The organism is Amycolatopsis sp. NPDC045836 (assembly GCF_056431745.1).
Genome location: NZ_JBWKKF010000020.1, coordinates 57,224 through 112,383, shown reverse-complemented (window position 1 = coordinate 112,383; position 55,160 = coordinate 57,224). Strand labels below are relative to the sequence as shown.

54 protein-coding genes (2 of these 54 running past the window's edge) are annotated in these 55,160 nt (G+C 71.9%); 24 read left to right on the top strand and 30 right to left on the bottom strand.

Annotated elements, in window-relative coordinates; all coding sequences use genetic code 11:
• The 3 genes in view from AC07EG_RS31990 to AC07EG_RS31980 are tightly spaced (at most 57 nt apart) and all read left to right on the top strand, a layout consistent with a single transcriptional unit that may run on beyond the window.
• On the top strand, positions 1 to 303 hold the 3' portion of the coding sequence (locus tag AC07EG_RS31990) for a DUF1844 domain-containing protein (protein WP_478256957.1). The gene continues 72 nt to the left of window position 1, outside the view; 303 of the gene's 375 nt are visible here — the last part of the coding sequence; its start codon lies off the left edge, out of view; the stop codon is at positions 301 to 303.
• Positions 304 to 360: 57 nt separating this feature from the next.
• Positions 361 to 1,011 (top strand): GntR family transcriptional regulator, encoded by a 651-nt coding sequence (locus AC07EG_RS31985; RefSeq protein ID WP_478256956.1) that lies wholly within the window; start codon positions 361 to 363, stop codon positions 1,009 to 1,011.
• Complete coding sequence (locus tag AC07EG_RS31980) at positions 1,011 to 2,009, top strand: 1-aminocyclopropane-1-carboxylate deaminase (RefSeq protein WP_478256955.1); 999 nt, start codon at positions 1,011 to 1,013, stop codon at positions 2,007 to 2,009. The genes AC07EG_RS31985 and AC07EG_RS31980 overlap by 1 nt, the downstream gene beginning before the upstream one ends.
• Here AC07EG_RS31980 and AC07EG_RS31975 read toward each other — a convergent pair.
• From AC07EG_RS31975 to AC07EG_RS31960, 4 genes are all read right to left on the bottom strand, one after another.
• Positions 1,991 to 2,461 (bottom strand): nuclear transport factor 2 family protein, encoded by a 471-nt coding sequence (locus tag AC07EG_RS31975; protein ID WP_478256954.1) that lies wholly within the window; start codon positions 2,459 to 2,461, stop codon positions 1,991 to 1,993. The genes AC07EG_RS31980 and AC07EG_RS31975 overlap by 19 nt on opposite strands.
• A 122-nt stretch (positions 2,462 to 2,583) precedes the next feature.
• The gene (locus tag AC07EG_RS31970; protein ID WP_478256953.1) at positions 2,584 to 2,964 is read right to left on the bottom strand and encodes a RidA family protein; all 381 of its coding nucleotides are present in this window, start codon (positions 2,962 to 2,964) and stop codon (positions 2,584 to 2,586) included.
• Between the two features lie 5 nt (positions 2,965 to 2,969).
• Entirely contained in the window at positions 2,970 to 3,731 is a 762-nt protein-coding gene (locus AC07EG_RS31965; RefSeq protein ID WP_478256952.1) for an IclR family transcriptional regulator, read from the bottom strand.
• On the bottom strand, positions 3,728 to 4,672 hold the full coding sequence (locus tag AC07EG_RS31960; protein ID WP_478256979.1) for a sugar kinase: 945 nt from the start codon (positions 4,670 to 4,672) through the stop codon (positions 3,728 to 3,730). Before AC07EG_RS31960 ends, AC07EG_RS31965 begins: the two co-directional genes overlap by 4 nt.
• Before the next feature lie 158 nt (positions 4,673 to 4,830).
• On the opposite strand from AC07EG_RS31960, the gene AC07EG_RS31955 reads away from it, so the two are divergent.
• The 8 genes from AC07EG_RS31955 to AC07EG_RS31920 all read left to right on the top strand — a co-directional run bounded on the left by AC07EG_RS31955 (position 4,831) and on the right by AC07EG_RS31920 (position 14,997).
• Positions 4,831 to 6,114, top strand: a complete 1,284-nt coding sequence (locus tag AC07EG_RS31955) for an amino acid deaminase (protein ID WP_478256978.1) — start codon at positions 4,831 to 4,833, stop codon at positions 6,112 to 6,114.
• Positions 6,115 to 6,124: 10 nt separating this feature from the next.
• Positions 6,125 to 7,723 (top strand): N-acyl-D-amino-acid deacylase family protein, encoded by a 1,599-nt coding sequence (locus tag AC07EG_RS31950; protein WP_478256951.1) that lies wholly within the window; start codon positions 6,125 to 6,127, stop codon positions 7,721 to 7,723.
• Positions 7,720 to 9,156 carry a GntP family permease gene (locus AC07EG_RS31945; RefSeq protein ID WP_478256950.1) on the top strand — a complete coding sequence of 479 codons (1,437 nt, stop codon included), beginning with the start codon at positions 7,720 to 7,722 and terminating at the stop codon, positions 9,154 to 9,156. Before AC07EG_RS31950 ends, AC07EG_RS31945 begins: the two co-directional genes overlap by 4 nt.
• A 47-nt stretch (positions 9,157 to 9,203) precedes the next feature.
• Positions 9,204 to 10,325 carry a lactonase family protein gene (locus AC07EG_RS31940; RefSeq protein WP_478256949.1) on the top strand — a complete coding sequence of 374 codons (1,122 nt, stop codon included), beginning with the start codon at positions 9,204 to 9,206 and terminating at the stop codon, positions 10,323 to 10,325.
• Between the two features lie 115 nt (positions 10,326 to 10,440).
• Positions 10,441 to 11,736 (top strand): extracellular solute-binding protein, encoded by a 1,296-nt coding sequence (locus AC07EG_RS31935; RefSeq protein ID WP_478256948.1) that lies wholly within the window; start codon positions 10,441 to 10,443, stop codon positions 11,734 to 11,736.
• Positions 11,737 to 11,741: 5 nt separating this feature from the next.
• A complete protein-coding gene (locus AC07EG_RS31930) occupies positions 11,742 to 12,701 on the top strand; it encodes a carbohydrate ABC transporter permease (RefSeq protein WP_478256947.1) in 960 nt (319 codons plus the stop codon).
• Entirely contained in the window at positions 12,698 to 13,606 is a 909-nt protein-coding gene (locus AC07EG_RS31925; protein WP_478256946.1) for a carbohydrate ABC transporter permease, read from the top strand. Before AC07EG_RS31930 ends, AC07EG_RS31925 begins: the two co-directional genes overlap by 4 nt.
• Positions 13,603 to 14,997, top strand: coding sequence for a beta-N-acetylhexosaminidase (locus tag AC07EG_RS31920; RefSeq protein ID WP_478256945.1), 1,395 nt, complete (start codon positions 13,603 to 13,605; stop codon positions 14,995 to 14,997). Before AC07EG_RS31925 ends, AC07EG_RS31920 begins: the two co-directional genes overlap by 4 nt.
• On the opposite strand, the gene AC07EG_RS31915 is transcribed toward AC07EG_RS31920, so the two are convergent.
• The gene (locus tag AC07EG_RS31915; protein WP_478256944.1) at positions 14,994 to 15,719 is read right to left on the bottom strand and encodes a TetR/AcrR family transcriptional regulator; all 726 of its coding nucleotides are present in this window, start codon (positions 15,717 to 15,719) and stop codon (positions 14,994 to 14,996) included. The two genes, AC07EG_RS31920 and AC07EG_RS31915, sit on opposite strands and share 4 nt — an antisense overlap.
• Positions 15,720 to 15,814: 95 nt before the next feature.
• Here AC07EG_RS31915 and AC07EG_RS31910 point away from each other — a divergent pair, with 95 nt between their 5' ends.
• Positions 15,815 to 17,173 carry a serine hydrolase domain-containing protein gene (locus AC07EG_RS31910; protein WP_478256943.1) on the top strand — a complete coding sequence of 453 codons (1,359 nt, stop codon included), beginning with the start codon at positions 15,815 to 15,817 and terminating at the stop codon, positions 17,171 to 17,173.
• 188 nt (positions 17,174 to 17,361) lie between these two features.
• Here the strand turns inward: AC07EG_RS31910 and AC07EG_RS31905 are convergent, their stop codons facing one another.
• The 4 genes from AC07EG_RS31905 to AC07EG_RS31890 all read right to left on the bottom strand — a co-directional run bounded on the left by AC07EG_RS31905 (position 17,362) and on the right by AC07EG_RS31890 (position 21,146).
• Positions 17,362 to 18,303, bottom strand: a complete 942-nt coding sequence (locus AC07EG_RS31905; RefSeq protein WP_478256942.1) for an LCP family protein — start codon at positions 18,301 to 18,303, stop codon at positions 17,362 to 17,364.
• Positions 18,300 to 18,803, bottom strand: a complete 504-nt coding sequence (locus tag AC07EG_RS31900; RefSeq protein WP_478256941.1) for a SigE family RNA polymerase sigma factor — start codon at positions 18,801 to 18,803, stop codon at positions 18,300 to 18,302. The genes AC07EG_RS31905 and AC07EG_RS31900 overlap by 4 nt, the downstream gene beginning before the upstream one ends.
• 82 nt (positions 18,804 to 18,885) lie before the next feature.
• A complete protein-coding gene (locus tag AC07EG_RS31895) occupies positions 18,886 to 19,557 on the bottom strand; it encodes a response regulator (protein WP_478256940.1) in 672 nt (223 codons plus the stop codon).
• A complete protein-coding gene (locus AC07EG_RS31890; RefSeq protein WP_478256939.1) occupies positions 19,554 to 21,146 on the bottom strand; it encodes an ATP-binding protein in 1,593 nt (530 codons plus the stop codon). The genes AC07EG_RS31895 and AC07EG_RS31890 overlap by 4 nt, the downstream gene beginning before the upstream one ends.
• Before the next feature lie 190 nt (positions 21,147 to 21,336).
• On the opposite strand from AC07EG_RS31890, the gene AC07EG_RS31885 reads away from it, so the two are divergent.
• Positions 21,337 to 22,656: a cation:dicarboxylate symporter family transporter gene (locus AC07EG_RS31885; protein ID WP_478256977.1), complete on the top strand. Its 1,320-nt coding sequence runs from the start codon at positions 21,337 to 21,339 to the stop codon at positions 22,654 to 22,656.
• A 96-nt stretch (positions 22,657 to 22,752) separates the two neighbouring features.
• On the opposite strand, the gene AC07EG_RS31880 is transcribed toward AC07EG_RS31885, so the two are convergent.
• From AC07EG_RS31880 to uvrA, 3 genes are read right to left on the bottom strand one after another with little or no spacing between them, the layout of a single operon-like run.
• The gene (locus AC07EG_RS31880) at positions 22,753 to 23,625 is read right to left on the bottom strand and encodes an alpha/beta fold hydrolase (RefSeq protein ID WP_478256938.1); all 873 of its coding nucleotides are present in this window, start codon (positions 23,623 to 23,625) and stop codon (positions 22,753 to 22,755) included.
• Between the two features lie 12 nt (positions 23,626 to 23,637).
• Positions 23,638 to 24,102 carry an SRPBCC family protein gene (locus tag AC07EG_RS31875; protein ID WP_478256937.1) on the bottom strand — a complete coding sequence of 155 codons (465 nt, stop codon included), beginning with the start codon at positions 24,100 to 24,102 and terminating at the stop codon, positions 23,638 to 23,640.
• 23 nt (positions 24,103 to 24,125) lie between these two features.
• The gene (gene uvrA, locus AC07EG_RS31870; protein ID WP_478256936.1) at positions 24,126 to 26,987 is read right to left on the bottom strand and encodes an excinuclease ABC subunit UvrA; all 2,862 of its coding nucleotides are present in this window, start codon (positions 26,985 to 26,987) and stop codon (positions 24,126 to 24,128) included.
• A gap of 201 nt (positions 26,988 to 27,188) precedes the next feature.
• Here uvrA and AC07EG_RS31865 point away from each other — a divergent pair, with 201 nt between their 5' ends.
• The 4 genes from AC07EG_RS31865 (at position 27,189) to AC07EG_RS31850 (ending at position 29,685) form a co-directional block, all read left to right on the top strand.
• Entirely contained in the window at positions 27,189 to 27,866 is a 678-nt protein-coding gene (locus AC07EG_RS31865; protein WP_478256935.1) for an MBL fold metallo-hydrolase, read from the top strand.
• A 335-nt stretch (positions 27,867 to 28,201) separates the two neighbouring features.
• Positions 28,202 to 28,606, top strand: coding sequence for a hypothetical protein (locus tag AC07EG_RS31860; RefSeq protein WP_478256934.1), 405 nt, complete (start codon positions 28,202 to 28,204; stop codon positions 28,604 to 28,606).
• Positions 28,603 to 29,112 (top strand): DUF1203 domain-containing protein, encoded by a 510-nt coding sequence (locus tag AC07EG_RS31855; RefSeq protein WP_478256933.1) that lies wholly within the window; start codon positions 28,603 to 28,605, stop codon positions 29,110 to 29,112. The genes AC07EG_RS31860 and AC07EG_RS31855 overlap by 4 nt, the downstream gene beginning before the upstream one ends.
• A gap of 42 nt (positions 29,113 to 29,154) precedes the next feature.
• Entirely contained in the window at positions 29,155 to 29,685 is a 531-nt protein-coding gene (locus AC07EG_RS31850; RefSeq protein WP_478256932.1) for a hypothetical protein, read from the top strand.
• 2 nt (positions 29,686 to 29,687) lie between these two features.
• Here the strand turns inward: AC07EG_RS31850 and AC07EG_RS31845 are convergent, their stop codons facing one another.
• Together AC07EG_RS31845 and AC07EG_RS31840 are read right to left on the bottom strand one after the other, a co-directional pair.
• Positions 29,688 to 30,638, bottom strand: a complete 951-nt coding sequence (locus tag AC07EG_RS31845; protein ID WP_478256931.1) for a DNA polymerase domain-containing protein — start codon at positions 30,636 to 30,638, stop codon at positions 29,688 to 29,690.
• A gap of 17 nt (positions 30,639 to 30,655) precedes the next feature.
• Positions 30,656 to 31,729 carry a dihydrofolate reductase family protein gene (locus tag AC07EG_RS31840; protein WP_478256930.1) on the bottom strand — a complete coding sequence of 358 codons (1,074 nt, stop codon included), beginning with the start codon at positions 31,727 to 31,729 and terminating at the stop codon, positions 30,656 to 30,658.
• A gap of 175 nt (positions 31,730 to 31,904) precedes the next feature.
• Between AC07EG_RS31840 and AC07EG_RS31835 the strand changes: the two genes are divergently transcribed.
• Positions 31,905 to 33,002: an ion channel gene (locus AC07EG_RS31835; RefSeq protein WP_478256929.1), complete on the top strand. Its 1,098-nt coding sequence runs from the start codon at positions 31,905 to 31,907 to the stop codon at positions 33,000 to 33,002.
• On the opposite strand, the gene AC07EG_RS31830 is transcribed toward AC07EG_RS31835, so the two are convergent.
• The 8 genes from AC07EG_RS31830 to AC07EG_RS31795 all read right to left on the bottom strand — a co-directional run bounded on the left by AC07EG_RS31830 (position 32,999) and on the right by AC07EG_RS31795 (position 41,610).
• On the bottom strand, positions 32,999 to 33,316 hold the full coding sequence (locus AC07EG_RS31830) for an ArsR/SmtB family transcription factor (protein WP_478256928.1): 318 nt from the start codon (positions 33,314 to 33,316) through the stop codon (positions 32,999 to 33,001). The genes AC07EG_RS31835 and AC07EG_RS31830 overlap by 4 nt on opposite strands.
• Before the next feature lie 42 nt (positions 33,317 to 33,358).
• Entirely contained in the window at positions 33,359 to 35,083 is a 1,725-nt protein-coding gene (locus AC07EG_RS31825) for an aminotransferase class V-fold PLP-dependent enzyme (protein WP_478256927.1), read from the bottom strand.
• Positions 35,080 to 35,853 carry an amino acid ABC transporter ATP-binding protein gene (locus tag AC07EG_RS31820; RefSeq protein WP_478256926.1) on the bottom strand — a complete coding sequence of 258 codons (774 nt, stop codon included), beginning with the start codon at positions 35,851 to 35,853 and terminating at the stop codon, positions 35,080 to 35,082. Before AC07EG_RS31820 ends, AC07EG_RS31825 begins: the two co-directional genes overlap by 4 nt.
• Positions 35,843 to 36,754, bottom strand: coding sequence for an amino acid ABC transporter permease (locus AC07EG_RS31815; protein WP_478256925.1), 912 nt, complete (start codon positions 36,752 to 36,754; stop codon positions 35,843 to 35,845). Before AC07EG_RS31815 ends, AC07EG_RS31820 begins: the two co-directional genes overlap by 11 nt.
• Positions 36,741 to 37,691, bottom strand: a complete 951-nt coding sequence (locus AC07EG_RS31810) for an ABC transporter substrate-binding protein (RefSeq protein ID WP_478256924.1) — start codon at positions 37,689 to 37,691, stop codon at positions 36,741 to 36,743. Before AC07EG_RS31810 ends, AC07EG_RS31815 begins: the two co-directional genes overlap by 14 nt.
• 106 nt (positions 37,692 to 37,797) lie before the next feature.
• A complete protein-coding gene (locus tag AC07EG_RS31805) occupies positions 37,798 to 38,397 on the bottom strand; it encodes a cadmium resistance transporter (RefSeq protein ID WP_478256923.1) in 600 nt (199 codons plus the stop codon).
• A gap of 132 nt (positions 38,398 to 38,529) precedes the next feature.
• Positions 38,530 to 38,802 (bottom strand): hypothetical protein, encoded by a 273-nt coding sequence (locus AC07EG_RS31800; protein WP_478256922.1) that lies wholly within the window; start codon positions 38,800 to 38,802, stop codon positions 38,530 to 38,532.
• Between the two features lie 141 nt (positions 38,803 to 38,943).
• Entirely contained in the window at positions 38,944 to 41,610 is a 2,667-nt protein-coding gene (locus AC07EG_RS31795) for a glycoside hydrolase family 2 protein (RefSeq protein ID WP_478256921.1), read from the bottom strand.
• 98 nt (positions 41,611 to 41,708) lie between these two features.
• Between AC07EG_RS31795 and AC07EG_RS31790 the strand changes: the two genes are divergently transcribed.
• A complete protein-coding gene (locus AC07EG_RS31790) occupies positions 41,709 to 42,389 on the top strand; it encodes a histidine phosphatase family protein (protein WP_478256920.1) in 681 nt (226 codons plus the stop codon).
• On the opposite strand, the gene AC07EG_RS31785 is transcribed toward AC07EG_RS31790, so the two are convergent.
• From AC07EG_RS31785 to AC07EG_RS31770, 4 genes are all read right to left on the bottom strand, one after another.
• Positions 42,379 to 43,110: an ABC transporter permease gene (locus tag AC07EG_RS31785; protein ID WP_478256919.1), complete on the bottom strand. Its 732-nt coding sequence runs from the start codon at positions 43,108 to 43,110 to the stop codon at positions 42,379 to 42,381. The genes AC07EG_RS31790 and AC07EG_RS31785 overlap by 11 nt on opposite strands.
• 98 nt (positions 43,111 to 43,208) lie before the next feature.
• On the bottom strand, positions 43,209 to 43,694 hold the full coding sequence (locus AC07EG_RS31780) for an MmpS family transport accessory protein (protein ID WP_478256918.1): 486 nt from the start codon (positions 43,692 to 43,694) through the stop codon (positions 43,209 to 43,211).
• Positions 43,695 to 43,797: 103 nt separating this feature from the next.
• Positions 43,798 to 45,252, bottom strand: coding sequence for an SDR family oxidoreductase (locus AC07EG_RS31775; protein ID WP_478256917.1), 1,455 nt, complete (start codon positions 45,250 to 45,252; stop codon positions 43,798 to 43,800).
• 37 nt (positions 45,253 to 45,289) lie between these two features.
• The gene (locus AC07EG_RS31770; RefSeq protein ID WP_478256916.1) at positions 45,290 to 46,240 is read right to left on the bottom strand and encodes a threonine ammonia-lyase; all 951 of its coding nucleotides are present in this window, start codon (positions 46,238 to 46,240) and stop codon (positions 45,290 to 45,292) included.
• Between the two features lie 52 nt (positions 46,241 to 46,292).
• Here AC07EG_RS31770 and AC07EG_RS31765 point away from each other — a divergent pair, with 52 nt between their 5' ends.
• The 4 genes from AC07EG_RS31765 to AC07EG_RS31750 are packed head-to-tail and all read left to right on the top strand — an operon-like array spanning position 46,293 to position 49,366.
• Complete coding sequence (locus tag AC07EG_RS31765) at positions 46,293 to 47,009, top strand: AraC family transcriptional regulator (protein WP_478256915.1); 717 nt, start codon at positions 46,293 to 46,295, stop codon at positions 47,007 to 47,009.
• Positions 47,006 to 47,878, top strand: a complete 873-nt coding sequence (locus tag AC07EG_RS31760) for a hypothetical protein (RefSeq protein ID WP_478256914.1) — start codon at positions 47,006 to 47,008, stop codon at positions 47,876 to 47,878. Before AC07EG_RS31765 ends, AC07EG_RS31760 begins: the two co-directional genes overlap by 4 nt.
• A complete protein-coding gene (locus tag AC07EG_RS31755; protein WP_478256913.1) occupies positions 47,875 to 48,312 on the top strand; it encodes an N-acetyltransferase family protein in 438 nt (145 codons plus the stop codon). Before AC07EG_RS31760 ends, AC07EG_RS31755 begins: the two co-directional genes overlap by 4 nt.
• Positions 48,313 to 48,370: 58 nt before the next feature.
• Positions 48,371 to 49,366: an aldo/keto reductase gene (locus tag AC07EG_RS31750; RefSeq protein ID WP_478256912.1), complete on the top strand. Its 996-nt coding sequence runs from the start codon at positions 48,371 to 48,373 to the stop codon at positions 49,364 to 49,366.
• Here the strand turns inward: AC07EG_RS31750 and AC07EG_RS31745 are convergent.
• On the bottom strand, positions 49,352 to 50,854 hold the full coding sequence (locus tag AC07EG_RS31745) for an FGGY-family carbohydrate kinase (RefSeq protein WP_478256911.1): 1,503 nt from the start codon (positions 50,852 to 50,854) through the stop codon (positions 49,352 to 49,354). The two genes, AC07EG_RS31750 and AC07EG_RS31745, sit on opposite strands and share 15 nt — an antisense overlap.
• Positions 50,855 to 50,999: 145 nt before the next feature.
• Between AC07EG_RS31745 and AC07EG_RS31740 the strand changes: the two genes are divergently transcribed.
• Positions 51,000 to 51,983, top strand: a complete 984-nt coding sequence (locus AC07EG_RS31740) for a LacI family DNA-binding transcriptional regulator (RefSeq protein ID WP_478256910.1) — start codon at positions 51,000 to 51,002, stop codon at positions 51,981 to 51,983.
• 1 nt (position 51,984) lies between these two features.
• Here AC07EG_RS31740 and AC07EG_RS31735 read toward each other — a convergent pair whose 3' ends face one another.
• The 3 genes in view from AC07EG_RS31735 to AC07EG_RS31725 are tightly spaced (at most 21 nt apart) and all read right to left on the bottom strand, a layout consistent with a single transcriptional unit that may run on beyond the window.
• Positions 51,985 to 52,983 (bottom strand): substrate-binding domain-containing protein, encoded by a 999-nt coding sequence (locus AC07EG_RS31735; RefSeq protein ID WP_478256909.1) that lies wholly within the window; start codon positions 52,981 to 52,983, stop codon positions 51,985 to 51,987.
• A 21-nt stretch (positions 52,984 to 53,004) separates the two neighbouring features.
• Entirely contained in the window at positions 53,005 to 53,982 is a 978-nt protein-coding gene (locus tag AC07EG_RS31730; protein WP_478256908.1) for an ABC transporter permease, read from the bottom strand.
• Positions 53,979 to 55,160: the 3' portion of a sugar ABC transporter ATP-binding protein gene (locus AC07EG_RS31725; RefSeq protein WP_478256907.1), read on the bottom strand. Its footprint extends 351 nt past the window's final position; the window shows 1,182 of its 1,533 coding nt (coding positions 352–1,533); the start codon falls outside the window, past its right edge; the stop codon is at positions 53,979 to 53,981. Before AC07EG_RS31725 ends, AC07EG_RS31730 begins: the two co-directional genes overlap by 4 nt.

The window sequence follows — 55,160 nt, the reverse complement described above, 5'->3', positions numbered from 1 at the left end:
ACCATCCCCAGTGTAGAGGTGATCAGCCGCGCCGCGGTGATGCTGATGTCGGCCGGTGCCGAGCGGCTCGGCCTGGCCGACCCGGACCCGGACGCCAGCCCCCGCCGCGACCTGGACGAAGCGCGGCGGCTGATCACCGCGCTGGCCGGGCTGGTCACGTCGTCGGCGGAGTACCTCGGCGCGCACGCGGGCCCGCTGCGCGACGGGCTCCAGTCGCTGCAGAAGGCGTTCCGCGAAGCTTCGGCGGTGCCGGACGCCCCCGGCCAGGGACCCGGCGAGAAGTACACCGGCCCCGTGCACTGACCTCCCCGCCGAACGGGACCCTGGTGGTCCCCGCTTCCGGTAGCTAACATGTTAGATATGAGCTCCTTGGGACCGGTCCGGCGCGTACTGCTGCGGGACGAGGCATATGAGCACCTGCGGCGCGCGATCGTCACCGGTGAACTGGCGCCCGGCCAGCAGTTGCGGGAAAGCGACCTGGCCCACGAGCTGGGCCTGTCCCGGGCGCCGGTGCGCCAGGCGCTGACCAGGCTGACCGCCGAGGGGCTGGTCGAGTCGAAACCGCAGAGCTTCACCCGGGTCGCGCCGCTGGAGAGCGACGACGTGCGCGACGCGCTCGGCCTGACCAGGGCGCTCCACGAGTTCGCCGTGCGCACGGCCCGGCTGGGGCCGGCGCACCTGGAGCGGATGCGCGTGGCCAACGCGAAGTTCGCCGCGGCGATCGAGGCGCGGGAAGTCGACGCGGCGATCGAGGCCGACGACGAGTTCCACGACGTGCCGGTCGAGGCGTGCGGCAACCGCGCGGTGGCCGAGACGCTCGACCGCTACACCCCGCTCCTCCGCCGCCTCGAACGCGCGCGGTTCGCCAGCCTGCCCGCGCACCGCTCGGTCCGGCGGCACGAACAGCTCATCGAAGCCTGCGCGGCGGGTGACACCGGCGAAGCCGTCCGGATCACCGGCCGCATCTGGACCGAACTCGGCGACCTGCTGGCCGCCGGAGAGGAAAGCTGATGTCCCTCGCCTCCTTCCCCCGCCACCCGCTGCTGTTCGGCCCGTCGCCGGTGCACCGGCTCGACCGGCTCACCGCGCACCTCGGCGGCGCCGAGATCTGGGCCAAGCGCGAGGACGTCAACTCCGGGCTGGCCTACGGCGGCAACAAGACCCGCAAGCTGGAGTACCTGGTCGCCGACGCGCTCGCCGGTGGCGCGGACACGCTGATCTCCATCGGCGGGGTGCAGTCCAACCACACCAGGCAGGTGGCCGCGGCCGCCGCCCGCGCCGGGTTGAAGGCGGTGCTGGTGCAGGAAAGCTGGGTCCAGTGGGCGGACCCGGGGTACGACCGGGTGGGCAACATCCAGCTCTCGCGGCTGATGGGCGCCGACGTCCGGCTGGTGGACGCCGGTTTCGGCATCGGGTTCAAGGAGAGCTGGGAGCGGGCGGTCGCCGAGATCGAGGCGGGTGGCGGCAAACCGTACGCGATCCCGGCCGGTGCCTCGGACCACCGGCTCGGCGGGCTCGGCTTCGCGAACTGGATGCTGGAGGTCGAGGCGCAGGAACGGGAACTGGGCGTCCACTTCGACACCATCGTGGTCTGCTCGGTGACCGGCAGCACGCAGGCGGGCATGATCGCGGGCGCGGCGCTGGGCGACCGGCCGCGCCGGGTCATCGGCATCGACGCTTCGGCGAAGCCCGCCGAGACCAGGGCGCAGGTCGGCCGGATCGCGAAGGCGACGGCCGAGCTGATCGCCGCGCCGCGCGAGCCGGACGAGGTGGTGCTGGACGAGCGGTACCACGGCGGCACCTACGGCGTGCCGGAAGAGTCCACTGTGGACGCCATGCGCACGGCGGCCAGGCTGGAGGGGATGATCACCGACCCGGTGTACGAGGGCAAGTCGATGGCGGGGCTGATCGACCTGGTGTCGAGCAAGGAGATCCCGAAGGAGTCGACGGTGCTCTACGCACACCTGGGCGGGCAACCGGCGCTGAACGCCTACAGCGAGGTGTGGTGAACTGACGGACCGTCCGGGTTCCGCGTGCTCTTCTGCTGCCCCGAGAAGATCAGGCGGTGCCCGCGAGCCGTGTCCAGGTACTCCCGGACCCGGTGGACGAGGCCGTCCCGGAGCTCGAAGACGAAGCAGTAGTCGTTGGTGTAGTGCTCGCCGCCGGCCAGGGTCGCCGTCATGGTCTCCTCCACGACCACCCGGTCGCCATCGGCGTGCAGCCCGCGGAAGGTGACCGTGACGTCGCGCTCGAACAACCGGGGGAAGTCCTCGGCGAGGAACCGGGTGATCGCCTGCTTGCCGACCAGGTGGCTGGGCACGTCCAGGGCGATCGCCGTCGCGTTCCCCGGCGGAGCGAGCCACTCGGCGTCCTCGGTGAAGACCGCGGCGATCCGCTCGGCTTCGCGGCTGGCGAACGCCCGCCAGGCGGCCTGGACGATGGTGCGACTGTCGAGTGCCATGCCGCGACACTAGGCGGGCGCCGAGGGGGAAAGCTGGCGGTTTCCCGCCATTACCGCACCGGGCGGCGGATCGGGGCGTGCTGCCTCGCTCCGCCGCCCGGCTCGGCCACCGCCGGGAAAACTCAGTCGAGGACGGCCAGCAAGTCGATTTCGACCAGCAGGCCGGCGGGCAGGCCGACGTAAACCGTGGTGCGCGCCGGGAACGGCTCGCCGATCAGTTCGTTGTAGACCTCGTTGAACTCGGCGAAGTGCCCGGTGTCGGTCAGGTACACCCGCGTCATCACCACGTCGTCCCAGCTGGCTCCCGCGGCCTCGAGCACGGTGGTCAGGTTCTTGAACGTCTGCCGGGTCTGCTCGCCGACGCTCTCCCCGACGATCTTGTTCGTGCCGGGTTCGAAGGCGACCTGGCCGGCCAGCTGCAGGATGTTCCCCTTGCGCACGGCCTGCGCGAAGTTCGCCACCGGGGTGGGGGCGTTCTCCGTGCTGATCGCGACCTTGCCCATGCTGCTCATCCTTCCGTGTTCCTCGCTCCCGTCCATCCACTGTGGATGGACGCCTCCTCCGCGGCCGACACCAGTTCCGGTACCAGCGCGAGCAGTCCTTCGTAGTCCAGCAGCACCTTCGGCACCGACAGGCTGGCCGCGGCCAGCACCTCACCGCCCGCCCCGCGCACCGGCGCGGCGATGCAGTGGATGAAGTCTTCGTGTTCGGCGTTGTCCACGGCGTACCCGCGGCGCGAAACCTGCTCCAGTTCGGCCAGGTACCCGGCCGCCGAGGCGATCGTATTGGCGGTCAGCCGCACGTAGTCGATCCGGTGAGCCACCTCATGCCGCCGGTCCGGCGGGAACGAGGCGACCAGCACCTTGCCGACCGCGGTGCAGTGCAGCGGCGCGCGCTTGCCCACGCGCGAGTACATCCGGACCGAGTGCCGTCCTTCGTACTTGTCGATGTAGACGACTTCGCCGTCGTCGTAGCTGGCCAGGTGCACGGTGTGCCCGGTGCGCGCGTTGAGCGCGGCGAGCGCGGGCTGGGCCGCGCGGCGCACGTCGTAGCCTTCGAGCGCCTGGTTCGCCAGGTCGAACAGCGCGCTGCCGAGGCGGTAGTACCGGGTGCCGTCGCGGCGGACGAAGTGGTGCTGCTCGAGCGTGCGCAGCAGCCGCAGCACGGTCGACTTGTGCACGCCGACCTCTTCGGCGAGCTGGTCGAGGGTCTTGTGCTCCTTCGCCAGCCCGGAAAGCAGGGTGAGCGCGCGGTCCAGGCTCTGGCTCATCCGCGCACCACTCCCTCGTCGGTCAGCCGGGTGGCCGCCCACACCCGCTCGTCGGCGGTCAGCAGCGCGGTGACCACGTCCGGCGGCAGCGGCGGGCCCACGTCGTCGTGCGTGCGCAGTGTGGAGGCGGCCTGCAGGTGACCGGAGCGCAGCCGGGTCAGCGGGTCCGCCCCGCGCAGGGTGGCGGCGAGGAAACCGGCGGCGAAGGCGTCCCCGGCGCCGACCGGTTCGACCACGTCCACCTTCAGCGCGGGCGCGAACACCGGTTCGCGGTCGCCTTCGAGCAGGGTCGCGCCGCGGGAGCCGTGCTTGATCACCAGCGTTCCCGGCTCGGGCAAGCGCTTGCGCAGCACGCCGGGGTCCCCGGTGCCCCAGACGACCTCGGCTTCGTCGTCGCCGGCGAGCACGATGTCGGCCTGCCGGGCGAGGGCGGTCAGTTCGGCGGCGGGGTCGCGCCCCGACCACAGCACCGGGCGGAAGTTCAGGTCGAACGAGACGCGCTTGCCCGCCCGCGGCAGCGCGAGCACTTCACGCACCAGGGCGGCGCAGGAGTCCGAAAGCGCCGGGGTGATCCCGCTCAGGTGGATCACGCCGACGGCACCGAGTTCGAGCCGCCGCACCAGGCCCGGGCCCATCGCCGAGGCGGCCGAGCCGGTCCGGTAGTAGCGCACCGGGCTGCCGCCCGACCCGCTCTCCTTGACGTACAGCCCGGTGGGCCGGGCCGGGTCGACGACGGCGTCGCTGACGTCCACCCCGGCGGCGCCGATCTCGTCGAGCAGCGCACGCCCGAACGGATCGTCGCCGACGGCGCTGGCCCAGCGGCTGCGCAGGCCCAGTGCGGCGAGGTGGCAGGCCACATTGGACTCCGCACCGCCGACCGTGCGCTGCCAGGTCCGCACCCGGTGCGGTGGCCCGGCCTCCCCGGGGACGAACAACGCCATCGACTCGCCGATGCAGAGCACTTCCGGCAGGTTTGACAACCCGACTCCCCGCGTTTCCTCGCCGTTGACCAGTCGCGAACCGGATGCTACACCTATGCCACGCAATATGCGCAACGCCCGTTGCAACATGTGCAACGCTTGGAGGCCCACTGGTGAGCATCAACGAAGCGGCACTCGAGCGCGCCCGCGAAGAGATCGTCGACTGGCGATTCAAGTCGATCCCGGCCGCGTTGTCCGGCCGCCGGATCGGTGACGCCGCCGCGGCGAAGCCGGACCTGTTCACCGGCGGCTTCCTCGGCCCGGTCGTGGTGCTCGAGGAGGAGGCGCTCGCGCACAACCTCCGCGCGATGGCGGACTGGTGCGCCGCCCACGGCGTCGAACTGGCGCCGCACGGCAAGACCACCATGGCGCCGGCGTTGTTCGCCCGCCAGCTCGAGCACGGCGCGTGGGGCATCACCACGGCCAACGCCAGCCAGCTGCGGGTCTACCGCGCCTTCGGCGTGTCCCGGATCCTGCTGGCCAACCAGCTGGTGGACCCGGCCGCGCTCGCCTGGCTGGCCGCGGAGCTGGACGGCGACCCGGGGTTCGAGTTCACCTGCTGGGCCGACTCGACCGCGGGTGTGGCGCAGATGACCGCGGCGCTGACCGGCGAGCGGCCGGTGGACGTGCTGGTGGAGCTGGGTGCCGACGGCGGCCGCACCGGGGCGCGCGACCGCGCCACCGCGATCGCCGTCGCCGAGGCCGTGCACGCCAGCCCGGCGCTGCGGCTCGCGGGCGTCGGCGGGTACGAAGGCGCGCTGGCGCACGACGCGAGCGAAGCCGCGCAGGCCCGCATCAAATCCTATGTGGACGACCTGCGTGGGCTGGCGGTCGAGCTGCACGAGCGCGGGCTGTTCGCCGACGTCGGCGAGGTCATCGTGACCGCCGGGGGCAGCGCGTACTTCGACCAGGTCGCCGAGGGCCTGACCACCGGCTGGCCGGACGGGCTCGCCGTCCGGCCGGTGCTGCGCAGCGGTGCCTACCTCACCCACGACGACGGCTTCTACCGCGGCATCTCCCCGCTCGGCGAGCACCCGCGCACCACCGGGGAGCCGTTCCGGTCGGCGCTGCGCGCCTGGGCCCAGGTGACCTCGAAACCGTCCGGTGAACTGGCCCTGCTCACGCTCGGCAAGCGCGACGCCTCCTTCGACGAGGGACTGCCCGAGCCGCAGCTGCGCCGGGGCCCGGACGACCGGATCGACCCGCTGTCCGGGCACACCGTCACCGCGATGAACGACCAGCACGCCTTCCTCGCCCTGCCACCCGGCTCGCCGGTGGCCGTCGGGGACTGGATCGGGCTGGGCCTGTCCCACCCCTGCACGGTGTTCGACAAGTGGCCGCTCATCCCGGTGGTGGGCGCCGACGGCCGCACGGTCGTCGACTTCGTCCGGACCTACTTCTAGGAGACCGGCCATGGACCTCGTGATCAGCGGCGCCCGGATCGCCGACGGCACCGGCGCCCCGCTCGAAACCGGTGACGTCGGTGTCGACGGCGGCCGCATCGCGGCGATCGGCGCCCCCGGTTCGCTCAGCGGCCGCCGGGAGATCGACGCCGACGGCCTGGTGCTGTCGCCCGGCTTCATCGACATGCACTCGCACTCCGACCTCCAGGTGCTGGCCCAGCCGGACCACCTGGCCAAGGTGTCGCAGGGGGTGACCACCGAGGTGCTGGGCCAGGACGGGCTGTCCTACGCCCCGGTCGACGACTCGACGCTGGCCGCGCTGCGGGCCCAGCTCGCCGGGTGGAACGACGACCCGCCCGGCTTCGACTGGAACTGGCGCTCGGTCGGCGAGTACCTCGACCGGCTGGACCGGGGCATCGCGGTCAACGCCGCGTACCTCGTCCCGCAGGGCTCGGTGCGCATGCTCGCCGTCGGCTTCGACGACCGGCCCGCCACCGAGGCCGAGCTGAACCGGATGCGCGAACTGCTGGTCACCGGCTTGTCCGAAGGCGCGGTCGGCATGTCGTCCGGGCTGACCTACACACCGGGCATGTACGCGAGCACCGAGGAACTCGTCGAGCTGTGCACCGTGGTCGGTGCGCACGGCGGTTTCTACAGCCCGCACCACCGCAGCTACGGCGCCGGTGCGCTGGAGGCGTTCGCGGAGATGGTCGACGTCTCGCGGCGCTCGGGCTGCCCGCTGCACCTCGCGCACGCGACGATGAACTTCTCGGTGAACAAGGGCCGCGCGCCCGAACTGCTGCGGCTGCTGGACGACGCGCTCGCCGACGGCTGCGACATCTCGCTCGACACCTACCCCTACCTGCCCGGTGCCACCTACCTGTCCGCGCTGCTGCCGAGCTGGTCGGCCGAAGGCGGGCTGGAGGCGACGCTGAACCGGCTGGCCGACCCGGACACCCGCGAGCGGATCCGCGTCGAGATCGAGGAGACCGGTTCGGACGGCGCGCACGGGGTGCCGATCGACTGGGAGGCCATCGAGATCAACGGCGTGCGCAACCCGGACAACGCGCACCTGGTCGGGCACAGCGTGGCCGAGTCCGCGCGGCGAGCCGGGCGGCCGGTCGCCGAGCTGTACTTCGACGTGCTGATCTCCGAACGCCTCGGCACCTCGTGCCTGATGCACGTGGGCCACGAGGAGAACGTGCAGGCGATCATGCGGCACGTCACGCACACCGGTGGCAGCGACGGCCTGCTCGTCGGCTCCCGGCCGCACCCCCGCGCCTGGGGCACCTTCCCCCGCTACCTCGCCAGGTACGTCCGCGAACTGGGCGTGCTGGACCTCGCCGACTGCGTCGCGCACCTCACCGGGCGCGCGGCGAAGCGCCTGCGCCTGGCCGACCGCGGGCTGGTGCGCGAGGGCTACGCGGCGGACCTGGTGCTGTTCGACCCGGACGCGGTCGCCGACACCGCCACCTTCGACGAACCCCGGCAACAGGCCGAGGGCATCCCGTACGTCTTCGTCAACGGGGTGGCCGCGATCGACCACGGGCGCGCCACCGGTGCGCTCGCCGGGCATTCACTCCGCAAGCGAGAAAGCACGACCACATGACCGGATTCACCGACTGGCTGCAGCACTCCACGGCCGGTCTGCTCACCCTCGCCGCGCTCTCCATCGCGGTGCTGCTCTTCTCCATCATCAAGCTCAAGATGGAGCCGTTCATCGCGTTGATCGTGGTGGGCCTGCTCACCGCGCTGGCCGCGGGCGTGCCGGTGGGCACCCTGGTCGGCTCGGCGCAGAAGGCGTCGGATTCGCTGCTGGAGAAGGGCTTCGGCGGCATCCTCGGGCACATCGCGGCGATCATCGGCCTGGGGACCCTGCTCGGCGCGATCCTGGAGCGCTCCGGTGGCGCCAGGGTGCTGACCACCACGCTGCTGCGGGCCTTCGGCGAGAAGCGCGCGCCGCTGGCGATGGGCGTGGCCGGGCTGATCTTCGGCATCCCGGTGTTCTTCGACATCGGCATCTTCGTGCTGGCGCCGCTGGTCTACGTGGCCGCCAAGCAGGGCGGCAAGTCGATCATCCTGTACTGCCTGCCGCTGCTCGCCGGGCTCTCGGTGACGCACGCCTTCCTGCCGCCGCACCCCGGCCCGGTGGCCGCGGCCGGGCTGCTCGGGGTGGACCTGGGCTGGGTCATCCTGATGGGCGCGATCTGCGGGCTGCCCGCCTGGTTCATCGGCGGTGTGCTGTATTCGTCGTGGATCGGCAAGAAGATCGTGCTGCCGGTGCCCGCAGACATGCTCGTCGCGCAGAGCGCGTCCGTTGAGGGTGGTGGCGGGATGGTGGAGAACGGGGACGAGGAGCACGAGATCCCGCCGTCGCTGGGGCTGGTCGCGTTCATCATCGCGGTACCGCTGGTGCTGATCCTGGTCGGCACGTTCGGCAGCATCTGGCTGCCCAAGGATTCGACCACGCTGTCCGGCATCGCCGCCTTCATCGGCACGCCGGCGGTGGCGCTGACCATCGCGGTGCTGCTGGCGTCCTGGCTGCTCGGCACCCGGCGCGGGATGACCGGCAAGCAGCTGAGCGAGCTGTCGGCCACCGCGCTGCGGCCGGTGGCGATGATCCTGCTGGTGGTCGGCGCCGGTGCGTTCTTCGGCGCGGTGCTCTCGGCCACCGGCATCGGCAAGGCCGTGGCCGGTTCGCTGGACGACGCCGGGCTGCCGGTGATCCTGGCCGCGTACGTGATCAGCTGCGGCATGCGGATCGCCCAGGGCTCGGCCACCGTCGCCATCGTGACCACCAGCGGCATCATCGCGCCGACGGTCACCGAGCTGGGTTATTCGCAGGTGCAGCTGGCGCTGCTGGTGGTGGCCATCGCCGCCGGGTCGATCATCGCCTCGCACGTCAACGACGGCGGGTTCTGGATCGTCTCCCGGTACTTCGGCATCTCGGTGGCCGACACCCTGAAAACGTGGACAGTGCTGGAAACCGTGCTCTCGGTCGCCGGTTTCGCCGTTGCCGCACTGATCATGGCGTTCGTCTGACGCAAGTTCCCGTGAAGCCGCCACACAACAGATGAAGGAGTGGATGGATGGCTGGGTTCGATCGCCGGAAGTTCCTGGGGGCCGTCGGTGCCGTGGGCGCCGTCGGCATGACCGGCGTGCTCGCCGGGCGCGCTTCGGCAAGCACGGAGGGGGCGGGTTGCGTGGTCTACCTGGGCAGTTACACCACCTGGGGGGAGCCGCCCGGCGCCGGCCTGCAGGTGGCGACGCGGGGCAGCGGGCCGGCGCTGACCCTGGGCGCGACCGTGCCCGGGGTGGCCGACGCGTCGTGGCTCGCGGTGTCGAAGGGCAAGCTGTACTCGACCAACGAGCTGGTGCCGGACGGGCGGGTGACCACGCTGACCGCGGGCAACCCGCCGAAGGTGCTCGGCACCCAGCCGGTCGGCGGGGCGGGCACCACGCACCTGTCGGTGCACGGCCGGTACGTGCTCACCGCGAACTACACCGACGGCACGGTGTCCGTGCTGCCGATCCAGGCCGACGGCAAGGCCGGGCCGCCGACCGACGTGGTCAAGCACGTCGGCGCGGAGCGGGAAGCCCACGCCCACCAGGTGGTGACCGATCCCAGCGGCCGCTGGGTGGTGGCCGTCGACCTGGGCGCGGATTCGGTGTACGTCTACCAGCTCGACCAGGCCACCGGCAAGCTCAAGCAGCACCAGCAGCTCAAGCTGCCGTCCGGGGCCGGGCCGCGGCACCTGGTGTTCCACCCGAACGGCCGGTACGCCTACATCCTCGGTGAGCTGCGCGCGGAGATCACCATCGCCGCGTGGGACGCGAACGCGGGCAGGCTGACCGCCGGGCCCGTGGTGCCGACCGTGCCGTCGAGCGCCCCGGTGCCGCAGTACCCGGCGGAGATCACCATCTCGCGTGACGGCCGGTTCGTCTACGCGTCGAACCGCGGTGAGGACACCATCGCCACCTTCGGTGTCGGCGGCGGCGGTGCGCAGCTCAAGCGGCTCGGCGAGAACGTCAAGACCGGGGGTGCGTGGCCGCGCCACTTCACCCTGGACCCGGCCGAGCGGTGGGTCTACGTGGCGAACCAGCGCTCGAACACGGTGACCTGGCTGCCGCGTGATCCGGCGACCGGTTTGCTGGGCAAGCCGGCGGGCTCGCTCACGGTCGACCACGTGGCTTTTGTGCTCTTCCGGTGACCGATCGCTAGCGGTGGGTGCCGGTGGTCTAGACCCTTGTGTGGGCTCCGGCACCCACCTACGATTCGTTGCTAATAGCGAAACGCCCATTGCGAATAGTGCAACGGAGTGCTTGATGAACAGAAGACTCAGCCGCATCGTCGCGGCGGTGGCGCTGACCGCGGGGCTCACCGCCTCGGCGTGCGCGCCCACCCAGTCCAGCGGCCCCAGCCAGGGCGGGGACGAGCAGACCGGCCCGCTGCGCGTGTGGTTGTTCGACGAAGCCAAGCGCCAGCCCAAGGAAGCCGTGGTGAACGAGGCGATCGCCGAGTTCGAGGCCGCGCACCCCGGCGTCAAGGTCGAGGTGCAGTGGGTGGCCGTCGAAGGCCGCGCCGACAAGTTCTCCGGTGCCTTCAACGACCCGAACAACGCACCGGACGTCGCCGAGTTCGGCAACACCGACGCCGCCAGCTACGCCGAGACCGGTGCCTTCGCCGACCTCACCGCGGACATCCAGAACTGGTCCGAGGGCGCCGACCTGCTGCCGACCGTGCTCGACACGGCCAAGGTGGACGGCAAGGTCTACGGCCTGCCGTGGTTCACCGGCATCCGCGCGCTGTACTACCGCACCGACGTGTTCACCGAACTCGGCCTCCAGCCGCCGAAGTCGATCACCGAGCTGACCGAGACCGCGCGGCGGATCCGGCAGGCGAAGCCCGACCTCTACGGCATCTCCGTCGGCGGCCAGTACACCTACGCGATGCTGCCGTTCCTGTGGGCCAACGGCGGGGAGATCGCCCGCCAGGACGGTGAGCGCTGGTCCTCCTCGCTCACCTCGGCCGAGGCGAAGGCGGGCATCTCGGCCTACGCCGACCTGATCAAGCCGGACATCTGCCCGCCGGAGCAGTGCGCCAACCTGACCGGCACCCAGAGCGTGCAGGCGTTCTCGGGCGGCAAGGCGGGCATGACCGTCGGCGGTGACTTCAACCGCAAGGCCGTCGAAGAGGGCGTGAAGGACAAGTACGCGGTGGTGCCGCTGCCGGGCAAGGACCCCGGCTCGATCGCCCCGGCCTTCGCCGGTGGCAACCTGCTCGGCGTGTTCGGCGCGACCAAGCGCAAGACCCTGGCCGTGCAGTTCACCCAGCTGCTCGGCAACGCCAAGTACCAGGGCAAGATGTACGCCGCGATGGGGAACCTGCCCACGCTCGGCAGCGTGCAGCAGCAGCTGGCCGCCACCGACCCGTTCCTCAAGCCCTTCGCCGACACGCTGACCGCGGGCACCAAGTTCGTGCCCGCCACCCCGGCGTGGTCGAAGATCGACGCGCAGAAGATCCTGCCCACCGCGGTGCAGCAGATCGTCACCGGGGAGCAGAACATCGACGGCGCGCTGGCCGGGGCGAGCGAGCGCATGAACAACGCGTTCGGTTCCTAGGCCCGATGGCGACCCAGATCCTCCCGGTTCCGGCACCACCGCGTGGTGGTGCCGCCCGCCCGTCGGCCAAGCGCGGCGACGGGCGGGCGGCCGCGGTCTACCTGCTGCCCGCGGCGATCCTGCTGCTCGCGATCCTGGCGTACCCGATCTACCAGCTGGTGCTGATCTCGTTCTACGACTACGGCCAGGCGCAGGCCTCCGGCCGCGCGCCGCTGGAGTTCGTCGGGTTCGACAACTACGCGAAACTGCTCGGCGAGGCGCAGTTCTGGACGGTGCTGGTCAAGACCGTCGGCTTCGCCGCGGTCTGCGTCATCGGCAGCCTGCTGGTCGGCACCGTGCTGGCGGTGCTGGCCAGCCGGATCCGCGCGCTGCCGCGCATGCTGCTGTTCATCGCCGCGCTCGGCGCGTGGGCGACGCCGGCGCTGGCCGGGTCCTACATCTGGCTGTTCCTCTTCGACACCGACTTCGGCCTGGTCAACGAGGTGCTGTCCGGGCTGGGCTTCGAGTCGATGGCGAAGCACTCGTGGACCTTCGACACCTACAGCGCGTTCGGGCTGGTCGCCGCCGAGGTGATCTGGTGCTCGTTCCCGTTCGTGATGATCACCATGTACGCCGGGATCAAGGCGATCCCGGAGGAGGTGCTCGAAGCGGCCACGCTCGACGGTGCGTCCTGGGCGCGCATCGCCACCTCGGTGATGCTGCCGATCCTGCGCCCGGTGCTGATGATCGCCACCATCCAGTCGATCATCTGGGACTTCAAGGTGTTCACCCAGATCTACGTGATGACCAACGGCGGCGGGCTGGCCGGGCGGAACCTGGTGCTCAACGTCTACGCCTACCAGGAAGCCTTCGCCGGGGCGGACTACGGCCTCGGCGCCGCGATCGGCGTGGTGATGACCTTGCTGCTGCTGTCCATCACCACGCTCTACGTCCGGTCGCAGAAACGGGAAGCGGGGTTGCTATGACGGTGACGGCGACCGCGCCGCCGGTGGCGCGGACCCGGCCGCGGGCGCCGCGGCGGGGCAGGCCGCGGCGGCCGGGCAGGCTGCTCGCCGAGGTGGTCACCGTGGTGGTGGCCGGGCTCGTGGCCTTCCCGCTGTACTGGATGGTGCTCTCGGCGCTCAAGCCGGCCGGGGAGATCCAGTCGGCGGATCCGCGGCCGTGGACCTTTTCCCCCAGCTTCGACAGCTTCGAGCGGGTGCTGAACTCGGCCGGGCTGGGCCGGTACTTCGTCAACAGCGTGATCGTCGCGGTGGTGGTGGTCGCGCTGTCGATGCTGCTGTCGTTCCTGGCCGCGGTGGCGCTGACCCGGTTCCGGTTCAAGGGCCGCACGGTGCTGCTGGTGATGCTGCTGGTGGCGCAGATGGTGCCGATCGAGGCGCTGACCATCCCGCTGTTCTTCCTGATGCGCTCGGTCGGTGACGTGGCACCCGCGTTCGGCTTGAACGAGCTGGGCTCGCTGGTGCTGGTGCACCTGGCCTTCACCCTGCCGTTCGCGATCTGGATGCTGCGGGGCTTCGTCGCCGCGGTGCCCGCCGAACTGGAGGAGGCGGCCACCGTGGACGGGGCCAGCCGGTTCCGGTTCACCTGGCAGATCCTGTTCCCCCTGGTGGCGCCGGGGCTGGTGGCGACCAGCGTGCTGTCGTTCATCCACGCCTGGAACGACTTCCTGTTCGCCAAGACGTTCATCATCTCCGACACCAGCAACCAGACGCTGCCGCTGGGCATCCTGGTGTTCTTCAAGCCCGAGGAGAACGATTGGGGCGCGATCATGGCCGGTTCCACCCTGATGACCATTCCGGTGCTGGTGTTCTTCCTGCTGGTGCAGCGGAAACTGGTCTCCGGCATGGCGGGGGCGGTGAAGGGGTGACCGGCTTCGACGGCCTGCTGCCCCGGCCGGTTTCGGTGGAGCCGGGCACCGGTGTGTCCACTGTGGAAACGGTGACGCACCGGGAGGACACCGGCCTCCCCGCCGAGGGTTACCGGCTGGAGATCACCCCCGAGTCGATCACGCTCGGCGCTGCCGACGCCGCGGGCCGGTTCTACGGCCTGCAGACGCTGCGGCAGCTGCGCGGGCCGTCGGCGTTCCGGGCCGCCGGGTCCACCCCGGGCCCGGTGCCCTGCGGGGTGGTCACCGACCACCCGCGGTTCGCCTGGCGCGGCTGCCTGCTCGACGTGGCGCGCAACTTCCGCACCAAGGCCGAGGTGCTGCGGTTCCTCGACCTGCTCGCCGCGCACAAGCTGAACGTGCTGCACCTCCACCTCACCGACGACCAGGGCTGGCGGGTGGAGATCCCGCGGTTCCCCCGGCTGACCTCCGTCGGCGGCTGGCGGCACGGGTCGATGGTCGGCAGGCACGACGGGCCGGAACGCGACGGCCGCCCGCACGGCGGCTTCTACACCGTCGACGACCTGCGTGAGATCGTCGCCTACGCGGCCGAACGGCAGATCACCGTGGTGCCGGAGATCGACGTGCCGGGGCACTCGCAGGCCGCCATCGCCGCCTATCCGGAACTGGGTGGCGGGGAACAGGTCGAGGTGTGGACCGCGTGGGGCATCAACCCCCGGCTGCTCGACCCCACGGAGTCCACAGTGGACTTCTACCGCGAGGTGTTCGACGTGGTGCTGGACATCTTCCCCAGCGAGGTGATCGCCCTCGGCGGGGACGAGGTGCCGGGGGCGACCGAGCGGCACGCGTGGTTCGTCGACCGGATCATCGAGCACCTCGAAGCCCGCGGGCGGCGGGCGCTCGGCTGGGACGAGATCCTCGACGGCAAGCCCGCCACCTCCGCGATCATCGGCTCGTGGCGCGGCGAGGCGGCCGGGGTGGCCGCGGCGTGCTCGGGGCACGACGTGGTGATGTGCCCGGAACAGCACGTCTACCTGGACCACCGGCAGTCGGACCACCCGGACGAGCCGATCCCGGTCGGTTTCGTGCACACGCTGGCGGACGTCTACGCCTACGAGCCGTACCCGGCGGACCTGCCGGAGAGCGCCCGGCCGCGGGTGCTCGGGGCGCAGGCCCAGGTGTGGACCGAGCACCTCGATTCGGTGCGGCGGGTGGACTACGCGACGTTCCCGCGGCTGTGCGCGTTCGCGGAGGTGGTGTGGTCGGCGGGCCCGCGTGATTTCGACGAGTTCTCCGCGCGGCTGGCCGAAGCCCACCTGCCGCGGCTGGACGCGCTCGGGGTGGAGTACCGCCCGCTGGCCGGGCCGCACCCGTGGCAGACCCGTCCGGGCGTGCCCGGCCGCCCGCGTTAGCGAAGGCGGCTTTCGAGGCCGTCGAGCATGCGCTCGAGGCCGTAGTCGAAGCTGTCCTCCCGTGACTCACCGGGATCTTCGTGCGTGGTGGTCTCGGTGAACAACTTCCGCAGGCGCGGATAGGGCGCCGAGGCCGCTTCCATGGTCGGGCGCAGGTGCTCGCCCCACTCCTGCTCGGTCTGCCCGCTGCGCGCGAGCATGCTCAGCCAGGCCGCCTCGGTGATGCCCATGCCGATGACGAAGGAGAACACCGCGCCGAGCGCGCGGTCCGCCTCGGCCAGGGAGAAGCCGGCCGCTTCGAAGATGCCGAGCATGCCGTCGTTCATCCGCATCACGTTCGGCCCGAGGTAGGACAGGCCGACCTGGCCGAGCGCGGTGGCGATCCACGGGTGGCGGATGATCATCGCGCGCACGCTCCGCGCGCAGGTCGCCGCCGCCGCGCGCCAGCCGCCCGCCCCGATCGCGGGCACCTCGATCTCGCCGTAGACCTCGTCGACGACCAGCTCGATCAGCTCGTCCTTGTTCGCCACGTGCCGGTAGAGCGAGGTGGCCCCCGCACCGAGCCTGCTGCCGAGGCTGCGCATGCTCAGCGCCTCCAGGCCGTCCGCGTCGAGCAGCCGCACCGCCTCGGCGACGATCTGCTCCCGGCTCAGCGCCGGCTGCTCCCGGCCGCGTCGTGGCCGCGTCCACACCGAGGGGATCGCCTGCTCTTCGTCCGCCATGCCGCCAGTTTAGCGCACAGTGTGCGCATTGACGTACGCTGATCTCTATGCGTACGGTGTGCGCATCAAGGGACAGCGTACTCAAGGAGCTGGGAATGACCTTCGACCACACCCGCTGGCAAGCCCGGTTCGACGAGCTGCGGGCCAAGCACCGGGTGCCCGGCGCCGCGCTCGCCGTGCTGTCCGGCGGGGAGCTCCACGAACTGGCCAGCGGGGTGCTGCACACCGGCACCGGCGTGACGGCCACCCCCGACTCGGTGTTCCAGCTGGGTTCGGTGTCCAAGGTGCACACCGCGACCCTGGTCGTGCAGCTGGCCGAAGCCGGTGAGCTGGACCTGGACGCCCCGGTGCGGGACGTGCTGCCGGACTTCGCGGTGGCCGACGCCGAAGCGACCAAGACCGTCACCCCGCGCCAGTTGCTCACCCACACCAGCGGCATCAGCGGCGACTTCACCCTGGACACCGGCCGCGGCGACGACTGCCTGGCCAAGTACGTCGACGCCTGCGGCGGCGTCGGCCAGGACGTCGCCCCCGGCACGGCGATCTCCTACAGCAGCACGGGGTACAACGTGCTCGGCCGCATCATCGAGGTGCTGACCGGCCTGACCTGGGACGAAGCGCTTCGTGAGCGGTTGTTCGCCCCGCTCGGCCTGACCCACTCGGTCACCCTGCCCGAGGACGTGCTGCGGTTCCAGGCGGCGATGGGGCACGAAGGCCAGGAGCCGATGCCCGCGTGGACGCTGATCCCCCGGTCGGGCGGCCCCTACGGCGGCACGCTGTGCGCCACCGCCGCCGACGTGGTCCGGGTCGCCCGCCTGCACCTCGACGGCGGCACCGCCCCGGACGGCACGCGGTTGCTCCGGGCGGACACCGTGGCCCAGATGCAGCGGCACGCGGTCGACGTGCCGGACCGGTGGACGGTCAGCTCCGACGGCTGGGGCCTCGGCTGGACGCTGTACGACTGGGACGGCGTCCCCGGCTACGGTCACGACGGCGCCGCCACCGGGCAGTACTCGTATCTCCGGGTGTTCCCGGAGGCCGGGGTGATCGCCGTGCTGCTGGCGAACGGCGGTCACTCCCGGCACCTCTACGCCGACCTGCTGGGTGAACTGCTCGGTGAACTGGCCGGTGTGCACATGCCCGCTTCGTTCACCGTGCCGTCGCAGCCGCCCGTGGTGGATTTCGCCCGGTACCACGGCACCTACCGGCGGGAGGGCGTCGAACTGACCGTCTCGTCGCGCGAGGGGACGCCGCACCTGCGGTACGCCTTCGTCGGCGGCATGGCGCACTTCGCGCCGCCGATGGAGTTGGACCTGGTGCCGGTCACGGACACCGTGTTCGCCGCCCCGGGCCTCGGCGCCTTCGCCGGCGACTGGATGCCGATCGTGTTCACCACCCTGCCGGACGGCACCCTCTGCCTCTACTCCGGCCTGCGCGCAGCACCCCGCGTGTAGCGGCGGGAGGATGCCACGGCCGTTGCCGGGTGCAGCTATCGCCTGGGGCATGCTCAGCCACGGCAGCCTGGGTGCCCAACTCTCCGCGGGCCCCCGGCGGTGAACCAGCCGGGAGCGAGCCGACTGCTCAGTTCACGCGGGAAGCGAGGCACTCCTGGTGAGGCGTCCGCTGAGCGGCTTCGGCTGAGTCAGTTCACGCAGGGAGCGGTTGCCCCCGGCAGGTCCGGGCCACCTCCCCCCGCCGTACCGCTCAGCACCCCGTCCGCAAAGGACCGGACCGCGGCCGGGTCCACCGCCAGTTCCGCGCCGCCGCTGCGCGGCTCCGTGCCGAGCACCGGGATCAGGGCCAGCTCCCCCGCACCCCGCAGGCCGGCGGCGAAACCGGCCAGGTCCCAGCCCGGGTCGGTGCGGATGTTGTCCCGGGCCAGCTGCACCAGGTCCATGCCGGAGCCGGCCAGTTTGGTGGTCAGCCCCCGCAGGAACAGCCGCTGGCGGGCGGTGCGGTCGAGGTCGCCGTTGGGCAGGTTCATCCGCTGCCGCAGGAAGGCCAGGGCGCGGTCACCGGAGAGCGTCTGCGTACCGGCCGGGAACTCCGCCCCGGTGCGTGGATCGCTCGTCGCCGAGCGCAGGCAGACTTCGACCCCGCCGACGGCCTGGCTCAGCCGGACGAAAGCGGCCTGGTCGACAATCGCGTGGTGCTGGGGCCGCACCCCGGTCAGCGACTCCACCGCCGCGGTGAGCCCGTCGATGCCGCGGGCGGCATATGCCTGGTTCAGCCGTTCGCTGCCCACCCGGGTGTCACGCGGCAGGGAGACCCCGCGCAGCACCCCGTCCGTGCCCAGCCGGGCCAGCACGATCGCGTCCGCCCGTCCCGTTTCGTCCGCGCCGACCAGCAGCACGTCCGTCCGCACCGGCGCCGCCGCGACCGGTGTTCCCGGCGCGGAGAACGGCTGGGCGGCCAGCACCGCCGCGAGCAGCCCGGCCGCCACCACGACGGCGGCCACCACCACCACCGGCAGCACCGGGCGGCGCGGGCGCCGGTCCCGCAGGCCGGCGAGCACCTCGTCGGCGGAGGCCGCCTGCCCGGCCTCGTCGGCGATCGCCTGGCGGATCAGCTCTTCGTCGGTCATCGCGGCACCTCCGCTGGGATCCGGCTCGCCGCGCGCAACGTGCCGAGCGCGCGGGAGATGTGGCTGCGCACGGTGCTTTCCGAGCACCCGAGCACCTCGGCGATCTCCCGATCGGTGCAGTCCTCGTAGAACCGCAGCACGATCGCCGCGCGCTGGCGGCGCGGCAGCACCGCGATCCGGGCGCGCATCGCGTCGCGCTCGGCGTGCCGGACCGCCGGATCGCCGACCGGTGGCGTCAGCGCGTCCAGCGTGCGGGTCGACGACGCGATGTCCCGTGCGGCACGGCGGCGCCGCCAGGACAGGTACTCGTTGGTGACCATGCGCTTGACGTAGAGGTACGGCGCGTCCATGCGCTCGATCCGGGACCAGCGGCGCTGCACGCGCAGCAGCACGTCCTGCACGATGTCCTGGGCGAGGTGGCGGTCGCAGGTCACCGCGGTGGCGTACCGCAGCAGCCGATCGAGCCGATCGGCGGCGAACTGGTCGAACCCGTCCGGCACCACAGCTCCCTTCTGCCTGGCTCAACTTGGGCGCCAGGGAAACCCCGGCCGGGACCCGGTTTGTTGAACGGTGTGACCGGCATCACGCGGAGCGGTACCAGACCTCCGGCCTGCCGACCTGCCCGTAGTGCGGTTCGCGCCGCGCCAAGCCGTTGTCCGCCAGGTACTCCAGGTACCGCCGCGCGGTCACCCGCGACACCCCGACCACGGTGGCCGCCGCCCCCGCGGACAGCCCCTCCCCCGCCGTGGCCAGCGCCTCGGTGATCGCCGCCAGCGTCTGCGCGCTCATCCCCTTGGGCAGCGCGTGGTGGTCCGGCGAGCGCAGGGTGGCCAGCACACCGTCCACATCCGCCTGCCCGCTGACCTCGCCGGACTCGGTGAACCGGTCGCGGAAGCGCGCGTACCGCTCCAGTTTCTCCCGCAGCGAGGCGAAGGTGAACGGCTTGAGCAGGTACTGCACCACCCCGACCGACACCGCGGCCTTGACCACCGCCAGGTCCCGCGCGGAGGTCACCGCGATCACGTCGACCGCCACCCCCGCCGCCCGCAGCGCCCGGCACACCGCCAGCCCGTGGCTGTCCGGCAGGAAGAAGTCCAGCAGCACCAGGTCGACCGGCAGCCGCTCGCAGGTCCGCAGCGCGTCCCCGCCCGAGTGCACCACGGCGACCACGGTGAAGCCCGCGACGCGCTCGACGTACCGCCGGTGCGCCTCGGCCACCACCGGGTCGTCCTCGACCACCAGCACCCGGATCACGGCTCACCCCGCACCGGCAGCCGGACGGTGAACACCGCGCCGACCTTCCGGGAGACCTCGATCGTGCCGCCGTGCCGGCGCACCGCCTGCCCGACCAGCGCCAGGCCCAGCCCCCGCCCGGCCGGGCCGTCGGCGGGCTTGCTCGACCAGCCGCGCCGGAACACCTCGTCCGCGCTTCCCGGGTCGATGCCCGGCCCGGTGTCGGCGACCCGCAGCAGCAGTTCCCCGTGCTCGCGCCGCACGGTGACCGAAACGGTGGGCTTGCCGTGCCCGGCCCCGGCGATCGCCGCGTCGATCGCGTTGTCCACGAGGTTGCCGAGAATGGTCACCAGGTCCCGCGTGTCCAGCCCGCCGGTGCCGGAGTCCGTCGCGGTGTCCGGGGTCAGCGTCAGCTCGGCCCCGCGCTCGCTGGCCTCGGCCGCCTTGCCCAGCAGCAACGCCGCCAGCACCGGCTCCGACACCGCGCCGACCACCCGGTCGGTGAGCTGCTGCGCGATCTCCAGTTCGGCCGTGGCGAACCGCACCGCCTCTTCCGGCTCCCCCATCTCCACCAGGGAAACCACGGTGTGCAGCCGGTTCGCCGACTCGTGCGCCTGCGACCGCAGCGATTCGGCGAACCCGCGCACGGTGTCCAGTTCACCGGTCAGCGTCTGCAGTTCGGTGTGGTCGCGGATGGTCACCACGCTGCCGAGCGAGCGTTCGCGCGACCGCACCGGCTGCGCGCTGAGCAGCAGCACGCCGGTGTCGGTCACGTGGATCTCGTCGGACCGCGGTTCGCCGGAGAGCAGGGCGGCGGTCAGTTCCGCGGGCAGCCCGGTCTCGGCGACCGGCGTGCCCTGCACGTCCGGCGGCAGGCCGAGCAGGGTGCGGGCGCCGTCGTTGATCAGCGCGATCCGGCCGCGGGAGTCGATCAGCACCAGGCCCTCGCGCACGGCGTGCAGCACGGCTTCGTGGTAGTCGAACATCGCGCTCAGCTCGGCCGGTGCCACGCCCCGCGTCTGCCGCTTGAGCCGCGCGCTCACCAGCAGGCTGCCCGCGAGGCCGACGGCGAGCACCAGCCCGGCCACGGCGAGCACGGTGACCACCCGCTCACGCAGCTCCGCGCTGATGGTGGACACCGTGATCCCGACGCTGACCAGTGCGATCACCCGGCCCGGCTCGGCCTCCACCGGCACCACCACGCGCTTGGACGGCCCGAGCGTGCCGGTGTAGGTCTCGGTGAGCACCTGACCACGCAACGCCGCCGCGGTGTTCCCGACGAACGGCTGCCCGATCAGCGCCGGGTTCGGGTGGGTGTACCGGATGCCGCCGGTGTCCATGATGGTGATGAAGTCGACCCCGGTGTCCGCGCGGACCTGCTCGGCGAACGGCTGCAGCACCGCGCTCGGCTCGGGCCCCAGCACCGCGGTCCGCACGCTCGGCGAGTCCGCGACGGTGACCGCCACCGTGGTGACCTCCTCGGTGGCCCGGTCCTCGGTGGCCCGCTCGGCGTCCACATAGGCCAGCGTCACCCCGCCGCCGACCAGCACCGCGACCAGCACCACCTGCACGAGCAGGAGCTGGCGCGCGAGGCTCCACCGGTTCGACACGCCCACATACCAGCACACCGGCCGCCTGAGCCGTCGATGTGGCGTCGTTCGTGAACGAAATGAACACAACCGTGACCCCGCTCACCCGGATCCGCATAGTCACCGGAAACCTTGACGCAACTTGGAGGCAACGGTGCCATCACCGACGACCACAGCCGGTTCGGCTCCGCCCGGCAAGCGCCGGGATCGGATGCACTACCTCTACCTCGCGGTGATCGCGGCCGTCCTGCTCGGTGTGGCCGTCGGCTTCGCCGCCCCGGACCTGGCCAAGGAGCTCAAGCCGCTCGGCACCGGGTTCGTCAACCTGATCAAGATGATGATCTCGCCGATCATCTTCTGCACCATCGTGCTCGGCATCGGTTCGGTGGCCAAGGCCGCCAGCGTCGGCAAGGTCGGCCTGATGGCCATCGTCTACTTCCTCGCGATGTCCACCTTCGCGCTGGGCATCGGCCTGGTGGTCGGCAACATCCTGCACCCGGGCGAGGGCCTGAGCCTGTCCCCGGAGGCCGCGGCGAAGGCGCAGGAACAGGCGGAGGGCTCCGAGGGCACCGTCGACTTCCTGCTCGGCATCATCCCGGAGACCCTGGTCTCGGCGTTCACCGAAGGCTCGGTGCTGCAGACGCTGCTGGTCGCGCTGCTCGCCGGGTTCGCGCTGCAGAAGATGGGCCGGGTGGGCGAACCGGTGCTGCGCGGCATCGAGCACATCCAGCGGCTGGTGTTCCGCATCCTGGCGATGATCATGTGGGCCGCGCCGATCGGCGCGTTCGGCGCGATCGCCGCGGTGGTCGGCGAGACCGGCTGGGACGCGCTGAAGAGCCTCGCCGTGATCATGCTCGGCTTCTACGCCACCTGCCTGCTTTTTGTCTTCGTGGTGCTCGGCTCGGTGCTGTGGTTCGGCGCGCGGGTCAACCTGTTCTCGCTGCTGCGTTACCTCGCCCGCGAGTTCCTGCTGATCGTGTCGACCTCGTCCTCGGAATCGGCGCTGCCGCGGCTGATCGCGAAGATGGAGCACCTCGGGGTGAGCAAGCCGGTCGTCGGCATCACCGTGCCCACCGGGTACTCGTTCAACCTCGACGGCACCGCGATCTACCTGACCATGGCGACGCTGTTCATCGCCACCGCGCAGGGCAGCCCGCTGCCGGTCACCGAGCAGATCTCCCTGCTGGTGTTCATGATCATCGCGTCCAAGGGCGCCGCCGGGGTCAGCGGCGCCGGTATCGCCACGCTGGCCGGTGGCCTCCAGTCGCACCGGCCCGAGCTGGTCGACGGCGTCGGCTTCATCCTCGGCATCGACCGGTTCATGTCCGAGGCCCGCGCGGTGACCAACTTCGCCGGCAACGCGGTGGCCACCGTGCTGATCGGCTCGTGGACCAAGGAGTTCGACCGCGACCAGGCACGCCGGGTGTTCGGCGGCCAGGACCCGTTCAACGAAGCCACGCTGGTCGATGACCACGAACCCGCCGACGGTGAAGAAGCCACGCCGCAGCGGGAACCCGCAGCAGTCAAGTAGCCCGCCCGTCTCCCACCACCACCCTCAACGGAGCGCTTCGCGCCCGATTGATCCTGCCTGACGCGGTCGCGGGTCTCCCCCGGGCTCGCGACCGCGTCAGTCGTTCGCGGCGGCGAACTCCAGCAGGCGCTTGGCCAGGCGCTCGGGCTGCTCACCGGCCATGGCGTGCGTCGCCTCCGGCCACACTTCGACCTCGGCCCGCGGGAACAGTTCCCGAGCCCGTGCCGCGGCGGCCCCGGGGTCGTGCACCACGCTCCGCCCGCCGATCAGCGCCAGCACCGGCACCCGGACCGAGCGCAGCACGCCGTCGTCCGGGAAGGCCAGGAACGGCAGCCCCGGCGCGAACTCGCTCATGCCGGCGAGCAGCACCTTCGCCGAGGGCACGTCCATCGACGGCGGATTGCCCGAGCACCAGCGCAGGAACCGCTTCATCGCCGCGTCGCCGGGCAGCAGGTGCGCGACCGTCGCCCCGGCGAAGAACCGCTTGGTCAGCTTGGCCAGCGTGTTCACCGGATCGATCAGGGTGAGCGAGGCGAGCCTGCCGGGGAAGTGCCGCGCCTGGTTCAGCGCCTGCCAGCCCCCGGCGGACAACCCCGCCAGGTGGAGGCCGCCCAGCCCGAGTTCGGCGAACACGTCCTCCAGCGCACGGGCGCGGTCGGCGCCGTTCCGCATCGGCACCCACTGCACGCTGCGGCCGGGCTCGCCGAGCGTGTCCACGGTGTAGACGGTGCGTTCGGCGATCAGGCCGGGCAGGTTGGGCGCCCACATCGCCGAACTGGCGGTCGAGCCGTGCAGCAGCACGACCGGCGCGCCACCCGCCGAGCCGTAGCGGTAGACGCGGACCGTGCCGAACCGGCACGGCACGTCCAGTTCCTCGCGGGCCGGCGGGCACTCCCGCATCGCTTCGTCATACGCCGCGAAGTACCTGGCGCGGCCCCCGGCAGTGGTGAAATGACCGATCCTCCCCATGGAACCAGTCAATCACCTTTCGGTGACCGCGCCCACCCGCTCGGCCAGGCCCCGCCGCCCGCGCCGCATCATCAGCGCGTGGTTGGCCCGGAAGATCGGGGCGGCCACCGGCGAGAGCAGCCGCAGCAGCGGCTTGTTCGCCACCACGTGCTGGGTGATGTCCAGCCGGGTGCCGCCGTCCTGCGCCGAGAGCAGGCAGCCGAGCGAGCCCTCGAGATCACCGGCGAGGTGCACCAGCAGCCTGCCGTCGCGCTCGTTCTCCTCGGCCCTGGTCATGGTGATCCTCAGGGCGTACGGCAACCGCGCGCGGCAGAGGAGCTCCGCGGTGTCGTCGTCCACCCGCCGCACCGATCGCACGTCGGGCCACCACTCGGGGTAGGCGCCGAGGTCGACCAGTGCGGCGAAGACCGGGCGCACCGGTGCCTCGACCAGCCAGACGTCGCGAAACCGGTAGTTGTTCGTCCGCACCCGGGCCATTATGGACAGTTCGATCGGAACAGTCAGGCGTTCGGCAGGATTTCCCGCAGGAACTCGCCGGTGTAGCTGCCCTCGGTTGCGGCCACCTGCTCCGGGGTGCCCTGCGCGACCACCGTGCCACCACCGGAACCGCCCTCGGGCCCCATGTCGATCAGCCAGTCGGAGGTCTTGATCACGTCCAGGTTGTGCTCGATCACGATCACCGAGTTGCCCTTGTCCACCAGGCCGTTGATCACGCCGAGCAGCTTGCGGATGTCCTCGAAGTGCAGGCCGGTGGTCGGCTCGTCGAGGATGTAGACCGTCTTGCCGGTGGATCGCTTCTGCAGCTCGCTGGCCAGTTTGACGCGCTGCGCCTCACCACCGGACAGCGTCGGCGCCGGCTGCCCGAGCCGGACGTAGCCCAGCCCGACGTCGACCAGCGTCTGCAGGTGCCGGTGGATCGCCTTGATCGGCTCGAAGAACTCGGCGGCCTCCTCGATCGGCATGTCCAGCACGTCCGAGACGGTCTTGCCCTTGTAGTGCACCTCGAGCGTCTCGCGGTTGTACCGCGCGCCCTTGCAGACCTCGCACGGCACGTAGACGTCCGGCAGGAAGTTCATCTCGATCTTGATGGTGCCGTCGCCCGCGCACGCCTCGCAGCGCCCGCCCTTGACGTTGAACGAGAACCGGCCCGGCTGGTACCCGCGGACCTTGGCCTCGGTGGTGGCCGCGAACAGCTTGCGCACGTGGTCCCAGACACCGGTGTAGGTGGCCGGGTTCGACCGCGGGGTGCGGCCGATCGGCGACTGGTCCACCCGGACCAGCTTGTCCACGTTGTCCAGGCCCTTGATCCGGGTGTGCCTGCCCGGCACCTGGCGGGCGCCGTTGAGCTTGTTCGCCAGCACCGTGGCCAGGATGTCGTTGACCAGGGTGGACTTGCCGGAACCGGACACGCCGGTGACCGAGACCAGGCAGCCCAGCGGGAAGGACACCTCCAGCCCGCGCAGGTTGTGCTCGCGCGCGCCGACCACGGTCAGCTGGCGCTTGCGGTCGATCGGGCGCCGGATCTCCGGCACCGCGATCTCCCGGCGCTGGGACAGGTAGTCACCGGTGAGCGACTGCCGGTTCTTCAGCAGTTTCTTGTACGGTCCACTGTGGACGATGTGGCCACCGTGCTCGCCGGCGCCGGGGCCGATGTCGACCACCCAGTCGCTGGCGCGGATGGTGTCCTCGTCGTGCTCGACCACGATCAGCGTGTTGCCCAGGTCACGCAGCCGGGTCAGCGTCTCGATCAGCCGGTGGTTGTCGCGCTGGTGCAGGCCGATGGACGGCTCGTCCAGCACGTAGAGCACGCCGACCAGGCCGGAGCCGATCTGGGTGGCCAGCCGGATGCGCTGCGCCTCACCGCCCGAGAGCGTGCCGGAGGCGCGGTCCAGCGAGAGGTAGTCGAGGCCGACGTCGAGCAGGAACTGCAGCCGGGCCTGGATCTCCTTGAGCACCGCGCCGGCGATCATCGCCTCGCGCTGCCCCAGCGCCAGTCCGTTGAGGAACTCCGACGCCTCGTCCACCGAGAGCGCGCAGACCTCGGCGATCGAGCGCGGCCCCTGCGTGCTGTGCTCCAGGGTGACCGCGAGGATCTCCGGCTTGAGCCGGGTGCCCTGGCAGGTCGGGCACGGCACCTCGCGCATGTAGCCCTCGTACCGCTCGCGCATGTACTCGGACTCGGTCTGCTCCTGGCGGCGTTCGAGGAACGGGATGACGCCCTCGAAGTTGGCGTAGTAGGAGCGCTGGCGGCCGTAGCGGTTGCGGTAGCGGACGTGCACCTGCTCGTCGACGCCGTGCAGCACGGCCTTCTGCGCCCTGGCGGGCAGCCGCCGCCACGGGGTGTCCATCCGGAAGCCGATGGTCTCGGCCAGCGATTCGAGCAGCCGCTGGAAGTACTCGGCGCTCTGGCCGCCGGCCCACGGCGCCACCGCGCCCTCGCCGAGGGAGAGTTCGTCGTCCGGGACGACCAGCTCCGGGTCGACCTCCTTGCGGATGCCGATGCCGGTGCACTCCGGGCAGGCGCCGTAGGGCGAGTTGAAGGAGAACGAGCGCGGCTCGAAGTCCTCCACGGCCAGCGGGTGGCCGTTGGGGCAGGCGAGGTGCTCGGAGAAGCCGCGGATGCGGTGCGGGTCGTGCTCGGGCAGGTCGACGAACTCCAGCTCGACCAGGCCGTCGGCCAGGCGCAGCGCGGTCTCGATCGAGTCGGTGAGCCGCTGCTTGGCGCCGGTCTTCACGGTGAGCCGGTCGATCACCACGCCGATCTCGTGCTTTTCCTGCTTCTTCAGCTTCGGCGGATCGGTCAGCGAGTGCACCGCGCCGTCCACCCGCACCCGCGAGTAGCCCTGCTGCTGCAGGTTGGCGAACAGGTCGACGTACTCGCCCTTGCGGCCGCGGACCACCGGGGCGAGCACCTGGAAGCGGGTGCCCTGCTCCATGTCGAGCACCTGGTCGACGATCTGCTGCGGGGTCTGCTTGCTGATCGCTTCCCCGCACTTCGGGCAGTGCGGCTTGCCGGCGCGGGCGTAGAGCAGGCGGAGGTAGTCGTAGACCTCGGTGATGGTGCCCACCGTCGAGCGGGGGTTGCGCGAGGTGGACTTCTGGTCGATCGACACCGCGGGCGAGAGGCCCTCGATGAAGTCGACGTCGGGCTTGTCCATCTGGCCGAGGAACTGCCGGGCGTAGGCCGAGAGTGACTCCACGTAACGCCGCTGGCCCTCGGCGAAGATCGTGTCGAAGGCAAGGCTCGACTTGCCGGAGCCGGACAGGCCGGTGAACACGATCAAGCTGTCCCGCGGCAGGTCGAGGTCGACACCGCGGAGGTTGTGCTCACGGGCACCGCGAACAACGAGGCGATCAGCCACGCGAGGTCCCTTCACTGGATTCGGAACGGCCGGGTGTGAGGCGGCCGCCTCCATGCTAGGTCGCACCACCGACAATTTCGGACGCTCCGGTCGCGCTCGAGGTCCGGCCTGGTGGGGCTGCGAATTCGCGCCGGGTTCGAGGGTACGGGGCGCCGAACGGCCGGTTCGATCGGGTGAGCGATCGGGGCTAGAGTTCCGCGTGTGAACGTCGTGGATTCCTACACCGGCCATGTCGAGCCGGGCGGTGACGCCGCCCGCCGCACCCTGGCGAAGCTGAGCATCACGAAGCTCTCGGTCGGGCCGATGGACAACAACGCGTACCTGCTGATCTGCCGGTCCAGCGGCGAGGCCCTGCTGATCGACGCGGCGGCCGATCCGGAGCGGATCTCGGACCTGATCGGCCACGGCCCGGACCGCCCGGCGCTACGCACCGTGGTCACCACGCACCAGCACGCCGACCACTGGCAGGCCCTCGGCGCGGTGGCGGGCGCGAACGGTTCGAACACCGCCGCCCACCCCGCCGACGCCGGGCCGCTGCCCGTCCCGCCGGACTTCCTCGTCGACCACGGCGACACCCTCTCCGTCGGCGAGTGCGAACTGGAGGTCATCCACCTGCGGGGGCACACGCCGGGTTCGATCGCGCTGCTCTACCGGGACCCGTCGGGGCCCCCGCACCTGTTCACCGGGGATTCCCTGTTCCCGGGCGGGGTGGGGAAAACGGGTTCGCCGGAGGACTTCAAGTCCCTCATCGACGACGTGACGACGCGGGTGTTCGACGTCCTGCCGGACGACACGTGGTTCTACCCGGGCCACGGCGACGACTCGACTCTGGGGGCGCAGCGCCCCCACCTGGAAGAGTGGCGTTCTCGCGGCTGGTGAGCTGAGGCGGGTGCCCGCACTCGGTTCCGGGCGCGGGCCGGCGCGGGTGTCCGAGACGTGCACCACGCTCGGGAACCTCGCGATCGAGTGCTACCGACAAAACGCGACAGTTCTGACCGACGAAAATGCGAACAGCCCAGGTGGCAGAACGCGACCTTCCCAGCCGACAGCCAGCGGTGGCCGGCCCTCGTCGTCCTCCGAGTCGGAGACGCCTCGGACGGCGACGACTTCCAGCAGGCTGTCCAGCCCCTTGAAGTCGTCCGCGTTCCGCGTGTACCGGGGTAAGCCCCCGCGCCGACGCCTCACCGTCGAGCGGTAGCGGGACGAAATCCACGATGGCCGCACCGAGCTTTTCCGTGCGTGCGGCGCGCACGGCGGAATCCGCGGCCATCGCGGCGCCCCGGTGCAGCTCCGCCAGCGAACCGTTGGCGGGCCTGGACGAGCTCCGCTCGCCGGCGGTGGTCGGCTGCGAGTGGATCGAGGACCTCAGCCCGCTGGCCGGGCTGCCGCCGCTGCGGCACCTCAGCCTCCAGCGCACCGGTCACCGGCTCGGCCTCGGCCGGTTGGGGCCCAAGGAGGACCCGGTCGTCGAACACAGCGGGAACGCCTGCAACAGCGCCTCGCTCGGTGCGTCGAGCACCGTCTCGATCAGCAGCACCGAACGGATCCCCCGGCTGACGACCACGAAGTCCGATTCCCGCCAGCGCGGCGGGCGCGGACCCGTGAACCTGAGCTCGTGATCGACTTCCGCGTTCATTCCGTCTCCGCCGAGGCGTTGACCAGCGTGCGCACCACCGGGATCGACGCGGTGGGCAACCGGCCCGAGCGCCTGACCGCGGCGGGCGGGGAGCCGCTGCGCTGCTGCCTGCGTGACGCCGAACCGGGCGACGAACTGCTGCTCTTCGCCTACCAGCCGCCGCTGCCCGCCAGCCCCTACCGCGAAACCGGCGCGGTGCTGGCCCACGCCCGCCCCTGCGCGGGCCCCGGCGACCCGGCCGCCTACCCGGCGGATTGGCGCGGGCGGCCCCAGGTGCTGCGTGCCTACGACGCGCGCGGCTGGATCCACGACGCGACCAGGGTGCACGACGGCCGGCACCCGGAGGAGGTGCTGGCCGAGGTGCTCGCCGAACCCGGGGTCGCGCAGGTCCACAGCCGCAACGTCGCCTGGGGCTGCTACATGTTCACCATCACCCGCGCGGATCAGGAGTGGCGTGCGGTGACCCGAGCCGCCCGGCCCGGGAACTGAGCGTCCGCCGACGGCACGCCCGGCGCCGGATACGATCTCGCGGTGACGGTCCGCGCGGTGTTCGACCGGGTGGTGGCCGATGGCCTCCGCCCGGCGTCGGTGGCAGGTGCGTCCGAGGAGCAGATCGATCGGATGGCTGCCGGGCAGGGCGTGCGCCGCGTGCCCGAGGCGGTGCGCGAGGTGCTGCGCCTGATCGGCGTCCGGCCGGGGCTGTGGCTCGCGGGCACCGCGTTCGGCGTGCGGGCGATGACCGCCGAACGCAAGCAGCACGCCGTCACCACGCTGTCCGGGCTGGAGCACGCGATGACCGATCCGGCCGGTCTGCTGGTGCTGAGCGCCCACCAGGGTTACGCCTACCACGTCATCGACGGCGCGGACCTCGGTCTCGACGACCCTCCCGTGTGGAACGTCGTCGAGGGCGAGGCCGCTTCGAAGGCGTGGGCGAGCGTCACGCGGTGGTTCGCCGCCACCGCTCCGGACGTGGCCGAGCTGCGGGACATGCTCGAGGTGATGGCAGAACTGCACGACCGGCGGCCGGCGTGGGCGGAACACCTCGAACCGCCAGCACCCTGAGCTCATTCGCGGCGGGCTCGCGCGCGGCGCTTCCCTTCGTGCATGGCCTGCACCCGGGCGATCGGAATGGTGTGGCCCTCTTCGACGAGGTCCGCGGGCAGGCGTTGCGGCTCCGGCTGGTGCCCGGCCCACGGATCGGCGCCGTCGAGCAGGCCCGGGGCGGTGTGCACGGTGAAGTCCGCCGGTTTCACCCGATCGAGATCGGCCCAGGACACCGGGAAGGAGACCGGGGTGCCGGGGCGCAGGCGCGGGCTGTACGCGGCGACGACCGTCGCGCCGCCGGACCGGGTGGAGTCCAGGAAGACCTTGCCCTCGCGGTCCTCGCGGATGAACGCGGTGGTGGCGAGCACCGGGTCGATGCGCTCGGCCCTGGCCGCCACCGCACGCGTGGCCGCGGCGACGTCGTCGACGGCCTGGTCCGGGGTCAGCGGCACGAAGATGTGCACGCCCTTCGAACCGCTGGTCTTGACCACCCCGTGCAGGCCGTCGTTCGCCAGCGCCTCGCGGACCAGGAACGCCGCCCGCACCACCACGTCGAAACCGGCGCCCTCCGGCGGGTCGAGGTCGAGCACCAGGTGCGTCGGGTGCACGACCTCCTCGGCACGGCTGAGCGTCACGTGGTACTCGACCGCCCGCTGGTTGGCGAACCACAGCAGCGTGGGCCGGTCGTCGCACAGCGCGTAGGCGACCTCCCGCTTGGAGCTGTCCGCCCACAACGCCACGGTCTTCACCCACTCCGGCGTGTTCTTCGGCACGTTCTTCTGCATGAACGGCGCCCGGCCGCGCAGCACCCGCACCACCGACAGCGGCCTGCCGCGCAGCACCGGGATGATCCGGCCGGAGACGGCGTCGAGGTAGTCGACGAGGTCCCGCTTGGTCGCCTCCGCCCCGTCGAACAGCGGCTGGTCCAGATTGGTCAGCGGCACCCCGTCGCGCTCTTCCCCAGCAGCCATCGGCCCACCTCGTCCGGTCAGGAAGTCCTGCGCACACGATAGGTCAGGTGCTCGGCCGCCGGGGTCGACACCGAGGCGACGCGGTCGAGCCGCAGCGGCGCGCCCGGCTCGAACAGGCGGGTGCCGCCGCCGAGCACCACCGGCGCGAGGTGCAGGACGACCTCGTCCACCAGCCCGGCCCGGAGGAAGGCCCCGCAGGTCTCCCCGCCGCCCATGATCACCACGTCCTTGCCGTTCGCGGCGGCGTGCGCCTGCTCCAGCGCGCTTTCCAGGCCGTCGGTGACGAAGGTGAACCGGCGCGACAACCGCACCCGCTCCGGCACCGAGTGGGTCAGCACGATCACCGGCGGCGCGTCGCCCTGGTCGCGTTCCGCGCCGTAACCGACTTCGTCGTTCCAGCCGTTCGGCCCGTCGATGATGTCGAACAGGCGCCGTCCCATGATCACCGCGCCGGAGCGGGTGTAGGACGCGTCGAGCACCTCCTTGTCCCGCTCGTTCGCGCGCTCCCCCATCGCCCACAGGTGCAGGTCGTCACCGCCCACGCCGAGCCCCTGCTGCTCGTTGGCGTCCGGTCCGGTGACGTAACCGTCCAGCGACATGGAGATGTCCACGACCACCTGCCCCCTGGCCGGGCCGACCAGCGCCGCGAGGCGGTCCATCGAGTCGCGGATGCCGTACTCCATCCCGTTCTCCACCATGCTGTCGCGGGCTTCGACGGTCGGGAAGACGCTGCGGTTGCGCAGCCGGGTGCGGCCACCGAGGTCCTCGAAGGTGGACGATTCCAGGCTGACGCTGCCGGGCACGCCCTCGTATTCGAAGGTCTGCACGATCTGCCGATCCGGCACGACCGTGTGGAAGACCCCGTTGAAGTAGTGCTCGCCTTCGCGGTCGGCGTGCACGTACCGGTAGCGGCCGCCCGGGCGCGCGTCGTATTCGAGCACCCGGATCTCGACGCCGCGCGGCCCCAGCCACCTGGCGACCAGCTCCGGGTCGGTCGTGGCGCGGAACAGCAGGGAAGGCGGCGCGTCGAACTCGCGGACCACCTCGATGAACGGGGTGCCGGGCTGCGCGGTGATCGTGGTACCGGTCATCGTTCGGCTCCTTAATCAACCAACTTGTTTATCAACGTGTGCGTTGACCATAGGGCGCCACGTGCGGCTCGTCAAGAAGCGGCCGGGGCGTGATGATCTCGTGACGCCATTCGGGTCACCTCTGCGGCGGCGCCCGATTACCGTGTCCGGAACCGCGACACCGGGGAGGTATCGGATGCCCGTGTTCCTGGTCCGGCTCGTCCGCCGCGTCCTCGGCTCGCGGACCGGCCTGCCGCCGCTGGCCGTGGTGCTGTTCGTGTTCGCCACCAGCTGGCCGCTGATGCTGCTGGCCGAGCCGGCCGGGAGCGAGCTGGTGCGGCCGGCGAACTTCTGGTGGTGGTTCGTGGTCACCGCCTCGACCGTCGGCTACGGCGACTTCTACCCGGAGACCACCTGGGGGCACGTGGTCGGCGGTTACGTGATCATCGGCGGGATCGCCACGCTGACCACGTTGTTCGCCCAGCTGGCCACCACGATCGAGAAACGGAGGGGACGGCGCATGCACGGCACCGGCACGCTGGACGTGGCCGACCACATCGTGGTGCTCGGGTACACCCCCGGCCGCACCGAGCGCATCCTCGACGAACTGCACGCCGACGAAGCGCTGCGCCTGGTGCTCGGCGCCTGGCCGGAGGTGGAGTCGAACCCGTTGCCGGAACGGGCGGTGGAGTTCGTCCGCGGCGACCTGACCAGCGAAGGCGTGCTGCGGCGGGCCTGCGTGCAACGCGCCCGCGCCGTGCTCGTCGACGCCCGTGACGACAACGAGGCGCTGGCCATGGCGGTCACCGTCGACCACCTGCGGGGCGGGGCGCACGTGGTGGTCGCCCTGCGCGACCTCGACCGGGCGCGGCACCTGCGGTACGTCAGCGAGGCCATGCGCTGCGTGCAGTGGCACAACCCGCACCTGCTGACCGAGGAACTGCAGGATCCGGGCATCACGCAGGTCTACGAGGAACTGATGACCCACGGCGGCACCGGGAACACCTACTCCCTGCGCCTGCCGCACCCCACGGTGTTCGGGGACTGCCAGACCGCACTGGGCCGCCGCCACAACGCGACGGTGCTCGCCGCCCGCACCCCGGACGACCTGCTGGTCAGCCCGTCGTGGGACACGCCGCTACCGGCGGGCTCGGTGCTCTACTTCGTCGGCAGGCAACGCATCAGCGAAGCCCAGCTGACCGCCGCCCTCGGACAGCGCGACGGCTGGTCGCCCGCGCCCACCCGGCCGGGACGGACACCGGACGGCCCGGGCGCTCCCGGCCGCGGACCCTAGTCGTTCTCCAGGTCGGCTTTCAGGTCGGCCAGGGCGGAGACCTGCTGTTCGGTGTACTTGTCGATCCAGCGGTCGTGGATGAGGCGGATCGGGACCGCGTTCAGGAAGTGCAGTTTCTCCCGGCCCGACCGCCGGGTCAGCACCAGGTTCGCCTCTTCGAGCACCTTCAGGTGCTTCATCACGCCGAACCGCGACATCTCCAGCTCCGACTCCAGCTCGGTGAGCGTGCGCCCGTCGCGGGTGAAGAGCAGGTCGAGCAGGAACCGGCGCGTCGGGTCGGCGAGGGCCTTGAACACCCGGTCGTCGTCGGTCACCGGGCCAGGATACGTGACCGGAAGGTCACACGCCAGCGTGGCTCACTTCCGGGTTTCGTTGAGGTAGTTGTAGATCGTGTACCTGGTCACCTCCAGTTCCGCGGCCAGGAAGTCCACCGCGTCCTTGATCAGGAAGAAGCCGGCCTCGTCCAGTTCCCGCACCACGGCGGCCTTGTGCCGCTTCTTCATCAGCTCGACCGGGATGGCCACCTTCTCCACCGCGCGCTCGACCAGGAACCGCTGCAGGCTGTCCACGTCCGGCGGGAAGCTCTCCCGCCGCACGGCCGCCGCGTCGTCGGCGCCGGTGGTTTCGCTGTTCACGCACAGGCAGCCGACCGCGGTGCCATCGGCGTCCCGCAGGAACACCGTCGACGACCGGATCGGCCGCCCGTCCGGGCCGTGCGTCTCGTAGTTGATCATGTCCTGCGTGGTGCCCCGGCGCACCAGGCCCAGCAGCAGGTCGGTCATCGGCCCGCCCGCGTCCCGCCCGGTCAGCCCGCCCGCGATCGCCACGATCGAATCCGGCAGCCGCGACAGGTCGTGCAGCACCACCTCGTTGCCCGGCCCGAGCATCGCGGCCAGCCCGTCCACGGCCGGGACCAGCGCCGAGAGCACGCCGTTCGCCCCGCCGGCGACCCGCGCCGGTGTGCCGTGCACCGAAACCGCCGGGCGGGTGAGCCGGGAAAGCGCCAGCCGCAACGCTTCGGCGGCACCGGCGTGCGTGGACGCGTGCGGGGACAGGCGGACGTGTTCCGGGCGCACGGTCGCGGTGATCCCGTCGGCCTTCAGCGCCGCGCCGACCCGTTCGCTCGGCACCTCGCCGAGGGTGAAGGCCAGGATGCCGCCCCGGCGTCCGGTCGCGGAGACGACCTCCCCGCCGCACGAGCGGATCACCTCCTCCAGTTCACCGAGCCGTTCGGCGATGCGGGCCTCGATCGCGGCCACCCCCGCCTCTTCGACCAGTTCCAGCGCGGCGGCGAAGGCACCCGAGGTGACCGGGCTCAGGTTGCTGATCGACCACGACGCCGCGGTGTCCGCCGCCGGGTGGATCTCGTCGTCGAACAAACCGGGGTCACGGGCCCCGGTCCAGCCGGACAGCAGCGGCTCCATGCGTTCCTGCGCGCGGTCGGACAACACGGCGAACCCGGTGCCCCAGCCCGCGCGCAACCACTTCTGCCCGCCGGAGACCAGCACGTCGGCGACCTCCCACGGCGCTTCGACCACACCGAAGCCCTGGATGCCGTCCACGATCAGCAGCCGGTCCCCGACGACCTCCCGCAACGCGCCGAGGTCCGCGCGGTACCCGGTGCGGAAGTCGACGGCGCTGACCGACACCGCGGTGATCTCCGGCGTCAGCGCGGCGGCCACCGCTTCCGGGGTGACCGAACCGGCGGGCAGCCAGCGCACCTTCGCCCGGCCGCCCTGTTCCGCCCGCGCCCAGGGATAGGTGTTCGCCGGGAACTCGCTCGCCGCCACCAGCACCTCGCCGGTGGTGCCGAACGCCGCCTGGAACAACCCGGTGCTGGTGTTCGGCACCAGCACCACGTGGTCGGTGTCGGTGCCGCACAACCGCGCCACCGCCGCCTTCGCCCGGACCTCCTGCAGCATCAGTTCGTCCACAGTGGACTGCCCGGCCTTGACCGAGCGGTCCAGCAGCGTGGCGGTGGTGTCCAGCACCGCGTGCGAAGGCGGCCCGAACCGGGCGAAGTCCAGGTAGCCCGGCGTTTCGTCGAACTGGACCAGGTACCGCGCGGAGATCCGGTTCACGGCAGCACCCGCGCCAGGAACTGCCGGGTGCGCTGCTCTCGGGGAGCCCCGAGCACCTGCTCCGGCGGTCCGGTCTCCACCACCGCGCCGTCGGCCATGAACACCACCTCGTCGGCGGCCTCCCTGGCGAACGCCATCTCGTGCGTCACCACCAGCATGGTCATCCCGTCCTCGGCCAGCCCGCGCATCACCTCGAGCACCTCCCCCACCAGCTCCGGGTCCAACGCGGACGTCGGCTCGTCGAACAGCATCAGCTTCGGCCGCATGGCCAGCGCCCTGGCGATCGCCACCCGCTGCTGCTGCCCGCCGGACAGCTGCGCGGGGTAGGCGTCCGCCCGCTCGGCCAGGCCGACGCGCTCCAGCAGGCTCAACGCCGTCTCCCGCGCCTCGGCCGGGTCGGTCCCGCGCACCCGGACCGGGCCCTCGACCACGTTCTGCAGCACGCTGCGGTGCGCGAACAGGTTGAAGCGCTGGAACACCATGCCGATGTCGCGGCGCTGCTTGGCCACTTCCCGTTCGCGCAGTTCGTAGAGCTTGCCGCCACGCCGGCGGAACCCGATCGGCTCGCCGTCGACCCACACCTGGCCGCCGTCGATCGGCTCCAGGTGGTTGACGCAGCGCAGGAAGGTGCTCTTGCCGGCCCCGGACGGGCCGAGCAGGCAGACCACCTGCCCCTTCCGGACGGACAGGTCGATCCCGCGCAGCACCTCGGCCGAGCCGAACCGCTTGCGCACGCCCACCGCACGCAGCAACGGGTCCTCAGATGGCATCTTTCCCCCTCCGCAGCGGCACCGTGCGCAACGCCCGCGCCGCCCGTGACCACGGCCCCGCCGCGACACCGGCGCGGTCGGCGGCGCCGAACGCCCGTTCCAGGTAGTGCTGCCCGACACCGGCGACGGTGACCACCACCATGTACCAGATCGCCGCGGCCAGCAGGGTTTCCATCACCAGCAGGTTGTTCGACGAGATGTTGTTCGAGGCGTGGATCAGCTCGGTCACGCCGATCACCGAGGCCATCGACGTCGCCTTCAGCATGTTGATGAAGTCGTTGCCGGTGGGCGGGATGATCACCCGCATGGCCTGCGGCAGCACCACCCGGCGCAGCGTGGTGGCCGGGGTCATGCCGATCGCCTTGGCCGCCTCGGTCTGCCCGCCGTCGACGCTGTTCAACCCGGCGCGCACGATCTCCGCCATGTACGCGCTTTCGTTGAGCGTCAGCCCGAGCAGGGCCGCGACGAACGCGCTGACCAGCACGTTGGTCGGCTCGTGCAGCAGGTGGCCGCCGGTGAACGGCAGCGGGATCGAGATGAACTCGAAGACCAGCGCCAGGTTGTACCAGATGAGGATCTGCAGCAGCACCGGCAAGCCGCGGAACAGCCAGATGTAGACCACCGCGAACCAGCGCGCGACCGGGTTCGCCGAGCGCCGCAGCAACGCCACCACGATGCCGAGCACGATCGCCAGGCCCTGCGAGATCACCGCCAGCAGCACGGTGTTCAGCAGGCCGACGGCCATCACCCGGTACCAGAGGAACTCCGGCACCGATTCGTAGTCGATCTTCGCCTCGGCCAGCGCCACGCCGAGCACGGCCAGCAGCGCGAGGATGAGCGCGCCGCTGACCCACCGGCCCCAGTGGCGGAGCCGGACGATCGGCAGCTCAGGAGCCGCCATTGAGCTTCACCTCGCCGACCGCACCCTGCTCCACGCCCCAGGCCCGCAGGATTTCGTGGTAGGTCCCCTCGGTGACCAGCGCCTGCAGCGCCTTCTGCACGCTCTGCGCGAGTTCGGCGTTGCCCTTGTTCACGCCGATGCCGTACGGCCCGCCGTTGATCGGCTCACCGGGCAGCACCTCGAAGAACTGGCCCTCACCGGCGGTCTTCGAGATGTAGACCGCGCTCGGCAGGTCGTTGAGCACCGCGGCCACCCGGCCGGTGCGCAGCTGGTTCTGGTTCTGGGTGTCGCTGTCGGTGGCGGTGACCGTCACCTCCGGCTTGCCCGCCTGCTTGCACCGCTCGCTCTGCTCGGTGGCGAACTTCTGGTGGCTGGTGCCCTGCACCACGGCCACCGCCTTGCCGCACAACGCCTCCGGCCCGTTCAGCCCGTCCGGGTTCCCCTTGCGGACCATGATCGTGATGCCCGAGGTGAAGTAGTCGACGAAGTCGATCTGCTGCTGCCGCTCGGGCGTGTCGTTCATCGCCGCCATGGTCAGGTCGATCCGGCCGGACTGCAGGCTGGTGATCAGCGAGCTGAACGCCATGTCCTCGTGGGTGACGGTGAGGCCGAGCTTGGCGCCGATCGCCTTGGCCAGGTCGACCTCGTAGCCGACCGGGGTCTTGCCGTCGGCGGCGTAGAAGTTGTTCGGCGCGGACTGCAGGTAGGAGCCCACCCGCAGGGTGCCCGCCTGCTTGGTGGCGGCGGGCAGCCCCGCGTGGAGCTGTTCGTCCCTGGTGATCCCGGCCAGCACCGGCGCGGTGTCCGGCACGCCTGCCGACACCCCCGCACCGGGCTGCTGGGCCGGTCCGCCGCCCGCTCCGTCCGGTCCGCCGCCACAGGCGGTCAGGACCAGCGCGAGCAGCGCGGCAACGGGCACGAGTTTTCGAGCGGGCATGGGCCACCTCCGCGACCAGGAGAAATGCTGGAGCAGGACGCTACAACTCCTTGTTGAAGACGTCAACTGCGAGTTGAAATTCGGCTTGCGCAGGCGGCCGGGGAGCTCAGAGCCCGAACGCACCGCCCTCGGCGAGGATCAGCAACCCGATGCCGATGAGCACGATCGGCAGCACGAGGTGACCCCAACGCGCCAGCGCGCGGGCGACCACCGATCGCGTGGCGAAGAACCGGCCGGCCCCGCACCAGACCGCCACCAGGACAAGGAAGACCACCACGAACACGACCAGGCCGCCGGGGCCGGCGGTGGTGAAGACCGGCACGTAGACGCCGATGTTGTCACCGCCGTTGGCGAGGGTGACTGCCGCAACGGCCAGCGTCGTCGGCCCGCCGCCCGTGCCGGCGGGTTCGTCGTCGTCGGCATCACGGCGTTCGCGCCAGGCCCGCCACGCCGCACGAAGCCCCAGCAGCAACGGCAGCAGCCCCAGCCAAGGGAGCACAGCCCCCGGGAGAAGGCCCGCTCCGAGCGCACCGGCGACCGAGGCCGCCAGGATCGCGGCGAACCCCAGGTACTGCCCGGCCACCACCCGAGCCGCGCTTCCGCGCCGCCCGGCGGCCCGGCCGAAGAAGACGGCCAAGATCACGACGTCGTCGACGTTGGTCACCGCGAACATGCCCACGGCCTGACCAACCAGCCCCAACTCCACCCCGAGTCCTCCCGGCACCGCGCTGGCTCGTCGCACACGGTACGGAGCGAACCGGGAAAGGCCGAGAGGGCACCCGAAGCCGGTGCCCAGCTCTTGGCGTCGAGCCTCGGCACCGGGGCGGCTACCGGTGGCTCAGCCGATCGTCTCCCGGCGCTGCGGGCAGGTGACCGGAGCCGGGCGGACCGAGGAGGCCGCTCGCCTGCGCCAGTCGTCGAGCACCAGGTGCACCACCCGGCGCGCCTGCACCGGGATCTCCACCGGCGTCTCGGGCACCTCGGTCTCGAGCACGGCGAACTCCCAGTTGGCCGCCCCGCCGCCGATGATCTCGGCGTAGCGCTCGGCGGCCAGCCTGTTGCGGAACCGGACCCGCTCGCGGGTGATCCGGCTGGTGATCTCGACCGCCACGGCGCCCTCCTGAAGCTGGAGCCGGCTTCGATCTTCCCCATCGAAGCCGGCCCGACCAGTAGAACACACGTTCGATCGCGGCGCGAGCCCGGACCACGATGAGGTGACCCGGACCTCATCGGAGCCGGGTTTGGCGGTGGTTCAGTACCGGCCGGGCGCGGGCACCACGAGCGGGTCCACGTTGTGCCCGCGCAGTTCCACCACCGGGGCGGTCCCGCCGAGGTCCGCCGTCCGGTAGGTGGCCGACAGCCGCAGCGTCTCCCCCGGCCACAGCGTCACGTAGTTGTCCGACCAGTCCGTCGGCAGCACCTCCGCCCCGCCCGCACCCTTGCGCACGGTCGCCCCGACGAAGAAGGCCACCTGCCCGCCGCTGGCGTTGTTCGACAGCACCACCTCGGTGCGCGTCCGCTCACCCTCCGCAGTGGACTTCGCGTGCGCGGTGACCGAGCCCTTCGGCAACCGGTCGAGGCCGGTCAGGTCGGCGTACCCCGACTGCGGGGTGTGGTACCAGGTCGAAGCGCCGTAGTCGAGCGTGTCCGCCTTGGTGGACAGCCAGTAGACGTTGCGGTCGAGCACCTTGCCCGCGGCGTCGGTGAGCACCAGCCGGGTGAAGTAGGTGGTGGACAGCCCGGCGGGCTGCGGCAGCGTGCCCACCCGCACCGAACCGTTCGCCCTGGCCTCGACCGGGCGGACCTCCTTCGCCCGCTGCGTGCCGTCCGCGTCGAACACGGTCACCTCCACCCGCAGGTCCGGCACGGTGCCCAGGCCGGTGTTCACCACGGCGAGCGATTTGTCGTCATAGGAATACTGGACGTGCAGCGGCCGCAGCGCGGTTTTCGCGCCGAAGTAGGAACCCGCGGTGTCGAGGTAGTAGTCGTAGAGGTGCCAGTACAGGGTCGGCCAGGCGTCGTTCAGCATCCAGTAGATGACGCCGGTGGCCGGTTTGCCCGGGTCGGACCAGTCCCGCCCGAACGCCTCGAACTGCGCCCGGTTCGTCTCGTAGTTGGCCAGTTGTGCCTTGCGCACCAAGGCTTCCGGGTTCGCGGGACGGCCGTAGCGGCGGTCCAGCGCGGTGCCCCAGGAGCCGAGCTCGTCGAACGTGGTGCTCGGCGACAGGTGGTACTGCACCGCGTTGTAGTCGGTCAGCCCGCCGATGTCCTCGGGGGTGAGGAACTTCGTCAGTTCCGGCAGTTCCGGAATCGTCGGCCCGGGGCCGATTTCCGAGGCGAAGCCGAAAGCACCGCCCTTCTGCTCGTTGTACCAGTAGTTCGGCGGTTCCCACCAGTACGGCCCGTCCATCTTCATCCCGGGGCTGCCCAGCCGCGGTGAGCTGATCGCTTTCGCGGACGAGATGACCGGCAGGTTCCAGTCCGCCCTGGCCAGCGCGTCGAGGTAGATCTTCTCCAGTCCGGCACCGGGAGCGGCGTCGCTGCCGATCAGGAAGCCCAGCATGCTCGGGTGGTTGCGGATGCGTTTGGCCTCGCTTTCCGCGGACCGCCCGGCGACCAGGTTGTCCTCGGCGTCGAAGGAACCGTAGTCCTCCCATTTCGAGCAGCACTCCCAGCCGGTGAGCAGCATGATGCCCAGCTGGTCGGCCAGCTCGTAGAACTCGTCGTTCTCCGGTTTGCCTTCGAGCCGGATGGTGTTCATCCCCATCGAACGAACCAGGTGCAGCTGGTCGCTGATCCGCCGCAGATCCGTGCGCAGGAACAGGTCCGACGCCCAGCCGCCACCACGCACCAGGAACGGCTTGCCGTTGACCGAGAATTCGCGTGCGCCCTGGTTCAGCCGCGACGTCACCTCACGAATGCCGAACTTCGTCGTGGCCGAGTCGGAGAGCACGCCGTTGACGGCGGCGTCCAGTGAGACTTCGTACCTCGGCTGGCCGCCCATGGTGAACGGCCACCAGACCTGCGGTTGCGCGATCTTCAGGGCGGGGGTGTCGGCGGGGGTGAAGACGACCGTCCTGGTTTCCCCTGGTGCCAGGGAAACCGTGCGGTTGAGCTGGATCCGGCCCACCTTGCCGGTGATCTCGGTGGTCACCGGGTGCGGGGTGTGGTTGCGGGCCTCGGCCTTGACCGTGACGTCGGCGGTGCCGAGGTCGGGCAGCGGCAGGTCGCCGTCGGCACGGAGGCCGCGCAGGGAGACCGCGCCGCTGCGGGTCAGCTGCACGTCGCGGAACAGGCCCTGGTTGCGGTCCGGCGGCAGCTGCGCCCAGTCGATGAAGTGGATGGCCAGGTCCCGCTGCGGATCGGCGGGCATCGCCTTGATCGCCAGCGCGTTGGCGCCCTGGCGCAGCAGGTGGGTCACGTCGAACTCGTGCGTCGGATAGGCACCGGCGACCTGCTCGGTGCCCGCCACCTTCACCCCGTTCAGCCACACCTCCCCGCGGGCGATGATGCCGCCGTTGAGCTTGAGGAAGGTGTGCGCGCCCGGTTGCGGGTCGGCGGTGAACGCCTTGCGGTACCACCACGGCACGGTGAACTCCGAGCGCGCGGCCCGCTGCAGGTTCGTGCCGTGGTTGACGTCGCCGTACTTGCCGTTCGCCACCAGCCCGGCCAGCACGGTGGACCGCGCGGGCACCCGGTACCAGCCGCTGTCGTCGTAGGCGGGCTGGGACAGGGCGTCCCCACCGGCGGTGACCACCTCGCTGGTCTGCAACCGCCAGTCCGGGATGGTGCTGGTCTGCCCCGCCGCGGCGGGGGCGGACACCGGTGTGCCCGCCGGCGCGGCCGGTTCGGCCGCCTGCGCGGGCAGCAGTGGCACGAGCACCGCGATGGCGGCGAGCAACTTCGGCGTACGGCGCATGGCTGCTCCTGGAGTCAGTGGTCCGAACCACACTGGAGCACTTTCCGATTTCCGGGCAAGGGCCGCCGGGCTGGTTCCGGCGGGTAGGGTCGGCAGACGTGACGATGCCCGAGCAGCCCGCCGAGCCCGAGTACCGCCAGCGCCGCTTCACCGCCCCGCCGGAGGCGGCCGACCTGCTGCTGGTCCGCCACGGCGAGTCCGCCCCCGCCCGCGCCAGCAAGCCGTTCCCGCTGGTCGGCGGCCAGGGCGACCCCGAACTCGCGCCGGAGGGGCTGGTCCAGGCGGAGCAGATCGCGCGGCGCCTGGGTGAGGAGCACTTCGACGCCCTCTACGTCACCCCGCTGCGGCGGACCGCGCAGACCGCGGCGCCGCTGGCCGCGCGGCTGGGGCTGACCCCGCGGGTGTGCCCCGAGTTGCGGGAGGTCTTCCTCGGCGAGTGGGAGGGCGGGGTGTTCCGGCAGAAGGTGGCCGAGCGCGATCCGCTGGCCGAACGGCTCTGGGCCGAGGAGCGGTGGAGCGTCGCCCCCGGCGCCGAGGACGACGAGGCGTTCGCCGCGCGCGTGCGCAAGGGGATCGAGACCATCGCCGCGGCGCACCGCGGGCAGCGGGTCGCGGTGTTCACGCACGGCGGGGTGATCGGGCAGGTGCTCGCGCTGGCGAGCCGGTCACGGCCGTTCGCCTTCGTCGGCACGGACAACGGCTCGTTCTCCCAGGTGGTCGTGCACGGTCCACAGTGGATCGTCCGCCGGTACAACGACACCGCGCACCTCACCAGCTGATCCGCTTCGCCGCGACGAACTCCACGGTGGCCAGCACCGCCACCGACTGCGCGGCCAGCAGGCCGATCAGCACCAGCAGCTGCGCGACACCGGCCTGCACCGGGCTCGCGCCGCCGAGCAGCATGCCGACGTAGGCGCCGGGCAGGGTGACCAGGCCGACGGTGCGGGTCTGGTCGAGGCCGGGGATGAGCGCGTGCCCGGCGGACGGGCGGCACACCTCCAGCGCGGCGGCGCGGGGCAGGAAGCCGAGCGCGAGGGCGGCCTCGTACTCGCCGTGGCGGGTCTCGAGCTCGTCGAGCGCGCGGCGGGCGGCCTGCGAGGTGGCGGTCATCGCGCCGCCGATGACGATGCCGGCGATCGGCACCACCACGATCGGCTGCCCCGGCACGGCCCCGGAAAGCAGCACGAGGGCGAGCACCGGCACCACCCCGGCCGCGATCGCCGCGGCGAACCACGGCCAGCCGGGTGCCTTGACGCGCCGGTACGCGGTGAACGAGGCGATCGCGAACATGAACCCCACGAACGCCGCGGTCCACCAGCCGGAGCGCAGGATCGCGGTGATCACCAGGGAAACGGCGGCCAGCTGGACGACCGCCCGCGCCGCGGCGACCAGCACCGACCGCCCGGACCCGAGCCCGCCCCGCCCGACGACCGCAGCCGCGACCAGCACGAAAACACCCAGCACGACCGCCAGCACCGGACCGGCTTGAATGGCACCCACGCCCTGATCCTGCCCGCCTCACCGGTCAGCTGCCGCGTGGGAGGTGGGGCGCCGCATGCCGGTGGCGGCGGGCACGGCATGCGGCGCTCAGGAAGTGGTCACCGGCTGTGAGAGCAGGTCACCACGTTCTTGGCCACCGTGGTCGACTTCTGCGCCACCACCTGGCCGTCCACCACGATGCGGCAGGTCAGGCTGCCCGCGGCCGGGTTCTGCGCCGAGATGCTGAAGTACCCGGAGCTGGGGGTGAGCTGCTCCAGCGTGCGCGACCACGGCAGGGCCGCGGAGGTCTCCTGCGCCACGGTCAGCTCGTTGCCCACGTAGGTGATGTTCCGCGCGCCGTTGTCCCCGGACAGTTCGTAGGTGACGTACTTCGACGGCGTCGGCGGCACCACAGGGGCGACGTGGTCGGCGGGCTGGCGGGCCTGGTGCTGCGGGTTCGACCGCGCCGGCCGCTCCCCGGCGGTCACCTGCAGCACGACGCTCGCGGCCCCCACCACGGCCGCGCCGAGCACCAGCGACACCCCGCCGAGCAGGCGGCGCGCGCGTCGTTCGGCCAGCATCCGGGCGTCCTCTGCGGTTCTCACTGGTGCCGCTCCCCACGTCACGGCGCCCCAGGTCGGGCACGCTGTCTAATACTCGCTTAATCGCGTTTGCCCGTTACCCCCCAAAGCCGGAATATTCGCACATTCACCCTTTCGGGCGTTCCGCGGTTCGCACGATGTTCCGGACCATGCCACCGAAGACCAGGCCGTGGAACGGCGCCACCGCCCACCAGTAGAGGTGCCCGGCCAGCCCCTTCGGCACGAAAACCGCACGCTGGCGGTACACCGAGCCGCGCTCGCCCGGCGCCACCCCCAGCTCCAGCCACGCCTGCCCGGGCACCTTCATCTCGGCCCGCAGGCGCAGCAGTGCGCCGCGTTCGATGGCCTCCACCCGCCACCAGTCCAGCGCTTCACCCAGGTGCAGGCGCTGCTGGTCGCGCCGGCCGCGGCGCAGCCCGACCCCGCCAGCCAGCCGGTCCAGCCAGCCGCGCACCGCCCAGGCCAGCGGGAACGAGTACCAGCCGTTGCTGCCGCCGACGCCCTCGACGACCCGCCACAACTCCGACGGCGACGCCGTGCACGGTGACTCCCGGTGATCGGTGTAGACCGAGCCGCCGGACCAGTCCGGGTCCGACGGCAGCGGCTCGGCCGGCGCGTCCGGCACCGAGGCACCGGACCACCTGGTCGGCACGTCGGCGTCGCGGATCCTGGCCAAGGCCAGTTCAACGGCGCGTTCGTAGCCGACGAGCCCCTCGGGTGGCCCGGGTACGAAGCGGGTGATGTCCTGCTCCCGGCAGACCATCTCGTGCACCAGGGAGTCGACCAGCGGGCGGGCGATGCCGCGGGGCACCGGCGTCACCAGGTTCACCCAGTGCGACGAAAGCCGGGGCGTCAACACCGGCGCCGGCACCATTACTCTCCGGATTAATCCGGAAACCTCGGCATAGCGGCGCATCATCTCCTGGTAGGTCAGCACGTCCGGACCGCCGACGTCGAAGGTCCGGTTCACCTCGGCGGGCAGCTGGGCGCAGCCGGTCAGGTACCGGAGCACGTCACGGATGGCGATCGGCTGCACCCGGTTGTGCGCCCACTTCGGCACCACCATCACCGGCAGGCGCTCGGTCAGGTACCGCAGCATCTCGAAGCTCGCCGAGCCGGAGCCGAGGATCACCGCCGCCTGCAGCACAGCGGTGGGCACGCCGGAACGCAGGAAGATCTCGCCGACCTCGGCGCGGGAGGCCAGGTGGTCGGACAGCTCCCCGTCCGGGTGCAGCCCGCCGAGGTAGACGATGCGCCGCACCCCCCGGTCGCGGGCGGCTTCCGCGGTGAGCAGCGCGGCCCGCCGGTCGATCCCGGCGAACCCCTTCCGCGACAGCGAGTGCACCAGGTAGTAGAGGACGTCGACGCCGTCGGCCGCCTCGTGCAGGCCGTCCGCGTCCAGCACGTCGCCGCGCACGATCTCGACCTCACCCGCCCACGGCACGTCCCGCAGCTTGGCCGGGTCCCGGACCAGGCACCGCACGGAGTACCCGGCTTCGAGCAGGCTGGGGACGAGCCGTCCCCCGATGTAACCGGTGGCCCCGGTGACCAGACAGCGCATTCACGCCATTCTCGGGCACCGGGGGCGATCCGGCAGCTCAGCCGGGCGTGACCAGCCTGGTCAGGTCGGCGTTGCCGCCGGAGACGACCAGCACGGTCACCCCGCCCTCGGGGGCCCGGACCGCACCGGAGCGCAGTGCCGCCAGGCAGACCGCCGACGCCGGTTCCACCAGCAGCTTGCTCGCCTCGATCAGTTCACCCCAAGCCGAGTGGATGGCGTCCTCGCTCACCTCGACCACTTCGTCCACATAGGCCTGCACGTGCGGCAGGGTGTGCTCACCGGCGAACGGCGCGGTCAGGCCGTCCGCGACGGTCGCCGACGGGTTGTCGATCCGCACCACCGAGCCGGCCGCCAGCCCCCGGGACATCGCGTTCGACGCGGCCGGTTCCACCCCGACCACGCGGGCCGCGGGCGCGAGCTTGCGCACCGCCGCGGCCACCCCGCTGAGCAGGCCGCCGCCGCCGACCGGCACCAGCACCAGATCGGGTGCCGGGCCGTCGGCGCACAGTTCGAGCCCGGCGGTGCCCTGCCCGGCGATCACCTCGGGCTGGTCGAACGGGTGCAGGATCGGGTAACCGTGCTCCTCGGCCAGTTCGGCCAGCGTCGCGGCGAAGTCGTCGGTCGGCACGATCTCCCCGCCGAAGCGCTCCACGTTGGCCACCTTCGACGGCACCGGCTTGCTCGGCATGGCCACGATCACGCGCACCCCGAGCCGCTTGCCCGCGTACGCGATGGCCGCCGCGTGGTTGCCCGCCGAGAAGCTGACCACCCCTTCGGGCAGTTCACCCCGCTCCTGCCAGGACAGCAGGGCGTTCAGCGCGCCGCGCACCTTGAAGCTGCCCGAGTGCTGCAGGTTCTCGGCCTTGAGCAGCACCCGCGTGCCGAACTCCCTGGACAGCCGCTGGTTGTCCACCAGCGGGGTGCGCAGCACCAGGCCGTCGATGCGGGCCGCGGCCTCGGAGATGTCGTCGATGGTCACCAGATCCACGTTCCCGACCGTACCCCGCGAAACTGTCGGGGGGCGGGGGCATGATGGCGGCGTGTACCGCGAACTGCCCCCACCCGCGCCCCTGCGCTCGCTGGTGCGCTGCCGCTGGGAATCGGTGGCCGGTGGCGCGAAGCGGGTCGTGCCGGACGGCTGCCTCGACCTGATCGCCGGTGGTGGCCGGGTTTTCGTGGCCGGGCCGGACACCGCGGCGTGGTGGTCGGAGCTGCCGCCGGGCACGCGGCTGCACGGCGTCCGCTTCCGGCCGGGGCACGCGCCACGGGTGCTCGGGGTGCCCGCGGACGAACTGCGTGACCAGCGGGTCGAGCTGGCCGAGCTGTGGGGTGCGCGCGGGCGGGGGCTCACCGAGCGCGTGCTGAACTCGCCGGGTGACCTGCTCGAACTGGTCAGCGAGCCGGTGGCCGAGGCCGATCCGGTGCTCGACGTGGTGCTGGCCAGGCTGGATCGCGGGGTGCCGAGGGTCTCGGCCGCGCTCACCGGGCTCGGCCTGGGCGCCCGCCAGTTCCGCCGCCGGTTCGGTGCCGCGGTCGGCTACGGGCCGGCGACCTACCTGCGGGTGGCCCGGTTGCGCCGGGCGATCGACCTGGCCCCGCACGCACCGGACCTGGCCACGCTCGCCGCCGAAGCCGGGTACGCCGACCAGGCGCACCTGAGCCGCGACTGCCGCGAGCTGACCGGCGTGACCCCGTCGGGGTACTTCCGTTCTGTTCAAGACCGCGCCCGGCTCGCCGCCCTAGCGTCGCCGGCATGAACACCGAGAAGGCACCGGAGTTCCTGGCCACGCACGCACGCCTGCTGGAACGGCGGCTCGCCGAGGTGGTCGGCGGTGCGCCCGAGGCCGCACCCGGGGTGCTCGCCGCGCTGGCCGCCCACCGCAATCCCGACGGCGGGCTCGGCCACGCCCTCGAACCCGACGTCCGCGCGCCGGGGAGCCAGCCGCTCGCCGTCGACTTCGGCCTGGAGGTGCTCGAGCGGCTGGTCGCGGCGGTGCCGTCGATCCGGGAGGAGGCCACGGAGTTCGCCGCCGGGCTGCTGCCCTACCTCGCCTCGGTCGCCGCGCCGGGTGGTGGCCTGCGCATCGTGGACCCGTCCATCACCGCGCACCCGCACGCCGCGCACTGGGGTGGCGGCCGGTTCCCGCCGGGTCTCAACCCGACCGCGAACATCGTCGCGCGGTTGCGCGCGCTCGGCCTGGACTCGGCGTGGCTCGACGAAGCGGACGGGTTCTGCCGCACCGAGATCGAGCGAGCGCTGGACGGAGAGCTGGACGCGCACACCGCGCTCAACGTGCTGACCTATCTGGAGAGCACGGAGGACAAGGAGTTGATGGCCGCCTTCGAGGCCAAGGTGCCGGAGCTGACGTTGTTCCACCTCCATCCCGGTGCGGGCTACGGGCTCACCCCGCTCGACTTCGTGCCCGGCCCGGAGAGCCCGCGAGCCCGGCTGTTCCCGGCCGACGCCGTCGAAGCGCACCTGGACCAGCTCGAAGGAAGCCAGCAGGACGACGGTGGCTGGCCGGTCGGCTGGGCGCCCCCGGGGCCGGCCGCCGAGCTGGAGTGGCGGGGTGTGCTGACCGTGCACGCGATCGCGCAGCTCACCGCCTTCGGCCGGGTGCGGTGATCCGCCGGGCCACCGCCGAAGACGCCGGCGCCGCGGCCGGCGTGTGGCTGCGCTCCTTCGCCGCGGCGCTGCCCGGTGTCCGCCGCGCCCATTCCGACGAGGCCGTGCACGCGTGGTTCGCCGGGTTCGTGGTGCCGCAGCTGGAAACCTGGGTGGCGGTGGACGACGGCTCGGTCACCGGGGTGCTGGTGCTCGACGGCGACGAGCTGGCGCAGCTCTACCTCGACCCGGCGTGGCGCGGGCGCGGCCTCGGTGACCGGTTCGTCGAGCTGGCCAAGCGGCAGCGCCCCGGCGGGCTGGAGCTGCGGACGTTCCAGGTCAACGCGCCCGCGCTGCGGTTCTACCGGCGGCACGGGTTCGTGCCGGTCGAGTGGGCCGACGGCCGCGGCAACGAGGAGCGTGAACCCGACGTGCGGCTGGTGTGGCAGCCATAGGGATCGGTTATCGCCGTGGGTCTTCGACGCGGCGCCGGATCCGGGCCAGGATGGAGCCATGACGCTCCCCACCCGCTTGCTCGGCGGTCTCGAAGTCTCGGCCATCGGCTTCGGCGCGATGGTGCTTTCGCCCGGTATGTACGGGGAAATCGACGACCGGACCGCGGCCCGCGCGCTGAACCACGCCATCGACGCCGGCGCCACGCTGATCGACTCCAGTGACGGCTACGGCGCCGACGGCCACAACGAAAAGCTCATCGGCGAGGCCGTCCGCGGCCGCCGGGACGAGGTGGTGCTGGCGACGAAGTTCGGCTTCCGCGTGCCCGAAGGCGCCGAGGCGCACTCGTTCGGCGTCAACTACTCCTTCGGCGAACTCGCGGTCAACGCCGAACCCCGGTACGTCCGCGGGTACGCCGAGCAGAGCCTGCGCAACCTCGGCACCGACCGGATCGACCTGTACTACCCGCACTTCCCCGATCCGGTGGTGCCGATCGAGGACACCGTCGGCGCGGTGGCCGAACTGGTCGAGGCCGGCCTGGTCCGCCATCTCGGCTTGTCCAATGTGGACGCCGACCAGCTGCGGCGCGCGCACGCCGTGCACCGGGTCAGCGCGGTGCAGGCGCAGTGGTCGATGTGGCAGCCGATCGACGCCGGACTGCTGGCCACCGCCCGCGAACTCGGCGTCGGCGTGGTCGCCTGGAGCCCGCTGGGCAGCGGTTTCCTCACCGGGAACGTGGGCTCGGTGTCCGCGACGGACTTCCGCAGCAACATCCCCCGCTTCGACGCCGAGACGTTGAAGGCGAACAACGACAAGTACGCCCCGGTGCGGGGGCTCGCCGCCGATCTGGGCACCAGCCCCGGCCGGCTGGCGCTGGCCTGGCTGCTGCACCAGGACCCGGCCGTGGTGCCGATCCCGGGTTCGCGGACGCCCGCGCACATCACCGAGAACCTCGAAGCCGCCAGGATTCCCCTCACCGGCGAGGCACTGGCCCGGATCGACCAGGCGCTGCGCGAGTTCGCCCCGGAAGGCGAAGGCAGCCTACTCCGCGGCTAGGCGCTGTTCGGCGGCCAGGAAGTGCGCGACCTCGCTGGTGGCCGGGTAGAGCTCGCGGTACCGCTGGTAGAAGCGGTCGTACACGCGCGCCCGCCCGGCGTCCGGCCGGACCACCGAGCGCACCGGGTTCCACTCGGCGATACCGGGTGCGCGGCCCAGCGCGACCGCGGCCAGGTAGGCGTCACCGAGCGCGGCGCCCACCGTCTCGGCGGGCACCTCCTGCGCCAGCCCGGTGACCTCGCTGACGATCCGCGTCCACAGTCCACCTTGGACACCACCGCCGACGGCGACCAGCCGCCGGGCCGCGCCACCCGCCTCGGCCATCACCTCGAGGTTGTGCCGGACGCCGTAGGCGGTGCCCTCCAGCACGGCCCGGTACAGCTCACCGAGCCCGTGCCCGGTGGTCAGCCCGGCGATCACCCCGCGGGCGTCGGGGTCGAACAGCGGGGTCCGCTCCCCGGCGAAGTACGGCAGCACCAGCAGCCCGCGGCTGCCCGCCGGCACGGCCGCGGCGGCCTCGACCAGCTCGCCGAAGTCGTGCCCGGCCAGTTTCCGCAGCCAGTCGGTGATCGCCCCCGAAGTCGCCATGCCCGCGGCGAGCGAATAGCTGCCCGGCCGCACCCCGCGGGTGGTCCACAGCCCGGGGTGCGGGTTCGGGTCGGCCAGCACCTGGACCAGGAACAGGGTGGTGCCGTACATGACCATGGTGTCGCCGGGCTCGGTCACGCCGACGCTGGCCGCCTCGGCCCAGGCGTCGACCGTGCCCGCGGTGACCGGGAGCCCTTCCGGCAGGCCGGTTTCCCCGGCCGCGGCGGCGGTGACGGTACCGGCGATCTCGGTCGGCCAGCACAACCGCGGCAGCCGGACGCCCGGGGCGACCACCTCGGCCCAGTCGGGCGCCCAGTCCGCCGCGCGCAGGTCGTACATCGGGTCGGCCTGGCTGGCCGAGTGGTGGTCGAGCACGTACTCGCCGGTCAGCCGGTGCACCAGGTAGGAGCTGGCCATCAGGAACAGCCGGGCGGCCCCGAACACCTCGGGCTCGTGCCGGGCCAGCCAGCGCCACTTCGGGCCGACCGCCTGCGAGGACAGCACCGTGCCGCCACGCTCCACAATGGACTCCGCGCCGAGTTCGGCGGTCAGCTCGCCGATCTCGCGGCTCGCCCGGGTGTCGACGCCGTAGAGCACCGCGGGCCGCAGCGGCCTGCCGTCGGCGTCGGCGGGCAGCAGCACCGGGCCGATGCCGCTGACCCCCAGCCCGGCCAGCGGCCGGTCACCGGCCGCGGCGGCCAGTTCCGCGGCGATCGCGGTGAAATCGCGCCACCACACCGCTTCCGCGTCGTGCTCGGCCCAGCCGGGGTGCGGGTACGAGGTCTCGTGGGGCCGGGACGACCGGGCCACGATCGTTCCCCCCGGGTCGACGAGCACCCCCTTCGAGCTGGCTGTGCCGATGTCGATGCCGAGCAGCAGTCCGTCGGCGTCCTCAGCCACGCGTGCACTCCTCCAGCCGGGCGTAGGCGTGCGGCCGTTCGACGGTGGACGGCCGCACCACTTGGGTAATCGTTTACCGAAGACGCTATTGTGCGGGTTGAGTAGTGTCAACAGCCGCTGCCGCACGAGGGAAAGGGGGCCCGCCATGGCGACCATCAGCGACGTGGCGGCTCGAGCAGGCGTCTCCACCGCGACCGTGTCGAGGGCGCTGAACGGCAAGTCCACTGTGGACCCCGCGCTGGCGGAGAAGGTGCGCCGGGCCGCCGCCGACCTCGGCTACCAGCCGAACGGGCTGGCCCGCAACCTGCGGCGCCAGGAGACCGCGGTGCTGGCGCTGGTGATCTCCGACGTGGAGAACCCGTTCTTCACCGCGATCGCCCGCGGGGTGGAGGACGTGGCGCAGACCGCCGGCTACTCCGTCGTGCTGTGCAACTCGGACGAGAACGCCGGGAAGGAACGGCGTTATCTGGACGTGGCGCTGCAGGAACGGGTGGCGGGTGTGGTCATCTCGCCCACCGGCGGCGAGACCGACGTCCGGCAGCTGCTCGGCCGCGGCACCCCGGTGGTCGCCGTGGACCGGCCGCTGGCCGGCGTCGACGGCGACCAGGTGCTGGTCAACACCCGGTGCGCGGCCGACGAGGCGACCCGGCACCTGATCGCCGCCGGTTACCGCCGGATCGGCTGCCTGACCGGGCCGGAGGGCGTGCGCACCGCGGACGACCGGCTGGCCGGCTACCAGGGCGCGATCGCCGCGTCCGCGCAGCCGGGCAGCCACTTCCGCCGGTGCGAACTGCGCACCGCGCACGCCAAGGCGGCCACGCTGGACCTGCTCGACACCGACGAACCGGATGCGCTGCTGGTGATGAACAGCACGATGGCCATCGGCGTGCTCGAAGCGTTCCGGGAGCGCGGCATCCGGCCGGGGCGCGACGTCGGGCTGGTCAGCTTCGACGACGCGCCGTGGGCCGCGCTGGTGGACCCGCCGCTCACCGTGGTGGCCCAGCCCGCCTACGAGATCGGCAGCATCGCCGCCCGGCTGCTGCTCGACCGCATCACCGACGGCTCCCGGCCGGCCGAGGCCAGGGAGCTGGCCGCCGAGCTCATCGAGCGCGGCAGCAGCCACCGGTGACTCAGCCCGCGGCGTTGAGGCGGGCGTAGACCTCGGCCGCGTTGTCCGGGGTCACCCGCTCGATCGCCAGGCCCTGGACCCTGGGCACCTGCTGGCAGTCGACCAGGATCTTGCGTGCCGAGTCGATCGCCTCCTTGCCGCCGGTCGGGTAGACGAAGGTGGCGGCCAGCCTGCCCGCCTCCACCGCCTTGATGCCGCCCGCCTCGATCGGCAGCCCGTCGATGCCGACGATCTTGATCCCGGTCAGCCCGGCGTCCTGCGCGGCCAGGTAGGCACCCTCGCCCATCGGGTCGTTGTGCGCGTAGACCACCTGGATGCCGGGGGTGCCCTTGAGCAGCGCGTCGGCCTGCTGGCGGCCCTTGTCCCGCAGCCAGTCGCCGTCGGCGCTGGCGGCGATCTCGATGTTCCTGCCGCCGATGCCCAGCCGGAACCCGTCGCTGCGTTCCTTGGCCGGGCTGGAGCCGGCCAGGCCCTTGATCTCGGCCACCCGGCCGCCGCCGGGCAGCAGCACCTGGGCGACGAACTCGCCGGCCTTGCGGCCGATGTCGAAGTTGTCCGCCCCGATGAACGAGGTGTAGGCGTCGCCGTTGACCTTGCGGTCCAGCACCAGCACCGGAATGCCCTGCTCGTAGGCCTTCTTCACCACCGAGGTCAGCGGCGTGGCCTCGTTCGGGCTGATGATCAGCAGGTCGACCCGCTGGGTGATGAAGTTCTCCACCTGCTCGACCTGCTTGGAGTTGTCCTGCTGGGCGTCGGCGAAGTGGACGGTGAACTGGGGCACCGCCGTGGCGGCCTGGCGGATGTCGGCGTCCATCCGCTCGCGGTACGGCTCGGCGACGTTGGCCTGGCTCACCCCGATCGTGTACTGGCCGCCCGCCCCACCGCACGGTTTCGGCTCGGCTCGGCCGCCGGCGTTCTCGCTGGTGGTGCCGCAGGCGGCGAGCGCGGTCGCCGTCAGGGCGGCCACGAGCGCCACCGCGCCCGGTTTCCGAATGACCATGAGTTCCCTCCCGTTACCCAGTCACGCCGCCGTGGTCGGCCGCAGCCGCTGCAGGCCCGCGGCCGCCACGATCACCAGCCCGATCACCAGCAGCTGGACGTTCGAGTCGACGTTGTTCAGCGTCAGGATGTTGCGCAGCACCCCGACCAGCAGCGCCCCGGCGACCGTACCGACCACCGTGCCCCGCCCGCCGGACAGGCTCGCCCCGCCGATCACCACCGCGGCGATGGCGTCCAGTTCCGCCATCGAACCGTCGTTGGGACCGCCGTAGTCGAGCTGCCCCGCGTGCACGATGCCGGCCAGCGCGGCGAGCAGCCCGCACAGGCCGAACACCAGCACCTTGACCCGGGTGACCGGCACACCCGAGAGCCGGGCCGCCTTCTCGTTGCCGCCGATGGCGTAGACGTGGCGGGAGAAGGCGGTCACCCGCAGCAGGAGCGCGGCCAGCCCGGCGACCACGGCGAAGACCAGCGCCGGGATCGGGACCAGGCCGCCGAAGGTGCGCTCGCCGAGCAGGGAGAAGGCCACCGGCGCGCGGCCGGGTGCGTCGCCGTACGCGATCTCCACGCCCTGCCCGCCGGAGAAGATCCGGGCCAGCGCGCGGGCGATCTGCATGCCCGCCAGCGTCACGATGAACGCCTGGATGCCCAGCTTCGCGGTGACCACGCCCTGCAGCAGGCCGAAGACCAGGCCGGCGGCGAGCACCAGCAGCACCGCGGGCAGCACGCCGGAGTCCTGGCGCACCAGCAGCACCGCCGCGCCGACGCTGGCCAGGCCGAGCACCGAGCCGACCGAGAGGTCGATGCCGCCGACGAGGATGACGAAGGTCATGCCGACGGCGAGGATGCCGATCTCGGACATCGCGCGCACCACGTTGAACAGGTTGCCGCTGTCCAGGAACAGCAGTTCGCCGCCGCGCACCGGCGAGAAGACCACCGCCGCCAGGAACACCAGCACCAGGCCGAACAGGCTCTGGAAGCGGAACAGCCAGGCGATCATCCGGCCTCCCCCATCGACGCGGCCAGCAGCTCGGCCTCCCCCGCCCCGGCGGGGTGCAGCTCCCGCACGCTCCGCCCCTCGCGCAACACCACCACCCGGTCGCACACCCCCATCAGCTCCGCGAGTTCCGAGGAGGCCAGCAGCACGCCGACGCCCTGCGCGGCGATCCCGGACAGCAGCCGGTAGATCTCCGCCTTCGCGCCCACGTCCACCCCGCGGGTCGGGTCGTCCAGCAGCAGCAACGACGGTTCGGTGAGCAGGTTCCGGCCGAGCACCACCTTCTGCTGGTTGCCGCCGGACAGCGAGCCCACCGGGGCACCCAGCCCGGACAGCTTGATGCCGAGCCGTTCCGCGGTGCCCGCCGCCACCCGCCGTTCGCGGGCGGCGGGCAGCACGCCGAACCGGTGGAGCCGGTCGACCACCGAGAGCACGGTGTTCGCCTGCACCGAGTGCTCCAGCGCCAGGCCGGACGCGCGGCGGTCCTCGGGCACGAAGGCGATCCCGGCCCGCAGCGCCGCCCGCGGCCCCTGCGGGTGGATGGCGGTGCCGCGCAGGCGGACCTCGCCGGTCCGGCGGCCGGGCGTGCCCACCCCGTACAGCGTTTCCAGCAGTTCGGTGCGCCCGGAACCGAGCAGCCCGGCCAGGCCGACGATCTCGCCCTCGTCCACCCGCAGCGAGATCCCGGCGGGCTCGCGCCTGCCCGGCACCGGCCGCCTCGGCCGCAGCGCGAGGTCCGCCACTTCGAGCAGCGGCCGCCCGCCCGGTGACCCGGATCCGGCGTGGCAGAGCAGGTCGATCCGGCGGCCGGCCATCGCCTCCGCCGCTTGCTCGGCGGTCAGCTCGCCGGCGTCGAACTCGGCCACCACCCGGCCGTTGCGCAACACCGTGGCCCGGTCGGCGAGCCTGCCGATCTCCGCCATGCGGTGGGAGATGTAGACGATGCCCACCCCGCCCGCACGCAGCCCGGCGATCACCCGGAACAGCTGCTCGGCCTCGGCGGGCGGCAGCGCGGAGGTCGGCTCGTCCATGACCAGCACGCGGGCGTCGAGCGAAAGCGCCTTGGCGATGGTGACCAGCTGCTGCTCCCCGGTGCGCAACTGCTCCACCGGCCGCCGCGGGTCGAGGTCGACGCCGGTGCGGGCGAGCAGGTCGCGGGCGGCGGTGCGCATGCGCCGCCG

Excerpts from the sequence above, each read along its gene's own strand:
- AC07EG_RS31985 (WP_478256956.1), top strand. The coding sequence starts at position 361 with ATGAGCTCCTTGGGACCGGTCCGGCGCGTACTGCTGCGGGACGAGGCA.
- AC07EG_RS31980 (WP_478256955.1), top strand. The coding sequence starts at position 1,011 with ATGTCCCTCGCCTCCTTCCCCCGCCACCCGCTGCTGTTCGGCCCGTCG.
- AC07EG_RS31975 (WP_478256954.1), bottom strand. The coding sequence starts at position 2,461 with ATGGCACTCGACAGTCGCACCATCGTCCAGGCCGCCTGGCGGGCGTTC.
- AC07EG_RS31970 (WP_478256953.1), bottom strand. The coding sequence starts at position 2,964 with ATGGGCAAGGTCGCGATCAGCACGGAGAACGCCCCCACCCCGGTGGCG.
- AC07EG_RS31965 (WP_478256952.1), bottom strand. The coding sequence starts at position 3,731 with ATGAGCCAGAGCCTGGACCGCGCGCTCACCCTGCTTTCCGGGCTGGCG.
- AC07EG_RS31960 (WP_478256979.1), bottom strand. The coding sequence starts at position 4,672 with ATGGCGTTGTTCGTCCCCGGGGAGGCCGGGCCACCGCACCGGGTGCGG.
- AC07EG_RS31950 (WP_478256951.1), top strand. The coding sequence starts at position 6,125 with ATGGACCTCGTGATCAGCGGCGCCCGGATCGCCGACGGCACCGGCGCC.
- AC07EG_RS31945 (WP_478256950.1), top strand. The coding sequence starts at position 7,720 with ATGACCGGATTCACCGACTGGCTGCAGCACTCCACGGCCGGTCTGCTC.
- AC07EG_RS31940 (WP_478256949.1), top strand. The coding sequence starts at position 9,204 with ATGGCTGGGTTCGATCGCCGGAAGTTCCTGGGGGCCGTCGGTGCCGTG.
- AC07EG_RS31935 (WP_478256948.1), top strand. The coding sequence starts at position 10,441 with ATGAACAGAAGACTCAGCCGCATCGTCGCGGCGGTGGCGCTGACCGCG.
- AC07EG_RS31930 (WP_478256947.1), top strand. The coding sequence starts at position 11,742 with ATGGCGACCCAGATCCTCCCGGTTCCGGCACCACCGCGTGGTGGTGCC.
- AC07EG_RS31925 (WP_478256946.1), top strand. The coding sequence starts at position 12,698 with ATGACGGTGACGGCGACCGCGCCGCCGGTGGCGCGGACCCGGCCGCGG.
- AC07EG_RS31915 (WP_478256944.1), bottom strand. The coding sequence starts at position 15,719 with ATGGCGGACGAAGAGCAGGCGATCCCCTCGGTGTGGACGCGGCCACGA.
- AC07EG_RS31910 (WP_478256943.1), top strand. The coding sequence starts at position 15,815 with ATGACCTTCGACCACACCCGCTGGCAAGCCCGGTTCGACGAGCTGCGG.
- AC07EG_RS31905 (WP_478256942.1), bottom strand. The coding sequence starts at position 18,303 with ATGACCGACGAAGAGCTGATCCGCCAGGCGATCGCCGACGAGGCCGGG.
- AC07EG_RS31885 (WP_478256977.1), top strand. The coding sequence starts at position 21,337 with ATGCACTACCTCTACCTCGCGGTGATCGCGGCCGTCCTGCTCGGTGTG.
- AC07EG_RS31880 (WP_478256938.1), bottom strand. The coding sequence starts at position 23,625 with ATGGGGAGGATCGGTCATTTCACCACTGCCGGGGGCCGCGCCAGGTAC.
- AC07EG_RS31875 (WP_478256937.1), bottom strand. The coding sequence starts at position 24,102 with ATGGCCCGGGTGCGGACGAACAACTACCGGTTTCGCGACGTCTGGCTG.
- AC07EG_RS31860 (WP_478256934.1), top strand. The coding sequence starts at position 28,202 with ATGGCCGCACCGAGCTTTTCCGTGCGTGCGGCGCGCACGGCGGAATCC.
- AC07EG_RS31845 (WP_478256931.1), bottom strand. The coding sequence starts at position 30,638 with ATGGCTGCTGGGGAAGAGCGCGACGGGGTGCCGCTGACCAATCTGGAC.
- AC07EG_RS31840 (WP_478256930.1), bottom strand. The coding sequence starts at position 31,729 with ATGACCGGTACCACGATCACCGCGCAGCCCGGCACCCCGTTCATCGAG.
- AC07EG_RS31835 (WP_478256929.1), top strand. The coding sequence starts at position 31,905 with ATGCCCGTGTTCCTGGTCCGGCTCGTCCGCCGCGTCCTCGGCTCGCGG.
- AC07EG_RS31820 (WP_478256926.1), bottom strand. The coding sequence starts at position 35,853 with ATGCCATCTGAGGACCCGTTGCTGCGTGCGGTGGGCGTGCGCAAGCGG.
- AC07EG_RS31815 (WP_478256925.1), bottom strand. The coding sequence starts at position 36,754 with ATGGCGGCTCCTGAGCTGCCGATCGTCCGGCTCCGCCACTGGGGCCGG.
- AC07EG_RS31810 (WP_478256924.1), bottom strand. The coding sequence starts at position 37,691 with ATGCCCGCTCGAAAACTCGTGCCCGTTGCCGCGCTGCTCGCGCTGGTC.
- AC07EG_RS31795 (WP_478256921.1), bottom strand. The coding sequence starts at position 41,610 with ATGCGCCGTACGCCGAAGTTGCTCGCCGCCATCGCGGTGCTCGTGCCA.
- AC07EG_RS31775 (WP_478256917.1), bottom strand. The coding sequence starts at position 45,252 with ATGCGCTGTCTGGTCACCGGGGCCACCGGTTACATCGGGGGACGGCTC.
- AC07EG_RS31760 (WP_478256914.1), top strand. The coding sequence starts at position 47,006 with ATGAACACCGAGAAGGCACCGGAGTTCCTGGCCACGCACGCACGCCTG.
- AC07EG_RS31750 (WP_478256912.1), top strand. The coding sequence starts at position 48,371 with ATGACGCTCCCCACCCGCTTGCTCGGCGGTCTCGAAGTCTCGGCCATC.
- AC07EG_RS31740 (WP_478256910.1), top strand. The coding sequence starts at position 51,000 with ATGGCGACCATCAGCGACGTGGCGGCTCGAGCAGGCGTCTCCACCGCG.
- AC07EG_RS31735 (WP_478256909.1), bottom strand. The coding sequence starts at position 52,983 with ATGGTCATTCGGAAACCGGGCGCGGTGGCGCTCGTGGCCGCCCTGACG.
- AC07EG_RS31730 (WP_478256908.1), bottom strand. The coding sequence starts at position 53,982 with ATGATCGCCTGGCTGTTCCGCTTCCAGAGCCTGTTCGGCCTGGTGCTG.